Origin of the sequence: Knoellia sinensis KCTC 19936 (assembly GCF_000768705.1) — a bacterium.
Taxonomy (GTDB): domain Bacteria; phylum Actinomycetota; class Actinomycetes; order Actinomycetales; family Dermatophilaceae; genus Knoellia; species Knoellia sinensis.
Window position 1 is genome coordinate 57,672 of sequence record NZ_AVPJ01000004.1, and the last position, 57,218, is coordinate 114,889.

At 68.8% G+C, this 57,218-nt stretch carries 59 protein-coding genes (2 of these 59 cut by a window edge); 34 read left to right on the forward strand and 25 right to left on the reverse strand.

Going from position 1 to position 57,218, the window contains the following annotated elements; translation table 11 throughout:
- Positions 1-504, reverse strand: the start of a protein-coding gene (locus tag N802_RS06695; RefSeq protein WP_035913965.1) for a leucyl aminopeptidase. The gene continues 1,020 nt to the left of window position 1, outside the view; 504 of the gene's 1,524 nt are visible here — the first part of the coding sequence; the start codon lies at positions 502-504; the stop codon falls past the left edge of the window.
- 100 nt (positions 505-604) lie between these two features.
- Between N802_RS06695 and gcvT the strand changes: the two genes are divergently transcribed.
- Genes gcvT through N802_RS06710 form a run of 3 tightly spaced genes read left to right on the forward strand, consistent with a single transcriptional unit; the run spans position 605 to position 2,438 of the window.
- On the forward strand, positions 605-1,717 hold the full coding sequence (gene gcvT, locus N802_RS06700; protein WP_035913967.1) for a glycine cleavage system aminomethyltransferase GcvT: 1,113 nt from the start codon (positions 605-607) through the stop codon (positions 1,715-1,717).
- Between the two features lie 11 nt (positions 1,718-1,728).
- Positions 1,729-2,226 (forward strand): OsmC family protein, encoded by a 498-nt coding sequence (locus N802_RS06705; protein WP_035913968.1) that lies wholly within the window; start codon positions 1,729-1,731, stop codon positions 2,224-2,226.
- Complete coding sequence (locus N802_RS06710; protein WP_035913969.1) at positions 2,223-2,438, forward strand: hypothetical protein; 216 nt, start codon at positions 2,223-2,225, stop codon at positions 2,436-2,438. The genes N802_RS06705 and N802_RS06710 overlap by 4 nt, the downstream gene beginning before the upstream one ends.
- Before the next feature lie 36 nt (positions 2,439-2,474).
- On the opposite strand, the gene N802_RS06715 is transcribed toward N802_RS06710, so the two are convergent.
- A complete protein-coding gene (locus N802_RS06715; RefSeq protein WP_035913970.1) occupies positions 2,475-3,056 on the reverse strand; it encodes a DUF3043 domain-containing protein in 582 nt (193 codons plus the stop codon).
- Between the two features lie 76 nt (positions 3,057-3,132).
- On the opposite strand from N802_RS06715, the gene N802_RS06720 reads away from it, so the two are divergent.
- A complete protein-coding gene (locus N802_RS06720) occupies positions 3,133-4,506 on the forward strand; it encodes a dipeptidase (protein ID WP_035913971.1) in 1,374 nt (457 codons plus the stop codon).
- A gap of 14 nt (positions 4,507-4,520) precedes the next feature.
- On the forward strand, positions 4,521-5,576 hold the full coding sequence (locus tag N802_RS06725; protein WP_052109533.1) for a glutathione S-transferase family protein: 1,056 nt from the start codon (positions 4,521-4,523) through the stop codon (positions 5,574-5,576).
- 31 nt (positions 5,577-5,607) lie between these two features.
- Here N802_RS06725 and nadA read toward each other — a convergent pair whose 3' ends face one another.
- Positions 5,608-6,801 (reverse strand): quinolinate synthase NadA, encoded by a 1,194-nt coding sequence (gene nadA, locus N802_RS06730; RefSeq protein ID WP_211254351.1) that lies wholly within the window; start codon positions 6,799-6,801, stop codon positions 5,608-5,610.
- Between the two features lie 229 nt (positions 6,802-7,030).
- Here nadA and N802_RS06735 point away from each other — a divergent pair, with 229 nt between their 5' ends.
- The 3 genes from N802_RS06735 to N802_RS06745 all read left to right on the forward strand — a co-directional run bounded on the left by N802_RS06735 (position 7,031) and on the right by N802_RS06745 (position 10,430).
- On the forward strand, positions 7,031-8,629 hold the full coding sequence (locus N802_RS06735) for a M28 family metallopeptidase (RefSeq protein ID WP_211254352.1): 1,599 nt from the start codon (positions 7,031-7,033) through the stop codon (positions 8,627-8,629).
- A 132-nt stretch (positions 8,630-8,761) separates the two neighbouring features.
- Positions 8,762-9,925: a glycerate kinase family protein gene (locus N802_RS06740; protein ID WP_035914406.1), complete on the forward strand. Its 1,164-nt coding sequence runs from the start codon at positions 8,762-8,764 to the stop codon at positions 9,923-9,925.
- A 121-nt stretch (positions 9,926-10,046) separates the two neighbouring features.
- Positions 10,047-10,430, forward strand: coding sequence for a HesB/IscA family protein (locus N802_RS06745; RefSeq protein WP_035913977.1), 384 nt, complete (start codon positions 10,047-10,049; stop codon positions 10,428-10,430).
- 106 nt (positions 10,431-10,536) lie between these two features.
- On the opposite strand, the gene N802_RS06750 is transcribed toward N802_RS06745, so the two are convergent.
- From N802_RS06750 to N802_RS19365, 3 genes are read right to left on the reverse strand one after another with little or no spacing between them, the layout of a single operon-like run.
- Positions 10,537-11,262 (reverse strand): flavodoxin family protein, encoded by a 726-nt coding sequence (locus N802_RS06750; protein WP_035913979.1) that lies wholly within the window; start codon positions 11,260-11,262, stop codon positions 10,537-10,539.
- An 18-nt stretch (positions 11,263-11,280) separates the two neighbouring features.
- Complete coding sequence (locus N802_RS06755; protein WP_035913982.1) at positions 11,281-11,820, reverse strand: hypothetical protein; 540 nt, start codon at positions 11,818-11,820, stop codon at positions 11,281-11,283.
- A complete protein-coding gene (locus N802_RS19365; RefSeq protein WP_052109535.1) occupies positions 11,817-12,203 on the reverse strand; it encodes a PadR family transcriptional regulator in 387 nt (128 codons plus the stop codon). Before N802_RS19365 ends, N802_RS06755 begins: the two co-directional genes overlap by 4 nt.
- 121 nt (positions 12,204-12,324) lie before the next feature.
- Between N802_RS19365 and N802_RS06765 the strand changes: the two genes are divergently transcribed.
- Positions 12,325-13,308, forward strand: coding sequence for a carbohydrate kinase family protein (locus tag N802_RS06765; RefSeq protein ID WP_035913984.1), 984 nt, complete (start codon positions 12,325-12,327; stop codon positions 13,306-13,308).
- A gap of 9 nt (positions 13,309-13,317) precedes the next feature.
- Entirely contained in the window at positions 13,318-14,004 is a 687-nt protein-coding gene (gene aat / locus N802_RS06770; protein WP_035913986.1) for a leucyl/phenylalanyl-tRNA--protein transferase, read from the forward strand.
- A gap of 3 nt (positions 14,005-14,007) precedes the next feature.
- Here aat and N802_RS06775 read toward each other — a convergent pair whose 3' ends face one another.
- Entirely contained in the window at positions 14,008-14,241 is a 234-nt protein-coding gene (locus N802_RS06775; RefSeq protein ID WP_035913987.1) for a sulfurtransferase TusA family protein, read from the reverse strand.
- The gene (locus tag N802_RS06780) at positions 14,238-15,368 is read right to left on the reverse strand and encodes an aminotransferase class V-fold PLP-dependent enzyme (protein WP_035913988.1); all 1,131 of its coding nucleotides are present in this window, start codon (positions 15,366-15,368) and stop codon (positions 14,238-14,240) included. Before N802_RS06780 ends, N802_RS06775 begins: the two co-directional genes overlap by 4 nt.
- Positions 15,369-15,428: 60 nt before the next feature.
- Here N802_RS06780 and ctaC point away from each other — a divergent pair, with 60 nt between their 5' ends.
- The 4 genes from ctaC to N802_RS06800 all read left to right on the forward strand — a co-directional run bounded on the left by ctaC (position 15,429) and on the right by N802_RS06800 (position 19,613).
- On the forward strand, positions 15,429-16,355 hold the full coding sequence (gene ctaC / locus N802_RS06785; RefSeq protein ID WP_084071945.1) for an aa3-type cytochrome oxidase subunit II: 927 nt from the start codon (positions 15,429-15,431) through the stop codon (positions 16,353-16,355).
- A 31-nt stretch (positions 16,356-16,386) separates the two neighbouring features.
- The gene (ctaD, locus tag N802_RS06790; protein ID WP_052109596.1) at positions 16,387-18,120 is read left to right on the forward strand and encodes an aa3-type cytochrome oxidase subunit I; all 1,734 of its coding nucleotides are present in this window, start codon (positions 16,387-16,389) and stop codon (positions 18,118-18,120) included.
- 3 nt (positions 18,121-18,123) lie between these two features.
- Positions 18,124-18,528, forward strand: coding sequence for a cytochrome c oxidase subunit 4 (locus N802_RS06795; protein ID WP_035913993.1), 405 nt, complete (start codon positions 18,124-18,126; stop codon positions 18,526-18,528).
- A gap of 92 nt (positions 18,529-18,620) precedes the next feature.
- Complete coding sequence (locus tag N802_RS06800) at positions 18,621-19,613, forward strand: DUF3500 domain-containing protein (protein ID WP_245613848.1); 993 nt, start codon at positions 18,621-18,623, stop codon at positions 19,611-19,613.
- A 45-nt stretch (positions 19,614-19,658) separates the two neighbouring features.
- On the opposite strand, the gene N802_RS06805 is transcribed toward N802_RS06800, so the two are convergent.
- The 5 genes from N802_RS06805 to ctaE all read right to left on the reverse strand — a co-directional run bounded on the left by N802_RS06805 (position 19,659) and on the right by ctaE (position 24,742).
- Entirely contained in the window at positions 19,659-20,012 is a 354-nt protein-coding gene (locus N802_RS06805; protein ID WP_035913996.1) for a metallopeptidase family protein, read from the reverse strand.
- Between the two features lie 169 nt (positions 20,013-20,181).
- Positions 20,182-22,017: a cytochrome bc1 complex cytochrome b subunit gene (qcrB, locus tag N802_RS06810; protein ID WP_035913997.1), complete on the reverse strand. Its 1,836-nt coding sequence runs from the start codon at positions 22,015-22,017 to the stop codon at positions 20,182-20,184.
- Positions 22,014-23,144 (reverse strand): cytochrome bc1 complex Rieske iron-sulfur subunit, encoded by a 1,131-nt coding sequence (gene qcrA, locus N802_RS06815; protein WP_035913999.1) that lies wholly within the window; start codon positions 23,142-23,144, stop codon positions 22,014-22,016. Before qcrA ends, qcrB begins: the two co-directional genes overlap by 4 nt.
- Positions 23,145-23,194: 50 nt before the next feature.
- On the reverse strand, positions 23,195-23,998 hold the full coding sequence (gene qcrC / locus N802_RS06820) for a cytochrome bc1 complex diheme cytochrome c subunit (protein ID WP_035914001.1): 804 nt from the start codon (positions 23,996-23,998) through the stop codon (positions 23,195-23,197).
- A 72-nt stretch (positions 23,999-24,070) separates the two neighbouring features.
- On the reverse strand, positions 24,071-24,742 hold the full coding sequence (ctaE, locus tag N802_RS06825) for an aa3-type cytochrome oxidase subunit III (protein WP_084071947.1): 672 nt from the start codon (positions 24,740-24,742) through the stop codon (positions 24,071-24,073).
- An 86-nt stretch (positions 24,743-24,828) separates the two neighbouring features.
- Between ctaE and N802_RS06830 the strand changes: the two genes are divergently transcribed.
- Entirely contained in the window at positions 24,829-25,287 is a 459-nt protein-coding gene (locus N802_RS06830) for a response regulator transcription factor (RefSeq protein WP_035914004.1), read from the forward strand.
- A gap of 13 nt (positions 25,288-25,300) precedes the next feature.
- Positions 25,301-26,359 (forward strand): anthranilate phosphoribosyltransferase, encoded by a 1,059-nt coding sequence (trpD, locus tag N802_RS06835; RefSeq protein ID WP_052109597.1) that lies wholly within the window; start codon positions 25,301-25,303, stop codon positions 26,357-26,359.
- 27 nt (positions 26,360-26,386) lie between these two features.
- Here the strand turns inward: trpD and N802_RS06840 are convergent, their stop codons facing one another.
- The 4 genes from N802_RS06840 to N802_RS06855 form a co-directional block, all read right to left on the reverse strand.
- Positions 26,387-26,665: an Lrp/AsnC family transcriptional regulator gene (locus N802_RS06840; RefSeq protein WP_035914008.1), complete on the reverse strand. Its 279-nt coding sequence runs from the start codon at positions 26,663-26,665 to the stop codon at positions 26,387-26,389.
- 19 nt (positions 26,666-26,684) lie between these two features.
- Complete coding sequence (locus N802_RS06845) at positions 26,685-27,176, reverse strand: cupin domain-containing protein (protein ID WP_035914009.1); 492 nt, start codon at positions 27,174-27,176, stop codon at positions 26,685-26,687.
- A gap of 55 nt (positions 27,177-27,231) precedes the next feature.
- Positions 27,232-28,947, reverse strand: coding sequence for a DEDD exonuclease domain-containing protein (locus tag N802_RS06850; protein WP_035914010.1), 1,716 nt, complete (start codon positions 28,945-28,947; stop codon positions 27,232-27,234).
- A 70-nt stretch (positions 28,948-29,017) separates the two neighbouring features.
- Positions 29,018-29,704, reverse strand: a complete 687-nt coding sequence (locus N802_RS06855; protein ID WP_035914412.1) for a hypothetical protein — start codon at positions 29,702-29,704, stop codon at positions 29,018-29,020.
- A 135-nt stretch (positions 29,705-29,839) separates the two neighbouring features.
- On the opposite strand from N802_RS06855, the gene N802_RS06860 reads away from it, so the two are divergent.
- Both N802_RS06860 and N802_RS06865 read left to right on the forward strand, forming a co-directional pair.
- Entirely contained in the window at positions 29,840-30,097 is a 258-nt protein-coding gene (locus N802_RS06860; RefSeq protein WP_084071994.1) for a hypothetical protein, read from the forward strand.
- A 24-nt stretch (positions 30,098-30,121) separates the two neighbouring features.
- Positions 30,122-31,135, forward strand: a complete 1,014-nt coding sequence (locus N802_RS06865) for a hypothetical protein (protein ID WP_156971312.1) — start codon at positions 30,122-30,124, stop codon at positions 31,133-31,135.
- Here N802_RS06865 and N802_RS06870 read toward each other — a convergent pair.
- Positions 31,086-32,456 carry a hypothetical protein gene (locus tag N802_RS06870; RefSeq protein WP_052109541.1) on the reverse strand — a complete coding sequence of 457 codons (1,371 nt, stop codon included), beginning with the start codon at positions 32,454-32,456 and terminating at the stop codon, positions 31,086-31,088. The genes N802_RS06865 and N802_RS06870 overlap by 50 nt on opposite strands.
- Positions 32,457-32,517: 61 nt before the next feature.
- Positions 32,518-34,308: an AMP-dependent synthetase/ligase gene (locus N802_RS06875; protein WP_035914421.1), complete on the reverse strand. Its 1,791-nt coding sequence runs from the start codon at positions 34,306-34,308 to the stop codon at positions 32,518-32,520.
- Between the two features lie 129 nt (positions 34,309-34,437).
- On the opposite strand from N802_RS06875, the gene N802_RS06880 reads away from it, so the two are divergent.
- Genes N802_RS06880 through N802_RS06900 form a run of 5 tightly spaced genes read left to right on the forward strand, consistent with a single transcriptional unit; the run spans position 34,438 to position 38,442 of the window.
- Positions 34,438-34,890, forward strand: coding sequence for an SRPBCC family protein (locus tag N802_RS06880; protein WP_035914015.1), 453 nt, complete (start codon positions 34,438-34,440; stop codon positions 34,888-34,890).
- A 46-nt stretch (positions 34,891-34,936) separates the two neighbouring features.
- The gene (locus N802_RS06885; RefSeq protein ID WP_169743400.1) at positions 34,937-36,151 is read left to right on the forward strand and encodes an ArsA family ATPase; all 1,215 of its coding nucleotides are present in this window, start codon (positions 34,937-34,939) and stop codon (positions 36,149-36,151) included.
- The gene (locus tag N802_RS06890; RefSeq protein ID WP_035914019.1) at positions 36,141-36,629 is read left to right on the forward strand and encodes a hypothetical protein; all 489 of its coding nucleotides are present in this window, start codon (positions 36,141-36,143) and stop codon (positions 36,627-36,629) included. Before N802_RS06885 ends, N802_RS06890 begins: the two co-directional genes overlap by 11 nt.
- On the forward strand, positions 36,626-37,588 hold the full coding sequence (locus N802_RS06895; RefSeq protein WP_035914020.1) for an ROK family glucokinase: 963 nt from the start codon (positions 36,626-36,628) through the stop codon (positions 37,586-37,588). The genes N802_RS06890 and N802_RS06895 overlap by 4 nt, the downstream gene beginning before the upstream one ends.
- 17 nt (positions 37,589-37,605) lie before the next feature.
- Positions 37,606-38,442, forward strand: a complete 837-nt coding sequence (locus N802_RS06900; RefSeq protein ID WP_084071950.1) for an endonuclease/exonuclease/phosphatase family protein — start codon at positions 37,606-37,608, stop codon at positions 38,440-38,442.
- A 27-nt stretch (positions 38,443-38,469) separates the two neighbouring features.
- Here N802_RS06900 and N802_RS06905 read toward each other — a convergent pair whose 3' ends face one another.
- Complete coding sequence (locus N802_RS06905; RefSeq protein ID WP_156971313.1) at positions 38,470-39,042, reverse strand: hypothetical protein; 573 nt, start codon at positions 39,040-39,042, stop codon at positions 38,470-38,472.
- A gap of 172 nt (positions 39,043-39,214) precedes the next feature.
- Here N802_RS06905 and N802_RS06910 point away from each other — a divergent pair, with 172 nt between their 5' ends.
- The 5 genes from N802_RS06910 to N802_RS06930 all read left to right on the forward strand — a co-directional run bounded on the left by N802_RS06910 (position 39,215) and on the right by N802_RS06930 (position 44,422).
- Entirely contained in the window at positions 39,215-40,033 is an 819-nt protein-coding gene (locus N802_RS06910) for a lysophospholipid acyltransferase family protein (RefSeq protein ID WP_035914022.1), read from the forward strand.
- Positions 40,005-41,225: a MacS family sensor histidine kinase gene (gene macS / locus N802_RS06915; RefSeq protein ID WP_156971315.1), complete on the forward strand. Its 1,221-nt coding sequence runs from the start codon at positions 40,005-40,007 to the stop codon at positions 41,223-41,225. The genes N802_RS06910 and macS overlap by 29 nt, the downstream gene beginning before the upstream one ends.
- Positions 41,222-41,923 carry a response regulator gene (locus tag N802_RS06920; RefSeq protein ID WP_035914023.1) on the forward strand — a complete coding sequence of 234 codons (702 nt, stop codon included), beginning with the start codon at positions 41,222-41,224 and terminating at the stop codon, positions 41,921-41,923. The genes macS and N802_RS06920 overlap by 4 nt, the downstream gene beginning before the upstream one ends.
- A gap of 80 nt (positions 41,924-42,003) precedes the next feature.
- Positions 42,004-43,350 carry a class II 3-deoxy-7-phosphoheptulonate synthase gene (locus N802_RS06925; protein WP_035914024.1) on the forward strand — a complete coding sequence of 449 codons (1,347 nt, stop codon included), beginning with the start codon at positions 42,004-42,006 and terminating at the stop codon, positions 43,348-43,350.
- A 28-nt stretch (positions 43,351-43,378) separates the two neighbouring features.
- A complete protein-coding gene (locus N802_RS06930) occupies positions 43,379-44,422 on the forward strand; it encodes a threonine aldolase family protein (RefSeq protein ID WP_035914025.1) in 1,044 nt (347 codons plus the stop codon).
- 13 nt (positions 44,423-44,435) lie between these two features.
- On the opposite strand, the gene N802_RS06935 is transcribed toward N802_RS06930, so the two are convergent.
- The 3 genes from N802_RS06935 to N802_RS06945 all read right to left on the reverse strand — a co-directional run bounded on the left by N802_RS06935 (position 44,436) and on the right by N802_RS06945 (position 48,525).
- Positions 44,436-45,371 (reverse strand): DMT family transporter, encoded by a 936-nt coding sequence (locus N802_RS06935; RefSeq protein WP_035914027.1) that lies wholly within the window; start codon positions 45,369-45,371, stop codon positions 44,436-44,438.
- Complete coding sequence (pknB, locus tag N802_RS06940; protein WP_035914029.1) at positions 45,371-47,320, reverse strand: Stk1 family PASTA domain-containing Ser/Thr kinase; 1,950 nt, start codon at positions 47,318-47,320, stop codon at positions 45,371-45,373. Before pknB ends, N802_RS06935 begins: the two co-directional genes overlap by 1 nt.
- Before the next feature lie 62 nt (positions 47,321-47,382).
- Entirely contained in the window at positions 47,383-48,525 is a 1,143-nt protein-coding gene (locus tag N802_RS06945) for a LysM peptidoglycan-binding domain-containing protein (RefSeq protein WP_052109544.1), read from the reverse strand.
- A gap of 98 nt (positions 48,526-48,623) precedes the next feature.
- Between N802_RS06945 and N802_RS06950 the strand changes: the two genes are divergently transcribed.
- A complete protein-coding gene (locus N802_RS06950; protein ID WP_052109546.1) occupies positions 48,624-49,022 on the forward strand; it encodes an Rv2175c family DNA-binding protein in 399 nt (132 codons plus the stop codon).
- 208 nt (positions 49,023-49,230) lie between these two features.
- Here N802_RS06950 and N802_RS06955 read toward each other — a convergent pair whose 3' ends face one another.
- The gene (locus N802_RS06955; RefSeq protein WP_425402462.1) at positions 49,231-50,316 is read right to left on the reverse strand and encodes a polyprenyl synthetase family protein; all 1,086 of its coding nucleotides are present in this window, start codon (positions 50,314-50,316) and stop codon (positions 49,231-49,233) included.
- Positions 50,317-50,386: 70 nt separating this feature from the next.
- On the opposite strand from N802_RS06955, the gene metF reads away from it, so the two are divergent.
- Positions 50,387-51,274 carry a methylenetetrahydrofolate reductase [NAD(P)H] gene (gene metF, locus N802_RS06960; protein ID WP_035914035.1) on the forward strand — a complete coding sequence of 296 codons (888 nt, stop codon included), beginning with the start codon at positions 50,387-50,389 and terminating at the stop codon, positions 51,272-51,274.
- 195 nt (positions 51,275-51,469) lie between these two features.
- Here the strand turns inward: metF and N802_RS06965 are convergent, their stop codons facing one another.
- Entirely contained in the window at positions 51,470-51,991 is a 522-nt protein-coding gene (locus N802_RS06965; RefSeq protein WP_052109547.1) for a YbaK/EbsC family protein, read from the reverse strand.
- Positions 51,992-52,140: 149 nt separating this feature from the next.
- Between N802_RS06965 and N802_RS06970 the strand changes: the two genes are divergently transcribed.
- The 4 genes from N802_RS06970 to N802_RS06985 all read left to right on the forward strand — a co-directional run.
- A complete protein-coding gene (locus N802_RS06970; protein ID WP_052109549.1) occupies positions 52,141-52,458 on the forward strand; it encodes a DUF6504 family protein in 318 nt (105 codons plus the stop codon).
- A 5-nt stretch (positions 52,459-52,463) separates the two neighbouring features.
- A complete protein-coding gene (locus N802_RS06975) occupies positions 52,464-52,874 on the forward strand; it encodes an SAV_6107 family HEPN domain-containing protein (protein ID WP_035914036.1) in 411 nt (136 codons plus the stop codon).
- 128 nt (positions 52,875-53,002) lie between these two features.
- Complete coding sequence (locus N802_RS06980) at positions 53,003-56,884, forward strand: DNA polymerase III subunit alpha (protein WP_035914037.1); 3,882 nt, start codon at positions 53,003-53,005, stop codon at positions 56,882-56,884.
- Positions 56,885-56,950: 66 nt separating this feature from the next.
- Positions 56,951-57,218 carry the 5' portion of an iron chaperone gene (locus N802_RS06985; protein ID WP_035914039.1) on the forward strand. The gene runs 233 nt beyond the window's last position, so the window shows 268 of its 501 coding nt (coding positions 1-268); it begins with the start codon at positions 56,951-56,953; its stop codon lies off the right edge, out of view.

Sequence of the window (57,218 nt, forward strand, 5' to 3'; positions counted from 1 at the left end):
CTGGCCGAGGGTGGAGACGACGGAGATCTTCGGCCCCGCCTTGGGTGCCGCGGCCTTCTTGGCCTTGGCGCCCGTGGACACCTTGGTGGAGCCGGCATCGAAGGTGTAGCACCCGGCATACGCACCGTCGGCGACGGCGGCGAGAGCCGCCTCGTCGGACGCCGGCAGCGCAACGGCGACCGACGTCTTCGTCGCGACCGACCGCAGGGCCGAACCCGCGGCGGAGCGGAGTACGTCGGCCGTCACGTCGGCGGCCGGGCCGAGGCCGACGACGACGACCGCGTTGGCGGCTACGTCGGGCACGGCGACGACGCGAACCGTCTCACCCTGCTTGGCCTTCGCCTCCAGGTCGGAGAGCACGGCGGCGAGGTGCGCTGCGGCCGCCTTGGGGAGGCCGTGGCCGTCGGCGAGCGTGGCGCCGGAGTCGGTCGAGACGGAGCCGACGACGAGCGCGTCGACCTTGAGGCTGGCGGCGTCGCGCGTGGTGAGGTTGAGGCTGGGCACTGCGGTCACTCCTGATCTGGTGCGGGCGGGCGAGATCGTCGCCCCTTCGCCCAGCACCCTAGTCGCGACCTGGATCACACCCCCGCGATACGGTTCCGGCATGACCGATCTGTTGCACTCTCCCGTCCATGACCGCCACGTCGCACTCGGCGCCAAGATGGCCGACTTCGGTGGCTGGGAGATGCCGATCGAGTACCCCGGCGGCGGTGTCGTCGCGGAGCACACGTCGGTGCGCGAGCGCGTCGGACTCTTCGACGTGAGCCACCTCGGCAAGGCCCGTGTCAGCGGTCGTTCCGGCGACCTCAGCGCGTTCGACTTCGTGAACTCCTGCCTCACCAACGACCTGCGCCGCATCGGTCCGGGCCAGGCGCAGTACACCCTCTGCTGCCAGGACGACGGCGGTGTCGTCGACGACCTCATCGCCTACGTGCGCAGCGAGGACGACATCTTTCTCATCCCCAACGCCGCCAACACGGCGACCGTCGTCGACATGTTGCGCGCCGCCGCGCCGGAGGGCATCGAGGTCGAGAACCTCCACGACGCGTATGCCGTGTTCGCGGTCCAGGGTCCGCGCAGCGACGAAGTGCTCACTTCCTTCGGCCTTCCCGTCGACCACGACTACATGTCCTTCGCCGAGGCCGAGTGGGAGGGGCAACCGGTCATCGTCTGCCGCACGGGATACACCGGCGAGCGCGGCTACGAGCTCGTCCCCGCGTGGGGCGCCGCCGGCGCCCTGTGGGATGCCCTCGCGTCCGCGGTCGCTGACCAGGGCGGTATGCCGGCCGGTCTCGGCGCGCGCGACACGCTCCGTACCGAGATGGGCTACCCGCTCCACGGCAACGACCTCAGCACCGAGATCACACCCGTCATGGCCGGGGCTGCCTGGGCCGTCGGCTGGGACAAGGACACTTTCTGGGGCAAGGAGGCTCTCGCCGAGCAGCGCGCCGCCAAGACGTCGCGCCTCAACCGGGGACTCGTCGTCACGGGCCGTGGCATCCCGCGTGCCCACTGCCAGGTGCTCAAGGACGGCGAGGTCGTCGGTGAGGTGACCTCGGGGACCTTCAGCCCGACCCGCAAGGAGGGCATCGCGCTGGCGCTGCTCGAGCGGTCGGTCGGCATCGGTGATGAGGTCGTCATCGACGTCCGCGGCCGCGAGGTGGCGGCGACCGTCACCAAGCCGCCGTTCGTCGAGGTCGGCGTCCGCGAGAGCTGAGGCGACGACGCATGGGTGGGCACGGCAGCGACCACCTCTATCGCGCGACCCTCGCGTGGGACGGCTCGGACGGGTCCACGGGAGGCGGCTACACGGCATACACGCGCGATCACGAGGCGGCGGTGCCGCCGGCGACCGAACCGTTCGCCCTCAGCGCCGACCCGCACTTCCGGGGTGACGCGACCCGCGCCAACCCCGAGCAGCTGCTCGTGCTCGCGGCCAGCTCGTGCCAGCTGCTGTCGTTCCTGCATGTGGCGGCGACCGCCCGGCTCGACGTGCTCGACTACACGGACGACGCCGAGGGGCTGATGCCCGCCGACTCCAGGCCGATGCGGATCACGCGAATCACGTTGCGCCCCAGGGTATTGGTGGCCGCGGACAGTGACGTGAGCCGCTTCGAGGAGCTCATGCACGAGGCTCACGAGAGCTGTTTCATCGCCAACTCTTTGACCACCGAGATCGTTCTCGAACCGACCGTCGAGATCGCACCGAAGGAGCAGACAGCATGACCGAGGCCTGGACCTGGACCTACGAGAACGCCGAGGGCTCAGCCGTCACCGGTGAGCCGACGACGGACACGGCGTTCCCGACGCAGTCGGACGCAGAGAACTGGTTCGGTGAGGTGTGGCGCGAGCTCGCGGATGCTGGTGTCAGCGCCGTGACGCTGCACCGCGACGGGGAGAAGGTCTACGGACCGATGCCCCTCGACGCGTCCGTCTGACCGACACGTCCGTCTGACCGACGGATCGGGCGGTGATCAGCTCGGGTAGTCGCCGCGCTTGACGATGGGCCGCGGCATGCGGGTCCGGCGCATCTGGAACGCACGCATGGCCGCGTAGAAACCGTCGCCCCGCTGCACGGCGTCCGCGCCGAACTTCGCGACGAGCTTCTTCTTGATCCGGCGCCACGCGAGGAAGGTGTCGATGACGGCGGCGGCGATGAGGCCGTAGACGAGCGTGAAGACGATGAGCATCGCCCATGGCTCGCGGACGAACGAGAGCGCCAGCACGATGAGCATGACGGGCAGCATGAACTCGCCGATGCCCCAGCGGGCGTCGATGTAGTCGCGGATGAACCGCTTCGTCGGGCCCTTGTCACGCGCCGGCAGGTGGGTCTCGTCGCCGGTGAGCATCGCCTGGCGCTGCTTGGCCATCTGCTCACGACGCTTGGCCCGGTCGGTGTTGCGCGCCGCCTTGCGGTCGGTCACGACGAGCGGCTGCCGCCGGGCGGCTTCCTGGTCGCGCCGCTTGGGCGTCGGGCGGTTTTTGGCACCGTCGCGCGCAGGCGCGGTCACCTGCTCCGCGAGCTCTTCATTGGTCGTCTTGCTGCGTCCGAACACCGCCTGAGTGTATGCCGGGTGGCTGGGTCCCCCACACCGTCCTCGCCTTCGCGAGGGGCTGGGTAGGGTCGGCGACGTGACCGACACCACCAACACGTCTGCCCTGACCGAGCTCCCCGAGCTGCGCGAGACCGTCCGCGCGCTCATGCCCCAGCTGCGCGCCGACCTCGAGGACCTCACCCGGATCCCGAGCGTCTCGCTCCCCGCCTTCGACCAGAGTCATGTCGACGCGTCGGCGGAGGCCACGGCCGAGCTGCTGCGTGCCGAAGGGCTCGAGGTCGAGATCGTGCGGGAGGGCGGCGCCCCCGCCGTCATCGGCCACATCGACGGACCCGAGGGTGCTCCCACGGTCATGCTCTATGCCCACCACGACGTGCAGCCGCCCGGCGACGACGCGGACTGGGACTCGGCACCGTTCGAGCCGACCGAGCGCGACGGCCGTCTTTACGGCCGCGGTGCGGCCGATGACAAGGCCGGGATCATGGCGCACATCGCCGCGCTGCGAGCCCACAAGGGTCGACTCCCCGTGGGCGTCACCGTCTTCGTCGAGGGCGAGGAGGAGATCGGCTCGGACTCGCTCATGACGATCCTCGAGCGCCACGGCGACAAGCTGCGAGCGGACGCCATCGTTCTCGCCGACTCCATGAACTGGGACATCGGCACTCCGGCACTCACGACGACGCTGCGCGGACTCGTCCGTGTCGTCGTCACCGTGACGACGCTCGACCACGGCATCCACTCGGGCATGTTCGGCGGAGCCGTCCCCGACGCGATCACGGCCCTGGTCCGTCTCATCGCGACGCTCCACGACGACGAGGGCAACGTGGCCGTGGCCGGGCTCAAGTCGGGCGAGGCAGCAGACCTCGACTTCTCCGAGGAGCGCCTGCGCGAGGAGTCCGGACTTCTCGACGGAGTCTCGACGATCGGCTCGGGTCCGCTCCTCTCGCGGATGTGGACCAAGCCGTCGCTCACGACGATCGGCATCAACGCCCCCTCCGTCGAGAAGTCGTCCAACACTCTCGTGCCGTCCGCCTCAGCCAAGCTCTCCATGCGAATCGCCGCTGACGAGAACCCTGCTGACGCTTTCGCCGCACTCGAGAAGCACCTGCGTGACAACGCGCCGTGGGGTGCGAAGGTCGAGATCACCCTCGACGACCAGGGCTCGGGCTTCGCCGCGGACGCGAGCGGCCCCGTCTATGACGAGGCTCGCGCAGCTTTCGCGGACGCGTGGGGCAAGGAGCCGGTCGACATCGGCGTCGGCGGGTCGATCCCCTTCGTCGCCGCGTTCGCAGAGCGCTTCCCCGAAGCCGCGATCCTCGTGACCGGTGTCGAGGACCCCGACACCCGCGCGCACGGCGCCAATGAGTCCCTGCACCTCGGCGAGTTCGAGAACGTCTGTGTCGCCGAGGCCGCGCTCTTCGCGCGGCTCGGCGCCATGCCCCGGGACTGAGGCGGGAGGCGACGATGTCCACGGAAGGCTCCACGACGAACCGCCAGGGCACCTACGTCGAGGCGGACTACCAGCGCGACACGGCATACATCGAGGACCGGATCACCCGCGACGGTGAGCCGTGGCCGGTGGAGGCGGGGCGCTACCGGCTCGTCGTCGCCAGGGCCTGCCCGTGGGCCAACCGGGCCATCATCGTTCGGCGGCTCCTCGGTCTCGAGGACGCCATCTCGATGGGGATCTGCGGGCCGACCCATGACGCCGACTCGTGGACGTTTGACCTCGATGAGGGCGGCGTGGACCCAGTGCTGGGCATCCCGCGCATCAAGGACGCCTACCTGCGCCGGTTCCCTGACTACCCGAAGGGCATCACCGTGCCCGCGATCGTCGATGTGCCCAGCGGGGGAGTCGTGACCAACAACTTCCCGCAGATCACGCTCGACTTCTCGAGGGAGTGGTCTCAGTTCCACCGCGACGGAGCGCCGCAGCTCTATCCGGAGCACCTGCGCGCCGAGATCGACGAGGTCAACAAGCGCGTCTACACCGAGGTCAACAACGGGGTCTACCGCTGCGGGTTCGCCGGGACCCAGAAGGCGTACGACGCGGCATACGAGCGGCTCTTCACTGCACTCGACTGGCTCGAGGAGCGGCTGGCGACCCGGCGCTACCTCGTCGGCGACACGATCACCGAGGCCGACGTCCGGCTCTTCACGACCCTGGCGCGGTTCGACGCGGTCTACCACGGCCACTTCAAGTGCAACCGCAGCAAGCTCACCGAGATGCCGGTGCTGTGGGCCTACGCGCGCGACCTGTTCCAGACGCCAGGGTTCGGTGACACGACCGATTTCACCCACATCAAGAGCCACTACTACGAGGTGCACCGGGACGTGAACCCGACGGGCGTCGTGCCACAGGGGCCGGACCTGTCGGGCTGGGCGACGGCGCACGGGCGCGAGACCCTCGGTGGGCGTCCGTTCGGCGATGGCACTCCGCCGGGTCCGCCGCCGGAGGGCGAGCGCGTCCCGACGGCGCACAACCCGCACGTTGGCGCGGACGGCCTCATTCGGGTCTGAGGCTCAGGTCTCAGGAAAAACTCAGAGCGCGTCAGTCCTTGCTGGTCTCGCCCGGCAGCGCGAGCATCTGGTCGAGTGCCCGTCGCGCGTCGGCAGCCACCTGCTCGTCCACGCGGATCGGGTTGACGACGCGACCCTCGACGAGCGACTCGAGCGCCCACACGAGGTGCGGCAGGTCGATGCGGTTCATCGTCGAGCAGTAGCAGACGTTCTTCTCGAGGAACGCGATCCGCTGCTTCGGGAACTCCTGCGCGAGGCGCTGCACGAGGTTGAGCTCGGTGCCGACGGCCCACGCGGTCCCGTCCGGTGCGGCAGCGATCGTCTTGATGATCTTCTCGGTCGAGCCGACCTCGTCGGCCAGCTCGACGACCTCGTGCCGGCACTCGGGGTGGACGATCACCTTGACGTCGGGGATCTCGGCCCGCGCCGCCTCGACGGCCTCGACCGAGAACCGGCCGTGGACCGAGCAGTGGCCGCGCCACAGGATCATGCGGGCCGCCTGGAGCTGCTCGATCGTGAGGCCGCCCATGGGACGGTGCGGGTCCCACACGACGCAGTCGTCGAGCGAACCGCCGAGGTCGCGGGCCCAGGTGTTGCGACCGAGGTGCTGGTCGGGAAGGAAGAGCACCTTGCCGTCGCCTTCGACGCCACCTTTCTCGTCGAGGGCCCACGTGAGCGCGGTCTTGGCGTTGGACGACGTGCAGATCGTCCCGCCGTGGCGGCCGGTGAAGGCCTTGATCGCGGCCGAGGAGTTCATGTAGGTCACCGGGACCGTCTGGTCGGCCACGCCTGCCTCGGCGAGCTGTTCCCAGCAGTCCTCGACCTGGGCGATCGCGGCCATGTCGGCCATGGAGCAGCCTGCCGCAAGGTCGGGGAGGATCACCGTCTGGTCATCACTGGTGAGGATGTCGGCGGACTCGGCCATGAAGTGGACGCCACAGAAGACGATCCACGGGGCATCCGGGCGGGCCGCGGCCTCCTTGGCGAGCTTGAACGAGTCACCCGTGACGTCGGCGAACTCGATGACCTCGTTGCGCTGGTAGTGGTGCCCCAGCACGAAGACCTTGTCCCCGAGGGCTTCCTTGGCTGCCCGGGCGCGGGCCACCAGGTCCGGGTCGGACGGGGCCGGGAGGTCTCCGGGGCACTCGACACCGCGCTCGGTGCGCAGGTCGCGGCCCTTGCCGAGAACGAGGAGCGGGAGCGGTGCGGCTGGGGTGGTCGTCACAAGACCGATCGTATGCCGGTCCGCTGGGTCCTCGAGACCCCTGGCCTGCGGTGTTCGTCACCGGATCGAGGCTGCGCCCCCGCACGGCTGGGGTGGTTTTGCAGAATGATCCGTGCATTTTGCCGCCGCGAGCCGCCAATCGCGCATACGGTGACCTCGGCCCCGACCCCTGGTGGGCCATGAGACCACCTGCAACGGCGCAGGTGGCCGTCCATGAAAGGCACCATCCGTGAAGAAACAGGACCTCACCCGCGCCCTGTGGCTCCGCCTCGGAGCAGCGGCGGGCGGGACAGCCCTCGTGCTGGCAGCAGCAGCGCCAGCAGGAGCAGCCCCCGCCAACAACACCTCTGCGAAGCTCCGCAAGGCCGTCACGGTCGAAGGGCTTCAGGACCACCTGACCAACCTGCAGGCCATCGCCGACGCCAACGACGGCACGCGCGCCTCGGGCATGCCCGGCTACAAGGCCTCCGTCGACTACGTCGTCGACCGCCTCACCGCAGCCGGCTACACGCCGACCGTCCAGGAATTCGACTTCCCCTTCTACCGCGAACTCAGTGACGCGGTCATGGAGCGGACCGCTCCCACGGCGAAGACGTACGCCAACGGTCCCGACTTTGCGACGATGACCTACTCGGGGTCGGGCGACGTCACGGCAGCCGTCACGAACGTCGACCTGATGATCCCTCCGGGTGCAGCAGGCAACTCGTCCACGTCCGGGTGTGAGGCCAGCGACTTCGCGAACTTCCCGGCCGGCAACATCGCCCTCCTCCAGCGTGGCACGTGCGCGTTCGGCCTCAAGGCCGTCAACGCTGAGGCTGCTGGGGCGAAGGCCGTCGTCATCATGAACGAGGGCCAGCCCGGACGCGACGGCATCCTCAACGGCACGCTCGGCGCCCCGGACGTCACCATCCCGGTCGTGGGCACGACGTTCGCCGTCGGTGCCGAGCTCGCCGCAGCCGGCACCGAGCTGCACCTCAAGACCGACACCGAGTCCGAGATCCGCCAGACGTGGAACGTCTTCGCCGAGACCAAGAAGGGCAACGACGACAACGTCGTCATGGCCGGCGCACACCTCGACGGTGTCGTCGAGGGCGCGGGCATGAACGACAACGGCAGCGGCAGCGCGGCACTTCTCGAGGTCGCTGAGCAGTTTGCCAAGGTCTCCCCGAAGAACACCACCCGCTTCGCGTGGTGGGGCGCCGAGGAGCTCGGTCTGCTCGGGTCCGAGCACTACGTCGCCGACCTCGTCGAGAACAGCCCGGCCGACCTCGCCAAGATCGGTCTGTACCTGAACTTCGACATGGTCGGCTCGCCGAACTACGTCCGGTTCGTCTACGACGGCGACAACTCGCGCTTCCCGGTCGGTCCCAACGCGGCCGAAGGCCCCGCGGGCTCCGCTGCGATCGAGGACCTCTTCCACGACTACTTCGCCTCGCAGAACCTCGCCTCGGAGGAGACGGCGTTCTCGGGTCGCAGTGACTACGGGCCCTTCATCGCCGAGGGCATCCCGTCCGGTGGTCTCTTCACCGGCGCCGAGGGCATCAAGACCGCCGAGCAGGCAGCAGTCTTCGGTGGCGAGGCTGGCGTGGCGTACGACAAGTGCTACCACGCCGAGTGCGACGACATCTCCAACGTCAACATGAAGGCGATGGACGAGAACTCGGACGCCATGGCGCACGCTGTCGTGACCTACGCGATGAGCACCGCTGCGGTCAACGGTGGCAAGGGCCGTCCGGCCTCGCCCCCCGGCCAGCACGTTGACGGCACCCCCGTCGGCGGCGCCGAGGATGGCGGCCACGACCACGACCACGCTGGCGACGCGTCCTGACGCGCCACTGAGCAGTCGGCCGAGGGCCGGTCACCCGTGTGGGTGGCCGGCCCTCGGGCTTTCGCAACATGCCGCCGGCTCACCCACTGGTGACGTCGCCGCCTCTTGGCGACACCCGATACCGTGCGTGCCGTGCACGTCGTCATCGCGCCGGACTCCTTCACCGGCACTCTCACCGCCACTCAGGCTGCCGAGGCCATCGCGGCCGGGTGGCATGACACCGCTCCCCATGACGCCCTGACACTCCTGCCCTTGTCCGATGGGGGACCCGGCTTCCTCGACGTCTTGGGGCGCTCCCTCGACGGCGACACCGTCGCTCTGACGGTGAGCGACCCAGTGGGTCGACAGGTGCCGGCAGCGATCCTCATCGTGGACGACGAGGGGGAGCGGACGGCATACATCGAATCGGCTCACGCAGCGGGACTGCATCTGCTCGGTCCGGACGAGCGCAACCCGGCCAACACGAGCACGTGGGGAGTCGGGCAGCTACTGAAGGCGGCCCTGCTCGAGCAGCCGACCCGCATGGTCGTCGGTCTCGGTGGCAGCGCCACCAACGACGCGGGTGCCGGGCTCCTCGCGGCGTTGGGGGCCGGCCCGGCCGACGCGCTGGCTCGAGGCGGTCAGGCGCTTGCCGCGGCTCCCGACGACGCCCTGTCCGGACTGCTGGGGGTTCGCGAGCAGCTTGCTGGCGTCGACCTCGTCCTGGCGACGGACGTCGACAACCCGCTGCTCGGCTTCAAGGGTGCGAGCGCCGTCTTCGGTCCGCAGAAGGGCGCGACACCCGAGCAGACCCAGGAACTCGAGGGTGCGCTCGGTCGCTTCACCGAGATCGTGGCCCGCACCCTCCCAGCTCCACTCGACCTGCTCACGGGAGCCCCCCGGCGCCTCGAGCGTGAACCGGGTGCGGGCGCTGCCGGTGGTCTCGGATATGCCCTGCTCCTCCTCGGGGGTCGCCGCGTCAGTGGGGTCGAGCTCGTGCTCGATGCGGTGGGCTTCCGTGAAATTGTGCGGTCGAGTGACCTCGTCGTGACCGGCGAGGGGACGTTCGACTGGCAGAGCCTGCAGGGCAAGGTGGCCGTCGGTGTGGCCGAGGCGGCGATGGAGTGCGGGCTCCCGAGCGTCGTCCTCGCGGGGCAGGTTCTCGTGGGACGTCGCGAGACGATGGGGCTCGGGATCAGCGGCGCCTACGCCGTGGCCGACACGCCGGCTGAGGTCGACGCAGCGCTGCTCGACCCCGTGGGAACCCTGCGCGCGAGAGCGGCGCGGGTGGCCAGGACGTGGTCCCCTGCTGGGTGATTCGGCCGTGGCGACGTATCCTGAGGACACGCTCGGGAACAGATCGCGTCCGTGAACGGTTGCGACCTGATGCACGACCCTCAGACCACCCGAGCCCCGACGCAGCACAGGAGTCACCCCCATGACCGAGCTCGACACCCAGACCCAGACGACGCCCGAGGCCACGACAGACGCGCCCGCACACGGCGTGCTCCTCACCGACCTCGCCGCCGGCAAGGTCCGGTCGCTCCTCGAGCAGGAGGGTCGCGACGACCTCCGCCTCCGCGTGGGCGTCCAGCCCGGCGGTTGCTCCGGCCTCATCTACCAGCTCTACTTCGACGAGCGCACCCTTGACGGTGACCTCGTGCGCGACTTCGACGGTGTCGAGGTCGTCGTCGACCGCATGAGCGGCCCCTACCTCGAGGGCGCCACGATCGACTTCTCGGACACGATCGAGAAGCAGGGCTTCACCATCGACAACCCCAACGCCGGCAGCTCCTGCGCCTGCGGCGACTCGTTCAGCTGAGCCAGTCCCGCTGAGCCGAGCACACGGCATACGAGAAGGGCCCCTCACCAGCGTGGTGAGGGGCCCTTCTCGTATGCCGTGCGCCCCGTTGCGAGGGCCGTTCGCCTCAGCGGTACTCGGGGTTGGGGTGGTCGAAGTTCGCGCCCTGGTCCCACTTGGTGCGCTCGTTGCCCCCGGCCGGGAAGCCTCCCTGCTCCTTGAGGAGCCACGCGAGGTGCATGAGGTTCCATGTCATGAAGGTCGTGTTGCGCTGGGTGAACTCGTTCTGGGGGCCACCACTGTCCGGGTCGAGGTAGGAGGGGCCGGGCCCGGCCTCGCCGATCCAGCCGGCGTCGGCATTTGGTGGGATCGAGCACCCGAGATGCTGGAGGCTGTAGAGGATGTTCGACGCGCAGTGCTTGATGCCGTCCTCGTTGCCCGTGATGATCGTGCCGCCGACCTTGCCGTAGTAGATGTATTGCCCACGGTCGTTCTTCATGGCGCTCATGGCATAGAGGCGCTCGATGATCTGCTTGGTGATGCTGGAGTTGTCGCCGAGCCAGATCGGCCCGGCGATGACGAGGATGTCGCTGGCACGCACGCGTTCGAAGATCTCGGGCCAGGCGTCGGTGTCCCAGCCGTGCTCGGTCATGTCCGGGTAGACACCGGTGGCGATGTCGTGGTCGACGGGTCGCAGGACCTCGACCTCGACGCCGTGCTTCGTCATGATCCCGGTGCTCACGTCGATGAGTCCCTGGGTGTGGCTCTTCTCGGGTGAACGTTTGAGGGTGCAGTTGAAGATCATGGCCCTGAGGCCGGTGAAGTCAGCGTCCTGCCACCGCGGCGTGTCCATGCTCCGCACTCTGCTCCGTCACTCGGCGGCGGGCAAGGTCTGGCGGCTCCGCCGTAGGAGTCGCCAGGGTTGGGCGACGAGCAGGAACGTCAGCAGCGGTAGTCCGAAGAAGTAGGTGCCGATGCCGCCGGCCCCGACGGCGAGCCCACCGCGGCCCGGCTCCACGCGAGCTGCGTAGTCGACGCCGAACCACGGGAAGACGGAGCCACGGACCGTCGACCCGGTCACCCCGCTGGCCTCGACCCCGGCGGTGAAGGCGATGGCCGTGAACAGGCATCCGAACACCACGATGGCGAAGACCGCGGATGCCCAGATCGCGGCCTGCGACCACCGGGGACGCGAGGGGTCGACCTCGGTTGCGGCGAACGCGAGCTCCTTGGGCGAGCCGATCCCGAAGAGGGCGCGCGTGGCACCGACGTCGGCGGTGGCCTCGGTGAGGTTGGTCCGCAACTCGCGTCGCAGGTCACGCCGTCTCGAGCCGCGCACTCCGCGCATCTCGAGCCAAAAGTCGTAGCGGAGGATCGCGGCTTCGATCCTCACCCTGTCGATGACGTTCATGCGGGATCCCCTGTCGTGTGTTCCGCCGCGGGTGCGGCGTGGGTCGTGGCGTCGGACGTGAGGTCGCTCGTGGCGGTCTCGACGGACGCCACGAGCCCGTCCCAGGCCGCCCGCCGCAGGGTGAGCTCGGCTCGCCCGGCGCTGGTCAGTCGGTAGTACTTGCGGGCAGGGCCCGAATCGCTCCGGACGAGGTGCGATTCGAGAAGACCGGCGGCCTCGAGCCGGGTGAGCCCCGGATAGACCGTGCCCTCGGCCAGGTCGTCGAAACCGACGGCGCGCAACTGCGTGACGATGCCATAGCCGTAGTTTTCGCCGGTCGACAGCATGCTCAGCAGCAGAAGTCCGAGGACCCCCTTGAGCATCTGCGGGTCGTGTGGAGGCATGACTCAACGATGATGTCTAGTACCAAGCATTGTCAAGTACTTGTCCAGGTGCAGGTCTTATTCGTTGTCCCGATGCCGGGCGCGGGAGGAGAGGCCGGTCGGGAGGAGGTAGGTTGCCGACGTGCGCATCGCTGTGACTGGATCCATCGCCTCCGACCACCTCATGACGTTCCGTGGACGCTTCGCGGACTCCTTGGTCGTCGAGCAGCTCGACAAGATCTCGGTGAGCTTCCTCGCCGACACATTGGAGATCCGGCGAGGGGGAGTGGCCGGCAACATCTGCTTCGGCATGGCCTCCCTCGGTCAGTCGCCGCTGTTGGTCGGCGCGGCCGGTGAGGACTTCGCCGACTACCGCAGTTGGCTCACTCGCCACGGCGTGAACTGTGATCACGTGCTCATCTCGACGACGAAGCACACGGCCAGGTTCGTCTGCACCACGGACGACGACATGGCGCAGATGGCGACGTTCTATGCCGGTGCCATGAGTGAGGCCCGGCTCATCGAGCTCGGTCCCATCACGGCGCAGGAGCCACTCGACCTGGTCCTCATCGGAGCGAACGACCCGGAGGCGATGGTCCGTCACACGGATGAGTGCCGCACACGCGGAATCACCTTCGTCGCGGACCCGTCGCAGCAGCTGGCCTTCGCGGACGGCTCGGTCATCCGCACGCTCATCGAGGGCGCGGACTACCTCTTCACCAACGAGTACGAATCGCACCTCACCGAGCAGAAGACCGGGTGGAGCGCTGCTGACATCGCGGCTCAGGTGACGACGCGCGTCATCACCAAGGGCAAGGACGGTGCAGTCATCGTCACCCGGGGCGAGGACCCCATCGAGGTCCCCATCGCCGGCGAGGTCCACCGTGCGGACCCCACCGGTGTCGGCGACGCCTTCCGGGCGGGCTTCCTCACGGGTCTGTCTGCGGGGCTCGAACACCGGCGCTGCGCCGAGATCGGTTCGCTCCTCGCGACCTACGTCATCGAGACGGTGGGTACCCAGGAGTACGTCCTCGACAAGGCGACGTTCCTCGACCGGCTCGCGCATGCCTACGGCGACGAGTCGGCGGCGGAGGTCGAACCGCACATCACGTGTGCGAGGCCCTGACCCACGGTCGTGAGCGTCCCCTACCCGCCCCAGGAGCCGGCAACCACTGAGTGGGCCCTCGGTCGCGTCCGCCCGACGGACGACGAGGACCTCGTGGCCGCCGGTGCCGACCTGGAGCCGGGGACACTGCTCGCCGCCTACCGCGCAGGGCTCTTCCCCATGGGACTCGGCGACCACGGCGCGCGACCCATCGGCTGGTGGTCGCCGGAGCCTCGTGGTGTCCTCGTCCCGGGCGAGTTCCGGGAGCGTCGATCCCTCAAGAAGGCCCGCGCCAAGTTCGACGTCAGGGTCGATACCGCGTTCGTCGACGTGATGCGCCGTTGTGCGGACCCTGAGCGAGAGGGGCGCTGGATCACCGACGAGATCGTCTCCGCGTACACGGAGATGCACCATCTCGGGTGGGCGCACAGCATTGAGTCGTGGCGCGACGGGGAGCTGGTGGGCGGCCTCTATGGCATCGCGATTGGGGGTCTGTTCGCGGGGGAGTCGATGTTTCACACGGTCCCGGACGCGTCCAAGGTCGCGCTGGCCGCACTCGTCGACATCGTCAGAGCCGACGACGACCCTCGCCGGATCATCGACGTCCAGTGGGCGACTGAGCACCTCGCGGGACTGGGCGTGGCCGAGTGGCCCCGCGCGCGCTACCTCACGGCCCTCGAGACGGCGCTGAAGGCGCCACCCCTACGTTTCGGCTGACCGTCACCCCAGGACGACCATGTATGCCGTGTGCTCGCCTTGTCGGTCCAGCGTCACCGTGTGACCGCGCATCCGTGCCCACGCGGGGATGTCGGACTCGGCGGCGGGATCATCGGCAAGCACCCGCAGGGTGCTGCCGGGGGGCCTGTTGCGCGCCACTTTGGCGAGCTGGATCACCGGGAGGGGGCACTTGAGGCCGCGCGCGTCGACGTCGACATCCGGGGCGGGGGCGGTCACAGGTCGCTCACCCCGAGCCGGTCCCGGAGCTCGCCGATCACCTCGGGCAGCGCGTCGCAGAGCGCCTCGACGTCCCGCTCACGCTCTGGTGCGACGGCCTCGAGGGGCAGGGTGACGCGGACGTTTCCGTGTGTGAGTGCGCCCATGGCCGCCAGGACATGACTGGGTTCGAGGCGGCTCGAGGTGCAGGCCGAGCCCGACGTGACCGTGATCCCTCGCCGGTCGAGGGCGTCGACGATGCTCTCGCCGTCGACGTAGAGCGCGCTGAACGTCACGACGTGGGGGAGTCGCTCGAGCGGATCTCCGACGACGTCGACGTCCGTCACGCTGGCCGCGGCCCGGCGGATGCGCTCGACGAGCGCACTGGCCGACGCCGCTTCGTGCTGTTGCGTGTGTGCAGCCTGTTGCCACGCCTCGGCTGCCGCAAGGGCGAGAGGGACCCACGGGTCCGCCGGCTCCCGACCGTGCTCGGGCTCCCACCGCGGACCGGGGGGGTCGAAGCGCGTGCCGGTACGGACGACGAGTACCCCCAGAGGTGGCCCTGCCACTGTGGATGCGTCCCCGACGAGGACGTCGAAGTCCGTGGGTGGCTCGACCCGGCCCAGCGACGAGGTGCCGTCCACCAGGAGCGGGAGGTGGGCTGCACGGCATACGGAGAAAAGTTCTTCCAGCGGCTGCATCGTGCCGACCTCGCCGTTGGCCTGTTGCAGCATCACCGCCGCCACTCGCGGCTCCTCGCCGAGCGCGAATCGCAGGCTCTCGGGCTGCAGTCGGCCCAGGCTGTCGACCTGAAGGGGAGTGCTGCTGGGATCGGCGTCGTGCGCCTCGTGGAGCAGGACTGCCCGATCCACTGCAGAGGTCACGAGTCTTGCCCCGGCGCGCCGTCGCCCGTGGCGCAGGCCCGCGACGCCCACCCTGAGCGCGTGCTCGGCACTGGGATGGAAGGAGAGCTCGTCCTCGCGGACGCCCAGCGAGGCGGCGATGCTCTCTCGCGCGCGGTCGAGCAACAGCCGTGCGCGACGCCCGTCGGCGTGCAGGCGGCGAGGGTCCGCCCAGCCCGCCTCCAGGGCGGCAAGGAGGGTCTCTCGGGCAGCGGGATGGAGAGGGCTGCGGGTGGCGTCCAGCACGCCTCGACCGTAACGCCACCCGTCCCCGGGAAGTTCCGCACCATGCACTAGTGTTTGGTGGTGTTCCAGCAGACGACGCAGGAGGGTGCCACGGTGCCTCAGCACGACCACATCAACCCCCGCTCACGCGGCCGCCGAGCGGCCACGTGGGCCCTCGTGGCCGTGGCTGCGATGGTGGCCCTCAGCGGGTGTGAGTTGGGTGACTTCAGGGACGGTTATCTCCCGCAGGGAGTCACCGAGAACTCCGAGCGGGTGCGCAGCCTCTGGATCGGATCGTGGATCGCCGTCGGTGCGGTCGGCGTCCTGGTGTGGGGGCTCACGCTGTGGTGTGTCGTGGCCTACCGCCGCCGCCGCGACGACAACGAACTTCCCGTGCAGCTGCGCTACAACGTGCCGCTGGAGATCCTCTACACGATCATCCCGATCTTCATGATCTCGGTGTTCTTCTTCTACACCGCTCGGGACCAGACGGCCCTCATGGACACGACCGAGGAGCCGGCCGTGACGGTCAACGTCGTCGGCAAGCAGTGGTCCTGGGACTTCAACTACGTCGAGGACGACGTCCACGAAGTCGGCACGCAGGCGATCATGACGGGTGAGCCGGGCGCCGAGGAGACGATCCCGACGATGTACCTGCCGGTCGACGAGCGTGTCGAGTTCGTGCTGACCTCGCGCGATGTCATTCACTCCTTCTGGGTGCCGCAGTTCCTCCAGAAGCTCGACATGATCCCGGGCAAGGTCAACAAGTTCCAGGTCGTGCCGACGGAAGAGGGCACGTTCAAGGGCAAGTGTGCCGAGCTCTGCGGTGCCTACCACTCGCAGATGCTCTTCAACGTCAAGGTGGTGCCGCGTGCGGAGTTCGACGCCCACATGGCCGACCTCAAGTCGCGTGGTCAGACCGGAATGCTGGGCACGGACCTCAACCGTGAGGGTTCGGGTCTGGTTCCGGGCGAGGACCAGAAGCTGCCCGAGGAACTGAGGAACTGACGACATGAGTGCAGCAACCGAATCCAGCACGATGCTTCGCGAGCGGGAGAGCGCAGTGCGCCACCCGCGCGTCGCGCCCGGCGCCACCGTGGTCAAGTGGATCACCACGACCGACCACAAGGTCATCGGCAACCTCTACTTCATCACGTCGTTCGCCTGGTTCCTCATGGGCGGCGTCATGGCGCTGATCATTCGCGCCGAGCTGCTTCAGCCGGGCATGCAGGTCGTGGACAACCCCGACCAGTTCAACCAGCTGTTCACGATGCACGGCACGATCATGCTGCTGCTGTTCGCGACACCGCTGTTCGCGGCCTTCGCCAACGCGCTGATGCCGTTGCAGATCGGCGCCCCCGATGTGTCGTTCCCGCGGCTCAACATGTTCGCGTACTGGCTCTACCTCTTCGGTGGCCTCATCACCGCCGGCGGGTTCCTCACGCCAGGTGGTGCGGCAGCCTTCGGCTGGTTCGCCTACACGCCGCTGTCCGACGCCTCCTACAGCCCGGGCGCAGGTGGCAACCTTTGGGTGTTCGGTCTGGCTCTGGCGGGCTTCGGCACGATCCTCGGATCGGTCAACTTCATCACCACGATCCTGACGATGCGCGCGCCCGGAATGACGATGTTCCGGATGCCCATCTTCGTGTGGACCGTCCTCATCACCTCGATTCTTGTGCTCCTCATCTTCCCGGCACTGGCCGCTGCGCTCTTCGCGCTGGGCGCCGACCGTCGGTTCGGGGCGCACATCTTCGACCCGGACAGCGGCGGCGTGATGCTCTGGCAGCACGTCTTCTGGTTCTTCGGCCACCCCGAGGTCTACGTCATCGCCCTGCCGTTCTTCGGGATCATCTCCGAGATCCTCCCGGTGTTCTCGCGCAAGCCGATCTTCGGCTACAAGACCCTCGTCTACGCGACGATCGCCATCGCCGCCCTGTCGGTCTCGGTGTGGGCGCACCACATGTACGGCACGGGTCAGGTGCTGCTGCCGTTCTTCGCGATCATGACGATGCTCATCGCGGTCCCGACGGGCGTGAAGTTCTTCAACTGGATCGGCACGATGTGGGGCGGCAAGCTCACCTTCGAGACGCCGATGCTGTGGTCGATCGGCTTCCTCGTGACCTTCCTCTTCGGAGGCCTCACGGGCGTCATCCTGGCCAGCCCAGCGCTCGACTTCCACCTGACCGACAGCTACTTCGTCGTGGCGCACTTCCACTACGTCGTCTTCGGCACGGTCGTGTTCGCGATGTTCGGTGGCTTCTACTTCTGGTGGCCCAAGCTCACCGGCCGGATGCTCGACGAGAAGCTCGGCAAGGTCCACTTCTGGATGTTGTTCATCGGGTTCCACACGACGTTCCTCATCCAGCACCTGCTCGGCATCTGGGGCATGCCTCGGCGCTATGCCGACTACCTCCCCGAGGACGGCTTCACCTTCGCCAACCAGGTCTCGTCCGCTGGCGCGTTCCTCCTCGGCGCCTCGATGATCCCGTTCTTCTACAACGTGTGGAAGACGTGGCGTCACGCGCCGCTCGTCGAGACCGACGACCCCTGGGGCTATGGCGCCTCGCTCGAGTGGGCCACGTCCTGCCCGCCGCCGCGGCACAACTTCAACTCCATCCCCCGGATCCGGTCGGAGCGCCCCGCGTTCGACCTGAACCACCCGGAGGCAGCCCCTGCTGGCTACGAGCGGACTGGGCTGGTGAAGGTCATGGGGCCCGCGGACCTTGGTGACCAAGCGATGTCCTCGACAACGACGAAGAAGAAGGAGTCCTGAGCCATGCTGGCGATGGAACGCGTCATGTGGATCTTCGGCGCCTTCGCGGCGGCCGTGGCCGTGGTCTACGGTGTGTGGGGCGAGTGGAGTGAGCCGGTCGGTCTCGTTGGTCTGACCCTGGGCGCACTGCTCGGCTTCATGATCGCCGGGTACCTGAGCATCACGCGTCGCAAGCTGGAGGGTGTCCCGCCTGAGGACGACCCGCTCGGCGAGATCAGCGACATCGCCGGCGACTACGGCTTCTTCAGCCCGCACAGCTGGTGGCCCCTGTGGCTCGCCGCGTCGTGCGCGGTGATGTTCCTCGGGCTGGCCATTGGCTGGTGGCTCGTGGCCCTCGGCGCGTTCTTCGTCATTCCCGCGCTGGTTGGGTGGGTCTTCGAGTACTGGAAGGGCCCCCACGCGCTCTGAGCGAACTTTCCGGTTCGCCCACGCATGACAACGGCCGCGTCGCCCCGATAATTCGGGGCGACGCGGCCGTTGTTCGACAGCAGACTGGGCCTGTGACCCTCGATGACGCGGCACAGTCTGCCGCCGCCACTGCTGCAACCATCCAAGCACTCTCCACGGCCGCGGACGCTCTGACGGCCATGCTGTCGCCGGCACAGAGGGACGCCGCGTTCGCCGTCCTCGACGACCCGACCTGGACCCAGTGGAGCTATCTGCCGGGTGACCGTCCCGGGCTCAGCCTTGAGGCTGCGCCACCGGACGTGCTCGACGCCGTGAAGGCTCTCGTCGCGGCATCGCACTCACCGCATGGGGCACGGCTCGTGGAGGGTGCCATCGAGGTGGAACGCGAACGCCGCCGTCTCGTGACCGGTGAGAAGCCGAGCGGCGATCGGTACTGGGTGCGGGTCTATGGCACGCCGGGCAGTGACCAGCCATGGGGGTGTCGCTTCAACGGCCACCATGTGGGAGTGCACGTCTCCGTGGCCGACGGGGCCGTGACTGTCACACCCCATTTCGTCGGTGCGGAACCGGCACGGATCCCCGAGGGGCCCTTGGCCGGCGCTCGACTGCTCGGACCTGAGGAGGATCTTGCACGGGACCTGCTCGCGCAGATGAGTCCAGCGCAGCTCAGCCAGGCCATCACCTCCGACATGGCGCCGGCCGACATCCTCAGCGGCATGGATCCTGTCGTGGATCCGAGCGTGCTCCCGCAGGGCGTGCGTCGGGCTGACCTTGACGCCGGAGCTCGGCGTGCGTTTGACGCGTTGGTCCGGCGATATCTCGACAGGCTCCCCGAGGCCTACGCGCGCGAATGGTGGGAGGAAGCCATGGATGTTGCTGCGGACGACCTGGCCTTCGCGTGGGCGGGCGGCACGCGGGTTGCCGAGGGGCACTACTACTGCGTCACGAGTCCAGTGCTCCTCATTGAGTACGACAACACTCAGGACGACGCCAATCACGCCCACTCGGTCCTGCGGCACCTACGGGACGACTTCGGCGGTGACGTTCTGCGGCGACACCGACGTGCCGCACACGACGCCAACTGAACCGCCCGGGGTGGGGTGGCGGGCGGTTCAGTTGGGCTCGCTCTCTCAGCCCCAGCCGAGTTCGTGCAGGGCGGCGTCGTCGATTCCGAAGTGGTGGGCGATCTCGTGCACCACCGTGATGGCGATTTCGTCACGGAGATCCTCGAGGTCCTCACACATCCGCGTGAGGGGCCCACGGAAGAGGGTGATGCGGTCTGGCAGGTTCCCGACACCCCAGCCCGAGTCCCGCTCGGTGCGTGGCACGCCGTCGTAGAGGCCGAGCAGGTCTGGGTCGTCGCTCGGGGGCTCGTCCTCGATGAGGAAGACGACGTTGTCGAGCAGGGACATGAATTCTTCGGGCACCTCATCGAGAGACTCCTCGACGATCAGCTCGAACTGCTCCGGCGGGATCGGTTCCACCGACCCAGCCTGTCACGACCCGGGTGAAGCACTCTGAGGAGGGTCGCGGGGTCCGCCGGTGGTTGGCGGGGGGGAGCGCTGCCCGGGACAAGGGCGACCCCCGGGACCATGTCCCGGGGGTCGCCCTCAAGCTGGCGCGGTGGGCGAGACGATCACGCCCACCGCATGTTCACTCCCTGAGGCGGCTGGCGCTGCCAATGCCCTGCTCGGAGGCTCCAGCTTCAGTGTCCGCACCGTCGCCGCCGACGCCGGGGGCGTGGTCCTGGTCGCCCTCGATGCCCTCGTAGTCGAAGGGAGCCTCCAGAGCCTCGGCGTCGAGCGCCTCGGCGTGGTGGCCGTCGTGGTGGGCGGCCGCGAGCTCGGCCGGCGTGACCGGGTTGACCGCGTCCTTGAAGTAGAAGTGCGACAACTTCGCACGGAGGCGGTCCTTCCGGGCCGCCGGACGTGCCACACCGTTCTCGTCGACCTCGGCAGTGAGCTCGAGCGGCGCCACCGGGTCGTGCTGGACGAGGATCCAGCGGTCGTACTCGCTGAGGGCGTCGTGCCGCTCGTGGAAGGACCCTTCCGCTCCGCGGATGATGCGACCGGACTCCCGCTGGTGCAGAGCGAGGTCACGGTCGTGACGCTGGAGACTGAGACAGATCCTCTTGGTGACCCAGAAGGCCAGCGGTGGCAGGACGAACAATCCGATCTGGAACGCCCGGGTGATGTCGTTGATCGACATGCCGAGCTTGATCGCAATGATGTCGTTGCCGGCGGCGAACATGAACACCGAGTAGGCCACGATGGCTGCCATGCCGATACCAGTGCGCGTCGGGTTGTTGCGCGGGCGCTCGAGCAGGTGGTGCTCACGGTTGTCCCCGGTGACCCACCGCTCGAAGAACGGGTAGACACCGAGCAGTGTGTAGACGAGCGGCAACAGCACGAGCGCGCCCAGGGCGATGTTCAACGAGAGAGTGAAGCCCAGGATCTCGAACTCGAGCCACCCCGGCAGCAGGCGGAGTGCACCATCGGCGAAGCCCATGTACCAGTCCGGCTGGGATCCCGCCGTCACGGGGGAGGGGTCGTAGGGGCCGTAGGCCCAGATCGGGTTGATCGTGAACAGGGCCGAGATGAGGGCGATGACACCGAACACGATGAAGAAGAACCCACCCGCCTTGGCGGCATACACCGGCATGACGCGGTAGCCGACGACGTTGTCGTTGGTCTTGCCCGGGCCGGGGTACTGGGTGTGCTTGTTCACCGCGACCATCGTGACGTGGACGATGAACAGTCCAACGAGGATCGCGGGGATGAGCAGCACGTGTGCGGAGTACAGACGCGGGATGATCATCTGGCCCGGGAAGGGGCCGCCGAAGATCGCGTAGGCGAGGTAGGAGCCGATGACCGGGGCCGTCTGAACGAAGCCCTCCATGGCGCGGATACCCGTGCCGGAGAGGAGGTCGTCGGGAAGGGAGTAGCCGGCGAAGCCCTCAATGATCGCGAGGAGGGCCATGACCGTACCCAGGACCCAGTTGAGCTCACGCGGCTTCCGGAAGGCGCCCGTGAAGAAGACCCGGAACATGTGGACCGTCAGCCCGACGATGAACATCAGCGCGGCCCAGTGGTGGATCTGACGAATGATCAGGCCACCGCGGACGTCGAAGGAGATGTTGAGCGTCGACGCGTAGGCCTCCGACATCATCTGGCCACGGAGCGGCACGAACGAGCCGTCATAGACGGTGTGACCCGCGCTTGGGACGAACCACAACGTCAGCAGGGCACCCGTGATCAGGCAGATGATCAGCGAGTACATCGCGATCTCGCCGAGCATGAACGACCAGTGGTCGGGGAAGACCTTGCGCAGGAGGTAGTTGACGCCCTTGGCGCCACTGGTGCGGTCGTCGATCCACCCAGCGAAGCCACCGGCCTTGCGCGCAGCGGCGCTCGACGCAGGCGCCACGGACTGGTCGCCGTCACGCAGGCGGTCAGCCGGTCGCCCGGCGGGGACAGTCTCGGTGCTCACGCGGAACCACGCTCCCAGAAGCTCGGTCCAACGGCCTCGGCGAACGGACCCTTGGAAATGAGGTAACCCTCGTCGTCAACAGTGATCGGCAGCTGCGGCAGGGCGCGCTTGGCGGGGCCGAAGATCACCTTGCAGTCCTGTGTCACGTCGAAGGTCGACTGGTGGCACGGGCAGAGCAGGTGGTGGGTCTGCTGCTCGTAGAGGCCCACGGGGCAGCCCACGTGCGTGCAGATCTTGGAGTACGCGACGATCCCCTGGTGGCCCCAGTCGCGCTGCTTCTGGGACTGGATGTCGTCGGGGTCGAGGCGCATGACCAACACGGCAGCCTTGGCCTTCTCCTCGAGGATGTGGTGCTCAAGGTCGAGCAAGCCCTCGGGCATGACGTGGAAAACCGACCCGATCGTGACGTCGCTGGCCTTGATCGGCGTGTTCTGCGGGTCGCGCATCAGCCGCATCGGCTGGTTGGGGTAGCTGCCGTCCTCTTCCTGGTGGCCGTTCCAGAAGCTCACTGAGAGGTCGTCACCGGGCATCGGGCCGAGGCCACCGAGCACGGGAAGCACGACCGGCACGGCGAAGAGCCCGAGGGCGCCGCCGACGGCGTACTTGAGGAGCGGACGTCGGGTGAGGTGCGCGGACTCGGCACCGTCACCGAGGATCTCGACGAACTTTGCACGGTCCTCGTCCGCCGAGCGCATCGGGTGACGGTCCTCAACGTCCTCCTGGTCCGGCATGAGCGTCTTGGCCCACTGGACCGCGCCGAGGCCGATGCCGAGGAGGGACGCGGCCATCGTCAGGCCGAGAGCGAGGTGCAGCGCATTCATCTGACCGATGCCGGGGACGAACATGCTGGCGTGGGGGTCGATGGCGAAGTAGGCGACGATGAAGCCGAGGGTGCCCAGGATCGACATGCCGAAGAGCCCGACGACGATGCGCTCGGCGCGCTTGGCGGCGCCCTCGTCGAGGTCCGCCCCGCGATGGACGTGCGGCGGGAACCCGGGGTTCTCGAAGCGCTCGGGGATGCCGCCGGTGCCCACGACATGGCCTTGGTCGAGGCGTACGGCACTGGACCCGAACTCACCCGTGGGGGTGACCTCGCCTCCGGTGGGGTGGCTGTCCTGCTCGTTCATCGGGTGATCGATCCTGTCGACGGAGAGTGGGAAGCGGTGGCCTTCATGGCTCAGGCTGACTTCTGCCCGAGCCACACGGCTGCTGCGATGAGGATGCCGAGCCCGAAGAACCAGGCGAACCAGCCTTCGGTCACGGGGCCGAGGGCGCCCAGGGCGTGGCCGCCCTGATTCGGGGTCTCCTCGACGGCCTTGAGGAAGGCAATGATGTCGCGCTTCTCTTCAGGGGCGATGTTGCCGTCGTTGAAGACGGGCATCGACTGGGGGCCGGTGTCCATGGCCTCGTAGATGTGCTTGGGCTCGACGTCCATGAGGGACGGGGCGTACTTGCCGCGGGTGAGAGCACCGCCCGAGCCGGCGAAGTTGTGGCACATGGCGCAGTTCACGCGGAACAGTTCGCCACCCTTGGCCGGGTCGCCCTGACTTGCGTCGACGTCCTCCTCGGAGGGCACGGCAGGGCCGGGTGCGAGCGACGCGACGTAGGCGCCGACCTGGTCGATCTGCTCCTGGGTGAACTGGACCTCACCGCGGGGGGCCTGCACGGTGGGCGCACGCATCGGCATGCGGCCGGTGCCCATCTGGAAGTCGACGGCGGCAGCGCCGACGCCGGCGAGGGCCGGTCCGGCCACCTTGTCATCGTTGCCCGTCGCGCGGCCCTCGGCGTTGACGCCGTGGCACGAGGCGCAGTTGGCCTGGAAGAGCTGCTTGCCTGCGGCGACGTCCTGCGCGGTGCTGGCCTCTGCCTGCGCGGGCTGGGGAGCCACGGCGGCGTAGGCGAAGCCGGTCACGAGGAGGCCCAGCATGAGCAGAATGGCGATCGCGGCCGGGTGACGTCGGCGGGCGGCCAGTGCTTTCACGATGCGGTCCTGTCGGGGGTCTCGGGGAACGGGGATCCGGGGGAGGTCAGGCTGGTCGGCAGTGGAGACACCTCACTTGAGCAGGTAGATCATCGCGAACAGCGCGATCCACACGACGTCGACGAAGTGCCAGTAGTAGGAGGTGACGACGGCGCCGGTCTCCTGCAGGTGGGTGTAGCGCCGCGTCGTGAAGGTGCGGCCGATGATGAGGAGGAACGCGATGAGGCCGCCGGTCACGTGCATGCCGTGGAAGCCAGTCGCGAGGTAGAAGATCGAGGAGTAGGAGTCCGTGCTCAGGGTGACGCCCTCGTGCACGAGGTGTGCGTACTCGTAGACCTGGCCGGCGATGAAGATCGAGCCGAAGATGTAGGTGAGGACGTACCACTCACGCATGCCCCAGGACTTGAAGTTCAGCAGTGAGCCGGTGCGGGCGACCTGACCGGCCTCGGCCTTCCAGACGCCGAGCTGGCACCACACGGACGAGATCACGAGGATGACCGTGTTGGCGAAGGCGAAGGGCACGTTGAGCTGCTCGGTGCGCAGCGCCCACTGCTCCGGAAGGTTTCCGCGCAGGGAGAAGTAGAAGGCGAAGAGCGCCGCAAAGAACATGAGTTCACTCGCAAGCCAGACCATCGTTCCGACCGCGACCATGTTGGGACGGGTCGCCGGACCGTAATCCGGGATGCTGGGAACTGGACCGGACACTCGAGTCGTTACTTCTGCTGCAGTCGCCACGAGCGTCATTATTGCGTCATTCCTCTGTGAGTGCTGCACCGACCCCCGGTTTGGTGGTGTCGGTTTGGCGAAACGCCCGTGGCTACTATGTGGGCATGACCTCAGCGCACGCGGCCCACCCCACGACGACGGCCCCGACCGCCTCCGGAGGTGGCGCCACGCACGCCGTGTCAGTCCTCCTCTACAGCGACGACATCACCACGCGCGACGCCGTGCGAGCGGCTGTCGGCCGTCGCCCGGCTCGCGATGTCGAGGTGACGCGTTGGCTCGAGTGCGCGACCGCCTTCGCGGTGACCGAAGCGCTCGACGCAGGCGGCTGGGATGTCGTCGTGCTCGACGGTGAGGCTGCCAAGAACGGTGGTCTGGGTCTGTGCCGTGAGCTCAAGAACGAGATCTACAACTGCCCGCCTGTTCTGGTGCTCACCGGGCGTCCGCAGGACGGGTGGCTCGCCGCGTGGTCGCTCGCCGACGACGCCGTTCCCCACCCGCTGGACCCGATCAAGGTCGCCGAAGCGGTCGCGGGTCTCGCGCGCAAGCGCGCCGCGGTCCTCTGACGTGGGGGCCACGGTGCCCGCGGGCCCCACGTGGCCCGATCTGCTGACTCGCCTCCTCGCCCGTGAGGACCTCACCCTCGATGAGGCCCGCTGGGCGATGGATCGGATCATGAGCGGCGAGGCGAGTGTCGCCCAGGTCGCTGGGTTCCTCATGGCCCTGCGCTCAAAGGTGGAGTCCGTCTCCGAGGTGCGCGGTCTGGCCGATGTGATGCTCGAGCATGCGCGTCGCATTGACGTCCCGGGCGAGAGCATCGACATCGTCGGCACCGGTGGCGACCGCTTCGGCACGGTGAACATCTCGACGATGTCGTCGGTGGTCATTGCGGCAACCGGCCTGCGGGTGGTCAAGCACGGCAACCGGGCGGCATCCTCGAAGTCCGGCTCCGCAGACGTCCTCGAATCCCTCGGGGTCAACCTGACCTTGACCCCTGAGCAGGTGCGCCAGGTGGCGCTCGACGCAGGCATCACGTTCTGCTTCGCGCAGACCTTCCACCCTTCGATGAGGTTTGCCGGCCCGGCCCGTGCGGAACTCGGGGTGGCCACCGCGTTCAACCTCCTGGGCCCGTTGACGAACCCCGCGCAGCCCACGTATGCCGCGGTCGGCGTCGCCGACGCACGGTTCCTTGCGGTGATTGCGGGTGTGTTCGCCGATCGGGGCACCACGGCCGCGGTCTTCCGCGGGGACGAGGGCTTGGACGAGGTGTCCCTCGCTGGCCCGACGACGCTCCTGTGGGTGCGCGACGGCGAGGTCACGCAGATCGCGGTTCACCCCTCGGACGTCGGTCTCGACGTCTCGTCGATCGACAGCATCAAGGGGGGCCTCGCCGAGGAGAACGCCGACGTGGCCCGTCGAGTCTTCGCCGGGGAGCGCGGCCCGGCTCGGGATGCCGTCCTGCTCAACGCGGGCACGGCGCTGGCGGTTGCGGCCGGGACAGCTGACACCGCCGCTGCGGAGGTGCACGAGGCGATCCGAGCAGGCGTGGCACGAGCCGCTGAGGCGATCGACTCCGGTGCCGCTTCAGCGCAGCTCGAGCGCTGGGTCACCGCGAGCCGCGCCATCGCACCCGGCTGAGTCTCACGGCACCTCGGGGAGGGTGGGCTACTCGAGGCCGAGGCTGAAGGCCGCTTCGAGGTCGTGCTTGGAGTAGGTCTGGAAGGCGATGTGTGTCGCTGTCCCGGTGACGCCCTGGACCTTGTTGAGTCGGTCGGCGATGACGGTCGCGAGCTCGTCGTGCTGACGGACGCGCACCATGGCGATCAGGTCGGCGTCGCCGGCGACGGAGTAGACCTCGCTCACGCCGTCGAGTTCGGCCACCTCCTGCGCGACCTCAGGGATGCGGTTGACCTCGGCAGTGATGAGAACGATGGCGGTGATCACGTCTCGCAGCGTAGTCGGCTCACTCCCTGACCCAGTAGTTGTCGTGGTAGGCCATGAACTCCGCGCGCTCCTCGGAGCTCATGGCACCGACCCCACCCGGCTGCGCCAGCCCCTCGAAGTACGCCTCTCGCGGCGCACCAGGGGCAAAATGCAAAAGCATTGCGGCCGGGCCATCGTCATTGCGGAACCCATGGAGACCGCCCGGAGGCACATGCAGGAAGTCGCCCGACCGGGCCTTGATCCACCGGTCGCCGTCGAAAATCGTGACGATCCCCTCGAGCACGTAGAAGGACTCCGAGATGGTGCGGTGGAAGTGCGCGTCGGGGCCGCTCGGAGGCCCGGCGAACTCCCAGCGGTAGAGCCCGAACAAGCCACCGGTGGCCTCGCCGCGAGCCAGGTAGTGGACGCGGTTCCCGTTGGGATACACGAGGTCCGCCTCGCGGTCACCAGGGGTGGCCCAGGCCGACTTCTCGCCGGAGTCGCCGGTGTAGAGGGGCGGGGGGTAGGTCACGCGAACCACTCCTGGATCTGCTCGTGGACCGAGCGGGTGAGGACTTGGGACGAATCTAGGCCGATCGGAAGCCCGGTGTATGCCGTCGCGACGCCTCGAGAGGTTCGAGTTCGTGCCGAACTGCGGTTGCTCCTCCGACAGGGCAGGTCCATGAGCCATCGATGTCGACGACCCGAACGCCCGGCGCATCAAGCCATCGGAGGATCCGCTCGCTCTCCTCTGGGGTTGCAGCTGTCGCGGGGGGAAGGGGGGAGGGGACGACCTCGGCGCTGGCTCGCAGCGCCTCGACGTAGGGCATGGGGTCAGCACCGCGTGGCGAGAGGGTGCTCCCGGCCAGACGCCCATGGCGAATGCACATGACCTCCCACCCACCGGACTCGGAGCGGCGAGCCGCGACGAGTTCGGCAGTGCGCGCCAAAGGATCGAGGCGCTGGGAGCGGGAGGCGCCGCGCACGAGGCTGAGCATCCGGTCACGCACGACGCCCGCATCCTCGAACCGCTCCTGCTCGGCGAGCCGGTCCATCCGCTCGCGCCATGTCTGGACGGCGTGACGGGCATCGCCGGCGAGCAGGGCGACTGCCTCGGCGACCACCGTGGCGTAGTCATCGACACTCTGGCCGCCGGTGCAGGGGGCACCGCACCTGCCCATATCGGCGAGCGCGCAGGCGGAACGGGTCCTGGACACCGAGAGTCGCTCGAGGCACTGGCGGAGCGGCACGATCTCGTGCACGGCGGCGACCGCGTCATCTGCTGAGCCGCGCGACGCGAACGGTCCGATGTAGTGCGTCTCATCGCCCGCCACGTGGCGCACGATCGACAACCGAGGGAAGGGCTCGACGGTGAGCTTGACCCACCAGGCGCGTTCGGGGTTGCGGGACTTCCGGTTGTAGCGCGGCTTGTGCTCGGCGATGAGGCGCAGCTCGCGCACTTCGGCTTCAAGGGGAGTCGCGCACACGATCGGCGTCACGGACTCGGCGAGGCGCACCATCTCGGCCATCCGGCGGCGTTGCTCCGAGGCCGTGAAGTAGCTGCGGACTCTGGTGCGGATCGACACCGAGGTGCCGACGTAGAGCACTCGGCCCTGCCCGTCCTTGAAGAGGTAGACGCCCGGTGCCTCCGGCAAGCCGTCTGCGAGGTGACGCTTGCGGCGTGTGGCGGCGGGGACACGCGCCGAGTAGTCCTTGAGCTCCTCGAGTGAATGCACCCCGAGTGATCCGACGCGCGCGATGAGCCCGTGGAGCACGTCGACCGTCGCCCGCGCGTCGTGAAGGGCGCGGTGGTCTGGCGTCGTCGTCGCACCGAACAGCCGCGCAAGAGAACTCAGCCGATGGTTGGGGGTCTCGCCTCGGCTCACGAGCTGTCGGGCGAGGTGGACCGTGTCGACGACCGGGAACCGCGGCCAGTCACGGTCGGCCCGCGCGCAGGCTGCCTTGAGGAACGAGATGTCGAAGCCGGCGTTGTGCGCCACGAGCACCGACCCGGCGGCGAATTCGAGGAACGCGACGAGGGCGGACTCGACGGGCGGCGCATCCCGGACCATGGCGTCCGTGATCCCCGTGAGGACCGAGATGAATGCGGGAATCGGCTCGCCGGGGTTGACGAAACTCTGGAACTCGCCGAGGACCTCGCCCCCACGCACCTTGACCGCGCCGATCTCGGTGATGCCGCACTCGCTCGGGCTGCCACCGGTGGTCTCGAGGTCGACGACGACGAAGGTGACATCCGACAAGGGGGTGCCCAGGTCGTCGAGGGTGCCCTGGACCATCTGCATGTCAGGGAGGCTAGGTGCGAGGTCCGACAGCCTCCGGGAGGCAGGCCGCACAGGGACGTCCAGGGTGCTCTCAGGCGCCGATGAACACTCGTCCCATGGCGAAGACTCCGTGCTGAGGAATCCAGAAGTCGCCAAGCCGGGCCTGCTCGGGCAAGGGCGCTGGCGGCCCTGCGTCCTGCCCCTGGATCTGCGCTGTCGCGTCCACGACCCGCCAGATGCGTTGCGGATTGGCGTCGAACGGAAGTCCATTGGCCGTGAGGCCCGTCATGCCCACCTTCCCGACTCCCAACGTCGATGATGCAACGGTGCCCATTGCTCTGAGGAGCGCGGGCGAGCGCCACGCGGCGAGCGGCAGGGGTCGGGCCACGGCGCTCATGACTCGCGTCATCGGCGACGAGGCGAGGGTCAGCGTCCAGTCGACCAGCGGCGGCGATGTGACGCGCAGGAGATGCGACCCCTCCCACGTGACATCGATGTCGACGACGGTCGACTCCTGCACCCCGTGGCCAAACCAGCGCGAGCAGGCGAACTCTGGCTGGGCGGACTCGTAGAAGTGCCAATTGTCATCGGGGTCCCGATGCCAGATCGACGTGAACTGCTCGCCGACCGAGGACGCAGTCCACCGTCGCAGTCCCAGCACATGGCCGGAGGCAAACGGCTGACCCATGACGCCGTAGCCCGAGACCCGTTCGTCAGTCCCGGCCGGAAGCTGTGGATGCCGCTCGGACTCGAGCGCGCAGTCGCGTGGCGACCTCACGTCCCCAACGTAGCCCTTGCGGAACGGGACGCGTGGCAACGGGAGCATCTGCGGAACCGCACACAGTGTTCCCATCCGCCACTGTCAGTGCCGGCTCATAGCGTGTGTGGCGACCCGATGAAAGAGGTGATGAACATGTCCCACGACCTGACCCACGACAGCCTGACCATCCTCTGCTCGCGTTGCCCGGTGCGCGATCTCCACTGCGGTGACTGCATGGTGACCGCCCTGGTCGATCCCGACGCCATGGGCCTGCGCAGTGACCTACCGATCGACTCCGATGAGCGGGCCGCGGTGACGGCGTGTGTGCGCGCTGGACTCATCACGGCCGAGTCCGCAGCGTCGGTGCGTTCCCAGCGCGTCCCGTTCGACCTCGGACATGCGGTCGGGTGACGTTCGCCTGACACGATGGGGCACGTGCCCCTGACCGACCAACGATCTCGTATGCCGTCGCGCCCCTTGCGAGCCCGGCTGACAGTCGTCGCCGTGGCCGGCTCAGTGCTCGTCTCGACCGTGACCGGCTGCGTCCGAGGTGAGCCGGAGCCCACGGTCTCCGCCTCGGTCGTCGGGACGCCGGCGGTGCCCGAGAGTGCCGCACCGGCGCCCGCCACCTCACCCACGGTGCCTGCGTCCCCGCCCGGGGGTGAACCGAGCTTGCCGCCCTTGGCAGGGGCACTCACCGTCGAAGGCACCGCAAGCACGGTGACGGGCACCGTCGACAGGGCGACGCTCACGGCATACGCAGAGATGGCAGACCGCGCGGTCAGTGACGTCAACGAGCACTGGACGCACACGTGGCCCCGTCAGGTCACGATCATCGCGCCCAAGGACGCCGCTGCCTTCCGGGAACAGGTGGGTCGAGCAGACGACCTCAGCCAGGTGGCCGCGATCACTGATGGGCCGGTCGACGCGACCGGCCGCGCGACCCGCGACCGCATCGTGCTCAATCCCGACGCCTTCGCGCGGTTGACGCCCACCGGTCGCCAGTTCGTCATCACCCACGAGAGCACCCACGTCGCAGTCCGCAGCTCCCTCCCCGGTGCGGCGCCCTTGTGGCTCGTCGAGGGCTTCGCCGATCATGTCGGGTATGCGGGGTCGGGGCGCCCCAGGGGTGAACTCGCCGCACCCCTCCTCACGAGGGTCGCGGACGGCAATGGGCCGACGAGGCTTCCCACGCAGGGGGACTTCGACCCGAGCCAAGGGGAGATCGCGCCGAACTACCTGGCCGCGTGGCTCGCGGTCGATCTCATCGCCCGCCGTCACGGAGAGGCAGCGCTGCAGCGGTTCCACACCGCGTCGAGTGTGACCGAGTCACCGGCACGTGCCGAGGACGCCATGGACCGGGCGTTCGTCGATGTTCTCGACACGACCCGGGCCGAGTTCACGAAAAGGTGGCTGGCGGAGCTGAACCAGTTGGCGGCTCCGAAGTGACGTCTCCACGATCCCGGGCAGGAATGGCCAAGGAGATCGCCACGAGAGCCGCACTCAGCCAGTACTGGTTGTAGAACGCCTGCTTGTTGACGAGGTTGGCCGCCAAGAGGACGAACGCGAACCAGCGCAACAGTTCGTCGAGCCCGGGCTGGCGCCGATGGATGAGCCATGCCGCGATCCCGAGGGCACCGAAGACGACGAGGCCAGTGACCCAGAACGGCAGCGTGATGCCGTGTTCGTTGAGGAACCAGAGGTACCACGTGTTCGCGAAGCGGATGGGGTGGAAGCCCACGAGAAGCGTGATCGTGTCGTGGACGAAGTCCGAGGGCGAGGCGAGGAACCACGGCGCGATGAGAACACCAGTCAGCGCGCCCGTCGCGACGGCGCGTCTGGCCCCGAACGGCCGCCACAACAACATCAGGGGGAGGAGGAGAGCAAGATGCTGCTTGCTCGCGCAGGCCAGTGCGAGCGGCACGATCGCCCACCACGCGTGACCGCGCCGCACGAGCACTGCCCACCACACCAGGCCGGTGGCGAGCAACGGCTCGGTCCAGGCCTGGTCGATCTGGGTCAGAGTTCCGGGTGCGACGACAAGAGCCGCCACCGGGATCGAAGCACGCAGGGCCGTCGCGCGCGCACTGCTCGGCGCATCCCCGGGGCGCGGGCGGGCCAGGGCCCAGATGCCAGCGAAGAGGACCACGGACCAGAACGCGATGGCCCAGCGCACATCGCCCCCGATCCACCGACCCGGAGCGAGCAGCACCGTCGTCCACGGCAGGTAGGTGAAGGCGTCCTGGATCCCTGGAGAGTCGGTCCAGGACATGTCGTAGAAGTTCTCGCCACGGGCCAGCGCATCGCTCGCCTGCTGGAGCGTGACCCACACGTCGATCTTCGGAGCCGGGTCGCCGATCGTCGTGATCGTCGCGGTGACGACGTGGCCGAGCACGGCAAGCAGGTATGCCGCCCGCGCCCGTGCCGCGGTCGGTGCGGCGAGGAGCCCAGCAGCTCCGACACCCACGACGGTGAGAACCGTGAGGGCCGCGGTCAGCGCACCGTCGCGCAGGTAGCTGAACAGTGGCACGGCCCAGGTGATCGCCACCGACGCCAACAGGACGAAGGGGGCGAGTAGCGGTGGGGCAGAACGAATCTCTGTCCGACGCCACAACCACAGCCCGAGCCCGACGGCGACCACCGTCAGGGTGACCACGATGGGGAATCGGAACCGGACGACGCTCCACTGGAGCACGCCGAGGTAGGCGAGCCATCCTGCGGCAAGCAGCCACGCGGCATACGTCTCGCGGGCGAAGCCCGCAAACTTCACGGATCGCGGGGAACCTTCCCCGCGATCCGTGAAGTTTCCCTCGGTGGAGGGAGGGGGTCGGTCAGCCGCCGTAGAGCGCATCGACCTCATCCGCGAAGTCGCGCATGACCACGTTGCGCTTGAGCTTCAGCGAGGGGGTCAAGTGCCCAGTCTCCTCGGTGAAGTCGTTCTCGAGCACGGCGAACTTGCGGATCGACTCGGCCTTGGACACGGCGGTGTTGGCCTCGTCGACGGCCTTCTGGATCTCGGCGAGGACGGTCTCATTGGTCCGGGCCTGGGCCGGGGTGATTCCCTCGAGCCCGTTGTTGGCGGCCCACATGGGGAGCATCTCCTCGTCGATCGTGACCAGGGCCGCGATGAACGGCTTCTGGTCACCGACGACGATGCACTGCGAGACGAGCGGGTGCGCGCGGAGGCGGTCTTCGAGCACTGCGGGGGCGACGTTCTTGCCACCGGCGGTCACGAGGATCTCCTTCTTGCGGCCCGTGATCTTGAGGTAGCCGTCGTCGTCGAGCTCGCCGATGTCACCGGTGTGGAACCAGCCGTCGCGAATGGCCTCGGCCGTCGCGTCGGGGTTGTTGCGGTAGGTGCCGAAGACGTTGTGTCCCTGGACGAGGATCTCGCCGTCCTCGGCGATGCGCACGGCGGTGCCGGGCAGCGGCGGGCCGACGGTGCCGACCTTGAGACGCTCGGGGAGGTTCACGCAGATCGGCGCGGTCGTCTCGGTCAGGCCGTAGCCCTCGAGGATCGTCACCCCGATACCGCGGAAGAAGTGGCCGAGGCGGGTCCCGAGGGGCGCGCCACCTGACACGGCGTACTGGACCTTGCCGCCCATGGCTGCGCGGAGCTTGCCGTAGACGAGCTTGTCGAACACGGCGTGCTTGGCCTTGAGGCCGAACCCGACGGAGCCGGACTCCTGGGCCTCGGAGTAGGCGATGGCGGTGTCGGCAGCCTTGGCGAAGATGTTGCCCTTGCCACCGGCGACGGCCTTGGCCTCGGCCGAGTTGTAGACCTTCTCGAAGACCCGCGGCACGGCGAGGATGAAGGTCGGCTGGTAGCTCGCGAAGTCGTCCAGGAGGGTCTTGATGTCGGCGGAGTGCGCCAGCTTGGCGCCCGAGTGCACGCAGAGCACCTCGATGAAGCGCGCGAAGACGTGGGCCAGGGGGAGGAAGAGGAGCGTGGCCGCGCCTGGGGCTGCGACGACATCCTTGAGCTTCTCGACGGTGTTGTCGGTGAGGTCGAGGAAGTTGCCGTGGGTCAGCTCGACACCCTTGGGCCGCCCGGTCGTGCCGGAGGTGTAGATGATCGTGGCGATCGACGCACGGTTGACGCCGTCCCGAGCCGCGACGAGCGTCGCGTCATCAGACCCGGCGCCCGAGGAGGCCAGGGAGTCGAGGTCGCCGTTGTCGATGACCCAGGTGTGGGTGAGGGAGGGGAGGGTCGCCGACACACCGGAGAGAGCGCCCTGATGCTTGGTCGACTCGACGACGACACCGACTGCGCCCGAGTCCTTGAGGATCCACTCGACCTGGTCGGGGGAGGAGGTTTCGTAGATCGGAACCGGGATGGCTCCGGCCGTCCACAGGGCGAAGTCCGTCAGCGTCCACTCGTAGCGGGTGCGGCTCATGATGCCGACCGCGTCCCCGGGCCTGACGCCGGACGCGAGGAAGCCCTTGGCGAGGGCGTCGACCTGATCAGCGAATTCCTTGGCGGACACGTCGCGCCACCCGGCGCCGTCACGCACGGAGAAGGCGGCACGGGTGGGGTTCTCACGACGATGGCGATCCGGGAGATCGGCGAGGCTGCCCTCCGTGGTCTCGGGAGCGAGGGCGGGAGTGATCTTCTCTTGCAACAACGTGCTCTCCTTCGGCTGGCCGAGAGATGTCCTCGTCGGGCCAGGTCGCCAGCGGTTTCAGCGGCGGACGCGACATCTGCCGTGGTCCGATCCTAGAGGTAGGCAGGGGTTCGGTAGCCTGCGCCCATGACAGAGAGCACGTCGTCCTCCATCCACATCGCGGCCGAGCCGGGCGCCGTGCTCGACGTCATCGCCGACTTCGAGGCCTACCCCGAGTGGGCCGATCAGGTGAAGACCGTGACGATCCTCAGCGAGGACGGTGACGGGTGGGCGGACCAGGTCGAGTACGTCATGGATGCCGGGGCCGTCAAGGACACCTACGTGCTCGAGTACGACTGGGACCGCATCGCCGAGGACGGGTCGGGCGTCGTCGCCTGGAGTCTGGTGCGAGCCGGTGTGCTCAAGGCCCTCGACGGGTCCTACACCCTCACCTCGGACGGCGAGGGCACGCAGGTCGACTACGCACTGTCCGTCGACGTCAAGATCCCCATGATCGGGATGCTGAAGCGCAAGGCCGAGAAGCTCATCATCGACACGGCGCTCAAGGAGCTCAAGAAGCGCGTCGAGTCCCTCGCCTGAGGGCCTCGCCATCCCTGCCGCCGCAGTCGCGCTGCCTCCGGTTGCCGTGACGCCGCGCGTCGTCCTCGTCACCGGCAAGGGGGGAGTCGGCAAGACGACGACCGCAGCGGCCCTCGCCGTGGACGCAGCCCGGGCCGGGCAGCGCACCCTCGTCATGTCGACCGACGTGGCACACAGCCTCGGGGACGCACTCAAGGTCGACCTGCGCACGTCCCGGACGTGGGACCAGACCCAGGAGGTCGAGGAGCGCCTCCACGCCCAAGCCGTGGGGGCACGCACCAGCGTTGCGGCCGACTGGGGGACGCTGCGCGACTACCTCCTGACCGTTCTCGACTCGGTGGGCGTCGACCCGGTGGTGGCCGAGGAACTCACCGCACTTCCCGGCGCCGACGAGATCAGCGCGCTGCTCACGTTGGGCCACCACGCCACGAGCGGCGCCTGGGATGTCATCGTCGTCGACTGTGCGCCGACGGCTGAGACGCTGCGCCTGCTGGCCCTTCCCGAGCTCCTGGGTTGGCACCTTGACCGACTGCTTCCGTCGCAGCGCCGTCTGCTCACGGCGATGCGACCGGCTGCGGCGAAGGCTGCCGGCCTCCCGCTGCCGAGCCTTGACGTCCTCGACGTCGTTGCGACCTGGCGTGCCCACATGGCCGAAGTGAGGGACCTGCTCACCTCGTCTCGGGCCAGCGTGCGGATCGTCCTCACGCCCGAGAACGTCGTGATCGCCGAGGCTCGCCGTATCCTCACGTCCCTGTCCCTGCACGGGTATGCCGTCGACGCAGTCGTCGTCAACCGCGTCATTCCGATCGACGACGACCCGTGGCGGTCCGCGTGGAACTCGGCCCAGTCCGCAGGCATCGCCACGATCATCGAGTCCTTCCACGGGACTCCCGTCCTCACGGCGCCGTATCTCGCAGGCGAGCCCACCGGAGCAGCGGCACTGGCGGATCTTGCCCGTCAGACCGCCACCCTCGACGGTGACCTGCCGCCCCTGGGCGCGCCGGTGAAGTCGAACGGACTGCGCGTCGATGCCGACGGTGAGGAGTTCGTCCTGGTCCTGCCGCTGCCGCTGGCCCGCTCGGGCGACGTCGAACTGGCGCGTCGGGCCGACGACCTCGTCGTTGACGTCGGGGGCGTGCGCCGTGTGATTGCGTTGCCCTCGGTGCTGCGACGATGCATCGTCAAGAATGCTGGGGTGCGCTCCGGGGAACTCCGGGTGCGTTTCGAACGCGTAGAGGAGGAGTGGCCGAGTGGACGCTGAGGCGCGAGTTGATGCAGCGGTGGGTTCGGTTGCCGAGGAGGCAGCCCGGCTGCTCGCGGCACTGGGACGACCTGCCGGCGGCCACAACGAGCCCACGCCGGGGAGCGGGCCGGAGGCTCCCACCGCTGACGGGGCACGGGGCGACGACTCCGCTGACCACGCTGCGGGTGCCGGCGGCGCTGGGCCGGCGGATACACAGGCCCCCGGGCGCGATGGCCACGCGCAACATGTTCACGTCGCCATGGGTGACGCCGAGACGTGCACGTGGTGCCCGGTGTGTCGCTCGATCTCGGTCCTGCGCGGCGTGAGTCCCGAGACGTTGGCTCGCCTCGCGGATCTCGCCACCGCCGCGGCGACGGTGCTCACGGAGATGGCGGGACGGCATACGGAATCCGCGGGCGAAGCCCGCCCGGGGGCGCCGGAGCGGACGCCACGCAGCGAGGCGATCACGGTCGTCGACGAGGACGACCAGTCGTGACCCTGGCGATCGGCATCGACATCGGCGGCACCAAGGTCGCCGGTGGTCTGGTCGATGAGCGCGGAGAGATCCTCGCCCGAGCGCGACGCGACACACCGCATCGTTCCAAGCGGCCCAAGGTCGTCGAGGACACCATCGTCGATGTCGTGGAGGAACTCCGTTCGGAGGGGCACGACGTCTCGGCGGTCGGCATCGGCGCCGCTGGATTCGTGGCCGCAGACCGAGCGACCGTTGTCTTCGCGCCTCACCTGTCCTGGCGGGACGAGCCCCTGCGCGACGCCCTCAGCAAGCGCATCGACCTGCCGATCGTCGTCGACAACGACGCCAACGCGGCATGCTGGGCCGAGTGGAGGTTCGGTGCGGCACAGGACGATTCGGACGTCGTCATGGTCAACCTCGGCACGGGGATCGGCGGAGCGATCCTTCTCCACGGTGAGCTCTACCGTGGCCGATTCGGCATCGCTGGGGAGTTCGGCCACATGCAGGTCGTACCCGAAGGACAGCGTTGCGAGTGCGGCAACCGCGGATGCTGGGAGCAGTACGCCTCCGGCAACGCCCTCGTGCGGGAGGCGCGCGCGATGATCCTCGCCAATTCGCCGGTCGCCACGGATCTGGCGTCTCGCGTGGACGGGAGGGCGGACGAGCTCACCGGGCCGATCGTCACCGAGGCCGCACGCGACGGCGACCCGACCTCGACCGAGTTGCTCGCCGAGATCGGGCACTGGCTCGGCATCGGCATCGCGAACCTCGCGGCGGCGTTCGACCCGGGCACCTTTGTCATCGGCGGTGGTGTCTCGGCGGCCGGCGAGCTTCTGCTCGGGCCGGCGAGAGACACCTTCCGGCGTCGCCTCACGGGTCGTGGCTACCGGCCCGAGGCCCGGATCGTCGCTGCCAAACTGGGGAACGAGGCCGGTCTCATCGGCGCTGCCGACTTGGCCCGCAACGAATCGGCGACCTGACCACCGAGAGGAGCGGCGTGACGACGATCCGGATTGCGAGCTACAACACCCGCGACTTCCTCGAGGACCCGTATGCCGCGGCCCGTGTGGTGCGGGCCATCGACCCGGACGTCCTCTGCCTGCAGGAAGTTCCGCGCCGGTTGTTCTCGACTCAGCGGGTCGCGAACTTCGCCCGGGACTGTGGCATGTATTGGTCAGGTCGCCACCGGGGGAGTGGCGGCACGACGATCTTCACGTCCCTCAGGGTCGACGTCGTGGAGTCCAAGCACACCCGACTGCGGGTCGCGTTCCTCCAGAGGACGAGGGGCTTCGCTCTGGCCAGGGTGGCCGCTCCGGGACGGGAGCCGATCGCGGTGGCCAGCGTTCACCTCAGCCTCGACGCGCGTGAGCGCGCGGCGCACGCAAAGGTCATCCTGGGGGCCGTCAACGTCGGCGGTGAGGTCGTCCTCGCGGGTGACCTCAACGAGAACGAGTCCGGGGAGGCCTGGAAGGCGTTCGCCGGTGTGATGCGGCTGGTCTCGCCCGCCGTTCCGACGTTCCCGGCTCGCCGTCCTCGGAAGGTTCTCGACGTGATCTTCGCGTCGTCAGGGCTGCACCCCGAGCCGCACGCGGCGATCGACATCCCCGAAGCCGACCTGGTCGCCGGAAGTGACCATCGCCCGACCTGGGTCGACATCCGCCTCGGGGAGCCGACGGTGGTTCAGGAAGGGGCCGAGGAAGCCGCCGCAGCCGCGAGCGAGACGGTCACCGAAGGCATGGTCGAGGAGGCCGAGGCCTTGGCCGTCGATCAGGTCGCGCAGGCCGATCCGGTGTCACCGACCCCAGGATCCGGGGCTGATTCCCTCGAACGGTGATGGGTCACGTGCGGTCGACTGCTGCGATCAGACGCGGGAGCCGTCGTCGCTGTCCTCCGGGTCGCGCCGCACGGGCTGCCGCATGACCAGCAGCGCGAAACCACCGACGAAGAGCAGGATCGAGCCGAGCGTCCACCACCCCTGGTAGAAGGGCCTGACGATCAGGACCCAGATCAGCAGGAGGGGGCCACCGACCATGCCGATGACCGCGCCCCAGTAGCCGATGTCCTCGGGCGGGGGAAGATCGGCCATCCCTCGCGGGGAAGGGTCGTCGTCAGCCTCGTCCTCGTCGACCTCGGCCGTGGGACCACGCCACCCCGTCGGTGGTGCAGTCGCGGACTCGGCACCTGCTTCAGAACCTTCACGGCGGTCGCCGTCGGACTCATCGGCAAGTTCAGGGGTGGCGGTGTCGTCCGTCGCGGGGCTGCCCTCGTCCGTGACCTGCTCAGGCGGTGACGGTGCGTCGGTCTCGGGCGGTGACAACGCGGCATACGCGGCCGTGATGTCGTACACGGTGCGCGGTCCCGACGGTTCGACGGGGGCGTCGTCCCAGTGGGCGACGATCGCGTCGAACTCCGCGTCGATGTCACGGTCGTTCATGTGGTTGGCCTCACGGGGACGAGAACGGACGATCACCTGAAATGGTGCCACGTTCGACGGCGCGACGTCTCGGGCAATGACGACGGCGATCCCTGTCCGCAGGCGCCCAAGTCCGGTCGCACGTTGCGAGTCGTGCACTAGAGTTCGAATCGTCGCGACGGAAAGGACGACGGTGTTCTACTGGGTGCTCAAAACGGTGGTCCTGGGGCCCATCCTCAAGTTCCTGTTCCGACCGTGGGTGGAAGGTGAGGAACACATCCCCGAATCCGGCGGCGCGATCTTCGCGAGCAACCACCTGTCCTTCTCCGACTCGATCTTCCTGCCGCTCGTCGTGCCCCGTCGCATGACCTTCCTCGCGAAGGCCGACTACTTCACCGGAGGCGGACTCAAGGGTCGACTGACGGCAGCCTTCTTCCGCGGCGTCGGGCAGGTTCCCGTCGATCGGTCCGGCGGCAAGGCCAGCGAGGCGGCGCTGAACTCCGGACTCAAGATCCTGCGTCGCGGCGAGCTCCTCGGCCTCTACCCCGAGGGAACGCGCTCGCCCGACGGACGTCTCTACAAGGGCAAGACGGGTGTGGCCCGGATGGCTCTCGAGGCTGGGGTGCCCGTGATCCCGGTCGCCATGATCGACACCGACAAGGCCCAGCCGACGGGCAAGGTCATCCCCAAGGTCATGCGGGTCGGGGTCAAGATCGGCAAGCCGCTCGACTTCTCCCGCTACAAGGGAATGGAGGACGATCGATTCGTCCTGCGCTCCATCACCGACGAGGTCATGTACGCCCTCATGGAGCTCTCTGGCCAGGAGTACGTCGACATGTATGCCGGGTCGATGAAGGATCGACTCACGCGGGCCAAGAAGATCCTTCAGCGTGAGCAGGCCGAGGCCGCGAAGCCCGGTCGAGCCGTTGACGAACTCGAACGCGAACTCGAGGCATTCGACCCCGAGGCCCGTGATCGGCCCGGTGGCACCGACGGCCGACGTGCTGGGTGAGGTCATGAACCGCCGGGGGGCGCTGTTCGGGGTGACGCGGCGCTCGTCCCGCACGGGACGGTCCGAGCCGGTCATCGTCGAGGCGTTCTCACGAGGGCTGGACTGGTTCCGACCGGCCGCGGCACTGTACGCCGGCACGGTCGTGTGGTCTCGCTACGAGACCATGGCGCGACCGTGGGTGGCGTTCACCGTCGTCGGCGTTCTCATGGCCTTCAGCCTCGCGCTCCTGGCCTTCCGCCGGCGGACGACGGGCCTGCTCGCGGTCGAGGTGGCCCTCGCCGTGGGAGGCATCTTTGCCACCCTCCTGGCCGACCACCCCGAGGACGTCGCGGCGGGTCAGTTCACCCTGCCGACCATCTGGGCTGCCGGGCCAGTCGCCGGGGCCGCCGTCCTCCACGGCCGGCTCGGTGGACTCGTCGTGGCCGGCATCATCGCGGTCGCGGACATCCTGGAGGTCGGGTCGCCGAACCCCACGACGTGGCACAACATCCTCCTGCTCGTGCTCCTCGGGGGGCTGATCGGACTGGCGGTCGACCTCGCGCGCGAAGGGCTGCGGCACTACGAGGAAGTCCTTGCCGAGCAGGAGCGACTGCGCGAGCGTGAGCGCCTCGCTCGAGTCGTCCATGACGGCGTGCTGCAGACACTTGCCTTCATCCATCGCCGCGGCGGAGAGATCGGCGGTCAGGGGGCCGAACTCGGGGGGCTCGCCGCGGAGCAGGAGCGCACACTTCGACGGCTCGTCTCGCAGGGGCTGACCTCGGCACCCGTGACGGAGTCGCCGGCTGCGGGCCGGGCTAGCCGTGACCTTCGGGCCATGCTCGGCGCCCACGAGGGTGAGCGCGTCAGCGTCTCCCTCCCTGGGGGTCCGGTTCTGCTCGACGCGGCGCGAGCGGACGAAATCGACGCCGCGGTCGTGGCGGCCCTCGACAACGTCACTCAGCACGCCGGTGCCGACGCGAAGGCCTGGGTGCTGCTCGAGGCCGATGCCGACACCGTGACCGTGACCGTCCGCGACAACGGCGTCGGCGACGAGCCCGAGCACCTCCTGACCGCTGCCTCCCGAGGACGGCTCGGTGTGAGCCAGTCGATCCAGGGCCGCGCTCGCGACCTCGGCGGCACCGCCGACGTCATCACCAGACCCGGGGGTGGCTGCAGGGTCGTCATCTCCGTGCCCCGCAAGGAGAACGCATGAACGACACCACGCCCGCGCCGATCACCGTGCTCGTGGCCGACGACCACCCACTCTGGCTGGGCGCGCTCGAGCGTGATCTCGCCCAAGCGGGTCTGGAGGTCGTCGCCACGGCCGCCGACGGGCCGTCGACCGTGCGGCGCACCCGTGCGACACGACCGGACGTGCTGGTGCTCGACCTCAACCTTCCCGGCATGCGCGGCGACGAGGTGTGCCGGGCCGTGGGTGACCTCGAGACCCGAGTCCTGATCCTCTCGGCCAGTGGTGAACAGATGGATGTCCTCGCCGCAATCAAGGCCGGTGCCACCGGATACCTCGTGAAGTCGGCATCCAGTCAGGAGATCGTCGAGGCCGTGGCCGCGACGGCACGTGGCGAGGCCGTCTTCACACCCGGGCTGGCCGGGCTCGTGCTCGGGGAGTTCCGACGCATGGCCGCCGGCGGCGCCGAGGTCGAGTCGGCGCCGCAGACCGCAGGTCGGCCCATCCCGGAGCTCACGGATCGCGAGACCGAAGTCCTCCGGCTCGTCGCCACCGGGATGTCCTACAAGGAGATCGCCGCCGAGCTCGTCCTGTCGCACAGGACGGTCCAGAACCACGTCCAGAACACGCTCGGCAAGCTGCACCTGCACAACCGCGTCGAGCTCGTCCGGTTCGCCCTGGCGCGTGGCCTCGAGGATGGGCCGACCGAGCCCGGGACGTGAGCCGGGAGTGGGAGGGGAGTGACCGGCATACGGGCGCCGCAGGCCACGGATCGAGACGCGCCTATCCTTGACGAGTGAGCATGACCACCGACGCGGACCTGAGCACCCACCTCGAGGCGACCCCCGACCTGCCCGCTGCGCAGCAGCCGGTGTGGCCGGACGCAGTCGCCCTCGACGCCGCTGTCTCCGAGCTCGCGACCTATCCGCCGCTCGTCTTCGCCGGTGAGTGCGATGTGCTGCGTGACCGCATGGCGGCCGCGAGCCGCGGTGACGCGTTCGTCCTCCAAGGGGGCGACTGCGCCGAGACGTTCGCCGGCGCGACTGCCGACAACATCAAGAACCGCATCAAGACGATCCTCCAGATGGCCGCCGTCCTGACCTATGGCGCGTCCGTGCCGGTCGTCAAGGTGGGCCGCATGGCGGGCCAGTTCGCCAAGCCCCGCAGTAGCAACACCGAGACGCGCGAGGACGTGACCCTTCCGGCCTACCGCGGCGACATGGTCAACGACTTCGACTTCACCGAGGCTGCGCGCACCCCCGACCCACAGCGTCTCGTTCGCGCGTACCACGCGAGCAGCGCGACGCTGAACCTCGTGCGCGCGTTCACGACCGGTGGCTTCGCCGACCTGCGCCACGTGCACGACTGGAACCGCGGCTTCGTCGCCAACGCCGCGAACCAGCGCTACGAGAAGCTTGCCCGCGACATCGACAAGGCCATGAAGTTCATGGCCGCGTGCGGCGCCGACTTCGAGGCGATGAAGACCACCGAGTTCTTCGCCGCCCACGAGGCGCTGCTCCTCGACTACGAGCGCCCGCTCACGCGCGTCGACTCGCGCACGGGCGACCTCTACGACACGTCGGGCCACTTCATCTGGATCGGTGAGCGGACCCGCGACCTCGGTGGTGCGCACCTCGACTTCGTGAGCCGGATCCACAACCCGATCGGCGTCAAGGTCTCGGCCAAGGCCCAGGTCGACGACCTGCTGCGGATGATCGACCTCGTCGACCCCGAGCGCACGCCGGGCCGACTGACCTTCATCACGCGCATGGGCGCCGGGCAGGTGCGCGAGGCGCTTCCGCCCATCGTTGAGAAGGTCACGGCGAGCGGCGCTGCCGTCACGTGGATCTGTGACCCGATGCACGGCAACACCTTCGAGTCGGCGTCGGGCTACAAGACCCGCGACTTCGATGACGTCGTCGACGAGGTCCGCGGCTTCTTCGAGGTGCACCAAGGGCTCGGCACCGTGCCGGGTGGTATCCACGTCGAGCTCACCGGCAATGACGTCACCGAGTGCCTCGGCGGCGCCGAGAAGATCCTCGATGAGGACCTCAACAAGCGCTATGAGACGGTCTGCGACCCGCGCCTGAACCACCAGCAGAGTCTCGAGCTGGCGTTCCTCGTCGCCGAGATGCTCAGCCGCGACTGACGCTGTGGTTGCTTCTGACGAATCGGGTATGCCGTCCCGCTGGGTTGCGGACCTCCTTTCCGACACGCTGACCCAGCCCACTCAGGCGATGCGCCTCGCCATGGCGGAGGCGCCGGTGGGTGACGACGTCTTCGGTGAGGACCCGACGGTCGCGGAGCTTGAGTCCCGCGTCGCCGAGTTGCTCGGACATGAGGCAGGGCTCTTCACCCCGACCGGGTCGATGGCCAACCAACTCGGCATGCGACTTCATGTCGAGGCTGGCCAGGAAGTCATCGCCGACTCGTTGGCGCACGTGCTGCGAGCCGAGCTCGGGGCTGCAGCGGTGCTCTCGGGGATCTCGTCGCGGTCGTGGGCTTCGGAGCGCGGACGCCTCGAGCCGGATGCCCCTCTTGGGCTGATGAGTGTCGGTGCCGGGCCCTATCAGGTGAGCACAGCGCTCATCGTCCTCGAGAACACCCACAACTTCGGTGGTGGGACGATTCAGTCACTCGAGGCGATCCGCGAGGTGCGCGCTGCCAGTCAGACCGCAGGCGTGGCGATGCACCTCGACGGCGCGCGGCTCTGGAACGCACACGTCGCGACCGGCATCCCGCTCGCCGACTACGGTCGAGAGTTCGACACGGTGAGCGTGTGCCTGTCCAAGGGTCTCGGCGCGCCAGTGGGTTCGGTCCTCGTCGGCTCACGTGAGCACATGGAGCGAGCGCGGATCTGGCGCAAGCGGTTTGGTGGTGGGATGCGTCAGGTCGGTATCCTTGCCGCCGCCGGCCTGCATGCCCTTGACCATCACATCGAGCGGCTGGCCGACGACCACGCGCGGGCCGCACGGTTCGCATCAGCCGTGGGGGCCGTGGCGCCGTCGGTCGTCTCGCCCGAGCTGGTCGAGACCAACATCGTCATGCTCGACGTGAGCGAAACCCGTTGGGCGCCTGCGGAACTCGTCGACGCAGCGGGAGCACGCGGCATACGGGCCTACGCGGCGGGGCCGCGAGCCGTGCGCCTGGTCTGGCACCTCGACGTCGACGACGCGGCGACGGATGCCGCAACCGAGGTCTTCACTGACCTGCTCGCCTGAGCAAGCCGGGCCGTCACACGTCGTGGTGGAGGATCTCCACCGGCGGATCTTCGAGTGCTGACGCGTCGGCCGCGTGCGTGGCGCCGCGGAGTTCGACGAGATACATGGCGAAGAGGACGAGCCCGCCACCGACGAGCAGTCGCCACGTGACGGACTCGCCACCGAACAGCACCGCAAAGAGTGCGGCGAAGACCGGCTCCATCGCCATGACGATCGCCGCACGTGTGGCGGTGAGGTGGGCCTGCGCCCACGTCTGGGCAATGAGTGCGCCGGCACCAGCGAACACGGCCATGTAGAGGAGCGAGACCCACTGACCACCGGTCGCAGGGAGGGTCACGCCGTCCGGGAGGGCAGCCACGAGGCAGATCACTGCGATGACCGCAGCCTGGATCGTTGACAGGCCCAGGGCGGTCGATGCCGTCGACCAGCGACCGAGCGCGAGGATGTGCAACGCGTACACAGCGGCGGATCCCAACGTGAGTGCCTCGCCGAAGCCCATGGCGAGGCCCTGCAAGGACAGGACTCCGATGCCCGCCGTCGCGATGGCAGCGGCGATCCACGCGGCGCGCGGAACGTGGTCGCGCAGGAGCAGGGCGCCCAGGACTGGAGTGAGCACGATGTATGTGCCCGTGAGAAATCCCGACACGGAGGCAGCCGTCGTCTCCAGCCCCACGGTCTGCAGAAGCTGCGCCACGGCATACAGGGCTCCGAGGCCGGCGCCCAACGTGAGCTGGCGACGGGTCAGAGCGAGGGTCTGTCGATGGAAGACGACGAACATCAGGACGGCAGCGATGCCGAAACGGACCGCAAGGAAGTCCGCCGACGGGACGTGCTCCACGAGGTCCCGGATCAGGAAGAACGTCGACCCCCAGACGGCTGTCACCGCCAGGAGCAGGAGCACCGCGAGCCGCGCCCGCCCGTCGTGGGCAAGCGGGGGTGAGTTTGTCATCAGACCGTCGTCACGACGATCTCGCTGCCTCTGGGCTGCTGAGATCCTTCAGGAAGGCTGAGTCCCTGGACGGTGCCGAAGTTGAGGCCGGGAATGGCCTGCTTCTCGGTGACCTTGAAGCCTGCGCCCTCGAGGATGCCCTTGACCTCGGCGAACTGCTTGCCGATGAGTCCGCCCGGAACAGCGACGAGGACGGGTCCCTTCGACGTGACCACCGTGATCTTGTCGCCCTTGAAGAGGCTGCCGTCGGCCGGTTCCTGGCGGATGACCGAGCCCGCGGGGATCGTGTCGTGGTTCTCCTCGCCGGAGACCTCGACGACGAGCCCTGCCTTCTCCCACGCGGGTTTGGCCTCCGCGAGTGGCTTGCCGGTGAAGTCAGCGACCTTGATCGGCTGGCGGCCCTTGCTCACCGTGAGGGCCACCGCGGCGTCGCGCTTGAGCTGAGTGCCCGGCTTCGGATCACTCGAGATGACCTGGTCCTCGGGGATCTGATCGTCGTACTTCTCGGTGACCTTCCCCAGGACGAGGTTCGCGCCAGTGATCTCGTTGGTCGCGTCGGCGAGGGACTTGCCCGCGAGGGCCGGGACGGCGTAGCGCTCCGGCCCCTTGGAGACGACAAGAGTCACGGCTGTCCCACGACGCACCTCGGCATTGGCCTTGGGCGCAGTCGAGATGACGACACCCTTGGCCACTGTCTCGCTGAAGTCCTCACGCTTGACGGGGTCGAGGTGCTGAGCGCGCATGGAGGCCTCGGCGGCCACGACCTGCTCGCCGGTGACGGCCGGGACGATCGTCGGTGCGCCAGGGCCCGCGAGGAAGAACCACGCGGTCGCCGAAGCGATGGCAGCGGACACGACCACAAGCAGCCACGGCCACATCGCCCGGCGAGACCCGTCCTCCCGCCGCTCTCGCGCGGTGACGCCCGGAGTGGCCGGTGGCGCACCCCGCACCTGGTCGCGCAGGGATGTTGCGGGCGTCGTCTGATGCTGCGCCCTCGAGGTGACCTGTCGTTCGACGGGCAACGCCGTTGTGCGGGTCACGGTGGCTGCGGCGGCAGCCGCGGACTTGGGGTCCGTCGGCCGATCGTCCAGCTCTCCCGGGCTCAACTCGCGGCGAGCGGTGCGCACGAGAGCGGCGAAAGCGCCCGCGTCGGCAGGACGACCGTCGGGGTCACGCGACGTGGCTGCAGCGACAAGCTCGTCAAGGATTTCCGGAGCCTCCGGTGCCCGGCTGCGCAACCTGGGCGCACCTTCGTGGACATGCTGGTAGGCGACGTTGATGGCCGTGTCCCCGAGGAACGCCTTGGAACCCGACAGCATCTCGAAAAGAAGCAGACCTGCCGCGTAGACATCACTGCGCGCGTCGGCGATCCCACGCTCGACCTGCTCGGGAGAGAGATAGGCCACAGTGCCGAGGAGCATGCCTGAGGAACCCGTGACCGTCTGCGAGGTGACGGCGCGCGCCAGGCCGAAGTCGGCGACCTTGATCGCCCCGTCCTCGCGCAGGATGACGTTCTCGGGCTTGATGTCACGGTGGATGATGCCGGCGTCATGGGCCGCGGCGAGTGCCTCGAGGACGGGGACCATGATGTCCAGCGCGGCACGGGGGGTCAGCGCGCCCTCGGTGTCGACGACCTCGCGCAGCGTCTTGCCGGGGACGTACTCCATCGCGAGGAACATGCGCCCGTCGTCCTCGCCCTGGTCATAGACCGCGACGATTCCGGGGTGGGAGAGGCGGGCTGCGGAGCGGGCCTCACGGTGGAAGCGTGACCGGAAGGTGTCGTCCTGGGCGAGGTGGGGGCGCATGACCTTGAGCGCGACCTCGCGGTCGAGGCGAGTGTCGAGTGCGATGTAGACCGTGGCCATCCCGCCCTCGGCAAGTCGCTCGAGGACGCGGTAGCGGCCGTCGAGGATTTCGCCGACGAGACTGTCGGTGGGGGCTGTGGACACCCGTTGAGTGTACGGACTGCGGGGCCGCACTCCGTGTACCCCCGTGCTGGGCGCCGCCGATGTCACATACGACCCCGGAGCGCCTTGACGTTCGCCACATAGCTCTTGGTGTCGGTGAACATGCCCTTGGACCGGACCGAGGAGAGTCCTTGGTAGTAGCCCGCAATGGCGATGTCCTCGGACCCCGCAGCCCGGGTGAGGGCACGGAGCATGACGACCCCGGCGGTGACGTTGTCCTGGGGGTTGAGGAGGTCGAGTTTGCGTCCGATGAGCGACGAGGCCCACTCCCCGCCCGACGGGATCACCTGCATGATGCCGACTGCGTTGGCGACCGAGACCTGCTTCTGGTTCCAGCCGGACTCCTGCAGCGAGATGGCGAGGGCGAGTTTGGGGTCGACACCGTGGCGGCGGGCGGTGGCCGTGATCATCGCTTTGGTCTGGGCGCGGGTCGGGACCGAACGCTTCGCGAGGATGGCGCGGTTGCGAGCGGCGTTCGCGACGATCTTTGCCGGATAGGTCCGGCCGGCGAACGTGTTGGCGGACGTGGCCTTGGGCGCCTTCGGAGCCGACTTGCGTGCGGCGGTCGTCGGAAGGACGAGACGCTGACCGGGGTGGATCACGGTGCTGCGCAGCCCGTTGGCCTTGACGAGGGCGCCGACGGTGCGGTCGTACCTCTGCGCGATGCCGAGGAGGGTGTCGCCCGACCGGACCCGGTAGACCGACCCGCGGGCTCGGGCGGCAGCGGGCTTGGCGGAGGCAGCCTTCGCGGCGCCGGCTGTCGTGGTGAGTCGCAGCCGCTGGCCCGGGACGATGAACGCGCGGGGCGAAATCCCGCTCGCCTTCGCGATCGCCGGCACGGTCGTGCCATAACGGCGGGCGATGTCGTAGAGGGTCTCGCCGGCGCGAACCCGGTGCGTGGCGACAGTTCGGGCCGTGGCGCGAGGGGCGACCTTGGCGCGGGCCGAGGCCGGAGCCGGGACCTGGATCCTCGCTCCGGTCCACAGGCGCCGCGCATCACTGATGCCGTTCCTGGCAGCCAAGGCTTGCGGCGTCGTCCGGAACGTGGCCGCGAGCCCGATGAGGGTGTCACCGTCCCTGACCGTGTAGGTCGTCCAGCCCGAAGGTGCCGGTGTCGCGTGGCTGATCGTGTGCGCGGGGATGACAGCGGTGGGCGGCACAGTCGCAGGGGGGAGGGCGATGACCATGTCGGCCGTCCTTTCCGAGTGACGAGCGTGCTCGTCGTCGTGGTGTCTGTGTGACTCCTGTGGCAGGCGTTGTCAGAGTAGCCGGTGTGACTAGTTCGATGTGGGATCTGTGGCACAGTGGCCCGGTGAGCGACCAGGACACCGATCTCGAGACCCTCGTCGGCGAGTGGCTGACCGTGCCGGACCTCGCCGAGCGCCTCGGCCTCCCGCTGTCAGCGGTGCGCCGCCTCATCGACGACCGCGACGTGTTGTCGGCGCGCGTTGGCGAACGCAAGGTGGTCGCCGTCCCCGCGAAATTCCTGGACGACGAGGGCGTCCTGCCTGCACTCAAGGGCACGTTCACCGTGCTCGGTGACGGTGGGATGAAGGACGACGAGATCCTGCGCTGGCTCTTCACCCCGGACTCGACGCTCCCTGTGGAGGGTGCGCCGATCGACGCGCTGCGTGGAGGTTTCAAGACCGAGGTGCGGCGGCGGGCCATGGAGCTCGCCTTCTAGTTCTTCGTATGCCGGGTGCGCTCCTTGGGCGCGCTTCGCGCACGTATGCCGTTCGCCGCAGTCCCATCCGCACGTCGCGCGCTGAGCGCGCTCCGCGCTCCCGCCAGACCCAGCCAGCGGCGAACGGCACACCTGCGCTCGCGCCGTGACCGCTCCCTCCCGCTGTCGAACCACGGCGGCTCGCGTCTTTGCGGCTCGGGTCTTGGGGTCAGGCGGTGCGGGCGGTGCTGATCTCCACCAAGGCGTCGAGGACGGGTCGCGCGTCCGGGGTGACTCCGGTGGCGGCGGCGAGGGAGGTGCGGGCGCGGGTCGCCAGGGAGGTGATTTCGCCCTCGACGGCGTCGACCGCGCCGGAGTCGGTGATGACGGCGCGCAGGGCATCGACGTCCGCGGGGGAGAGGTCAGGGCGCCCGAGGTGCTTGCGCAGCAGGGCGCGACCGGCGTCGTCGGTGCCACTCAGGGTGTGGGCGATGAGCAGGGTGCGCTTGCCCTCGCGCAGGTCGTCACCAGCGGGCTTGCCCGTGGAGTCGGGGTCGCCGAAGACCCCGAGGAGGTCGTCGCGGAGCTGGAAGGCGTGCCCGACATCGAGCCCGTAGGACGAGAGATGGGTGAGATCGGTCTCGCCCAGGCCACCGGCGGTCGCGCCGATGAGCAAGGGGTGCTCCACGGTGTATTTGGCGCTCTTGTAGCGAATGACGCGTTGCGCCCGCTCCACACGCTCGGCCGCCGGAAGGTCATCCCAGGGCCGGACCGAGTCGACGACGTCGAGGAACTGGCCCGCCATGAGCTGGGTCCTCATGCGGTCGAACATCTCGCGCCCGCGGGCAAGGTCGTCGGCAGGCAAACCGCTCGTGGCGACGAGCTCGTCGGTCCAGGTGAGGCAGAGATTGCCCGCGAGGATGGCGCCGGCGACCCCGAAGCGCTCGTCGTCGCCACCCCAGCCACGCTCGGTGTGGACGGCTGCGAGCGCGCGGTGCGCGGCCGGCATACCCCTGCGTGTGTCCGAGTCGTCCATGACGTCGTCGTGGATGAGCGCAGCGGCTTGGAAGAACTCCATCGCCGTCGCGAGTCGGATCAACGCGGGGGAGTCCGGCCGCCCTGCAGCGCGGTGGCCCCAGTAGAGGAACGCTGCACGCAGGCGCTTGCCGCCAGCCAGGAGTGACTCGATGCGATCGAGCAGGTCCGAGACGTCGGGTCCGAGTTCATCGAGGACGCCAGACTGGTGGCGCAACTCATCGTCGATGCAGGTCTGGACCCGCGTGCGCAGATCGGCCTCATCCAACGGGCTGGTCACGAACGCTCCTCGCATCTCACGGATTGTGAGCCCGAGCCTACGGCCTTGCGCCTCGACTAATCTCACCCGCATGGCACCCCGCAACATCCCTGCTCTCCTCGCCGGTCAACGGCCGTCGGTGAGCTTCGAGTTCTTCCCGCCCAAGGACGATGTGTCCGAGGCTGCGCTGTGGGATGCCATCCGCCGGCTCGAGCGTGTGCGGCCCGACTTCGTGTCGGTGACCTACGGCGCCGGCGGCTCGACCCAGGACCGCACGGTGCGCGTCACGGAGCGCATCGCGCGCGAGACGACGCTCACCCCTCTGGCGCACCTCACCTGTGTCGGCGCCTCCGTCGAGGACATCCGGCGGGTCGTGGGGCAGTACGCCGCGGCAGGTGTGCGCAACATCTTGGCCCTGCGTGGGGATCCGCCCGGCGACCCCGGGGGCGAGTGGGTGGCCCACCCCGAGGGGCTCGACCATGCGACCGACCTGGTCGGCCTCGTCCGCACGCTTGGCAACTTCACCATCGGCGTCGCGGCGTTCCCCGACGTCCACCCGGCCTCGCGCGACCTCGATCAGGACGTCGAGGTCCTGGTCAAGAAGGCCGACGCTGGAGCGAGCTTCGCCGTGACCCAGATGGTCTTCGACGCGGACACCTACTTGCGCCTTCGGGACCGGGTCGCGCAGCACCGGGACCTGCCGATCACGCCCGGGCTCATGCCCGTGACGAACCTCAAGCAGATCACCCGCATGACCCAGCTCATGGGGACGCCGCTGCCCCAGCGTGTCCTCGGGCGGCTCGAGGCCGTGGCCGGCGACGCCGATGCCGTGCGCGCGGTGGGCGTGGAGATCGCGACCGAACTCGCGCAGCGCATGCTCTCCGAGGGAGCGCCGGGCCTGCACTTCATCACGATGAACCGTTCCACCGCGACCCTTGAGGTCTACCAGAACCTCGGGCTCGCGGCGGGGGCTCGTTGAGGGGAGTCGCGCCCGACCTGAGTAGGCCGATCACGCGATCTGAGTATCCGTACTGATCCCGAGCCTGACCCAGTTGTCAGAGGGTAGCCATGCGGCCGCGTGGCCGGGTCGGTGAGTGTGGAGGGGCGCTCGTCATCCCGGTGACGCGGCCGTGTCGTGTCGAGGTGCCCGACGGCCGGTCTCGGTGGTCCCGCGTCAGTCGACCTCGATGGCCTTGCCGCCGGTGATGCGGAGCAGTTCGTCGTAGGTCGTTTGGAAGACCGAGTGGCTGTGTCCGGCGGCTGCCCACACGTGGTCGTGACCGCTGAGGGTCACATCGACCACCGTCCGCAGAGGGGTGGGATGCCCGACCGGCGCAACTCCGCCGATCGCGAAGCCGGTCCAAGTGCGCACTTCGTCGGGGGTGGCCTTCTCGAGGGCGGCGAGGTCGAGCAGCCCCGCGATCCGGTCCTGGTCCACGCGGTGACCACCCGAGGCGAGGACGAGCACGGGCTCGATCGAGCCGTTGTGGTGGCGCCCCGCGAAGACGAGGGAGTTGGCGATCTCGGCGGGAGTGATGCCGAGCGCTTCGGCCGCCGCGCGGGCGGTGCGGACGGCATCGGGGAGGTAGCGCACGACCGGCCGAACGTGGTGTGCCGCAAGGGTGTCCAGCACAACGGCAACGGACGGATGGACGCTGAGATCGCGCTCCGACTCCGGGTCGCCGGACTGGGTCATGGGGTCAGCGTAAGGGCTTGACGGCCCTGCATCGGGGAACTGTAGAGTGATGGTGTTCGAACAAGTGTTCGAGGTTCTGAGGTTCACATCGGACCGAACGCGTGGTTCGCAACTGACTCCATCCCATCCTGCCCTGAGGAGGCCATGTCGTGGTGCGCCGATACGAAGAACCGGTCGAGGTGCGGGTCGAGGCGACCCTTCCCGCCACTGAGGGTGCGGTCGCCCTGCGCCCACGACCGTCAGCGTTCGTCTGGCGGGGGCGGATCCTCCTCATCCGTGAGGTCCTCGACGACTGGAGCGAGCGGCGCTCGTGGTGGCGAGACCTCGGAGACCTCGGCGAGCGTCCGGAACGACACGTGTGGCGGGTCGAGGCCGGAAGTGCCGCGGGCACCGGTGTCTATGACCTCGCCTCCGACGCCGCCGACGGCTGCAGCGCCCCGTGGGTGCTCCTTCGGGCCCAGGACTGATCGCCATGGCTGCCGCTCCCGCCCTCGCCCTCCTCGAACAGTCCCGTCAGTGCCTTGCGGAGGCGTATGCCGCAGAGTTCGCCACTGCGCGCTACGTCACCTCTCAGGACGCCGCGATGCGTGCTGCCGCGGCTCTCGTCGCCGGTCACTCCCGCGGTGGGCGGAGCCGTCGCCAGGACCTCTGGCCGCTCCTTGCTGCGCGGGCACCCGAGCTGGGGGAGTGGGCCGACTTCTTCGCGCTCGCGGCCGTGCGTCGCCGGGAGGTCGAGGCGCACGCGGTTCGGGTCTCGGTGCGTGAGGCCGATGACCTGCTGCGTGCCGCCGAGACCTTCGTCGGGCTCGCCGGCACAACCTTGGGTATGCCGGGTGCCGACCGGAGTGTGCGTCGCCTCGCCGCCGCCCGCGGCACCGCCTGACACCCCCGACTTATTGCGCTTTCCGACCAAACCCCCGACTTATTGCGCTTTCCGGTCACGTCGGGACGGCCTTCGGCCGGAGCGACGTGACCGGAAAGCGCAATAAGTCGACAAGGACTCGAGCAGACATGATCAGCAAGAACGACTTCGTGCACCTCCACGTCGCATCGGGATTCTCGATGCGGTTCGGCGCCTCGACTCCCCAGGACCTCGTCGAGCGGGCCGCCGCACACGGCCAACCCGCTCTCGCCCTCACCGACCGCGACGGCCTCTATGGAGCCGTGCGCTTCGCGACGGCATGCGGTCAGGCAGGCATCGACACGATCCTCGGGGTCGACCTCGCCGTGGGGGAGGAGGCCGTGCCAGGACGTCGGACGCCCACGGTACGGACCCCGGTGCGCGGCGGGGCTGTTGTCGACCCGCGACTGCCGCGGGTCACTGTCCTCGCCCGCGGGGCGGGTGCGGGTGTCGGCCGTGGACTCGGGTGGGCTGCCCTGTGCCGACTCGTCACCGACACCCACCTGCGCGGCGAGCGGGGGGCCCCGGTGACCCTGCCCGATCTCATTGCCCACTGGTCCCGACCACACCCCGACTTTGTGCCCCATTGGGACGGCGAGCGCCAGCGAGCTGTCCCAATGGGGCACAAAGTCGAAGAGGTGGAGGGGCCAAGTCGGTTGCGGGTGTTGCTCGGTCCGGACTCCGACGTGGGGCGGGCCCTCCTCGCCCGCCGCCCCACCGAGGCCCGGGCCCGACTCGAGAGGTGGCGGGCGCTCCTGCCACCCGACGCCCTCGCCGTCGAGATCGTCGGCAACGGTGGGCCCGAGGGCACCCCGGGTTCGCGGGTCCATGCCCGGCATCTGCTCGGTCTCGCAGACGAGGCACGGGTCCCCGCCGTCCTCACCGCAGCCGTTCGGCACGCCGATCGTGACGGGGTGCGGACCGTCGACGTCCTCGACGCGGCCCGTCGGCTGGTCGTCCTCGACTCCCGCCACCTCGACAGGGTCACCGACGCCGGACACCTCGCGAGCAGCGAGGAGATGTGGCTGCGCGCCCTCGCGATCACCGGCGACAACGGTCGGGCCGCCCAGCTCATCGGTGCCACGCTGGCGCTCGCCGACGAGTGCATCCAGGACGCCCGGTCCGACCTCGGCATCGGCGCCGTCCACCTGCCCGAGCCCAGCATCCTCGGGATCGAGGCCGGGGTGGACCCGCAGCAGGTGCTCACCGAACGGTGCAGGACTGCCATCAGCGGACGGTTCCCTGCGCTGGGAGACGCGGGACGGCATACGGTGCTCTCCCGTCTCGACGACGAACTGCGCGTCATCGCCGATCTCGGCTACCCGACCTACTTCCTCACGGTCGCGGAGGTGACCGACCTCATCAAGGCGCGAGGAGTGCGCGTCGCGGCTCGCGGCTCCGGCGCGGGATCGCTCGTCAACTACCTCCTCGGCATCAGCGGTGTCGACCCGATCCGGCACGACCTGCTCATGGAGCGGTTCTGCTCGCCGTTGCGGGCCGAGCTGCCCGACATCGACATCGACGTGGAGTCGGCCCGGCGCACCGAGATCTACGAGGCGATCCTCGACCGGTTCGGCGGCGAGCGGGTCACGTGCGTGTCGATGATGGACACCTACAAGGTGCGACACGCGATCCGTGACGTCGGTGCTGCGCTCGGGATGCCACCGGTCGAGATCGACGAGATCGCCAAGGCCTTCCCGCACATCCGGGCCAAGGATGCCCGCAGCGCGATCGCCGATCTGCCCGAACTGCGTTCTCGCGGACTGGATGCGCCACGTCTCGACACCTTCTTCGAGCTCGTCGAACGCCTCGACGGTCTGCCCCGGCACATCGCCCTGCACCCCTGCGGTGTGGTGCTCTCCAACGCCGGGCTGCTCGACCGCACGCCGGTCGAGGCGAGCTGGCTCGGCTTCCCGATGAGTCACTTCGACAAGGACGACGTCGAGACCCTCGGGCTGCTCAAACTCGACGTCCTCGGCATCCGGATGCAGTCGGCGATGGCCCACGCCGTCGCCGAGGTGAAGCGCGTCGACGGGGTCGACGTGGACCTCGACGACGAGGCACAGGTGCCGCTCGACGACGAGGCGACGTTCCGCCTCATCCGCACTTCCCACACCCTCGGCTGCTTCCAGATCGAGAGCCCGGGTCAGCGCGAACTCATCGGCAAGTTCGGACCCGAGCGCTTCGGCGACCTCATCATCGACATCTCGCTCTTCCGGCCAGGGCCGGTCAAGTCCGACATGATCACGCCGTTCCTCGAGAGCCGGCACGGCTGGTCGAAGCGTCGGTTGCTGCACCCGACGCTCGAGTCCGCACTCGCCGAGACCGAGGGCGTCGTCGTCTTCCACGAACAGGTCCTGCGGATCGTCGCCGAGACGACGGGGGTCACGCTCGCCCAGGCCGACGAAGTGCGACGCACCATGGGCACGCCGAAGGGGCAGGACGACATCGAGGCGTGGTGGCGGCCCGCAGCGCGTGCTCGTGGCTACACCGCAGATGATCGCGACCGGATCTGGGAGGTGCTCAAGTCGTTCGCATCGTTCGGTTTCTGCAAGGCGCACGCGGCGGCGTTCGCGCTGCCGACCTACCACTCGGCCTGGCTCAAGACCCACCACCCGGCGGCCTTCCTTGCCGGGGTTCTCACCCACGACCCGGGCATGTATCCCAAGCGACTCATCCTCGATGACGCCCGCTCGCTCGGGATTGCCGTGCTCGGTCTCGACGTCAACGGGTCGGGTGACGCCTACCGCATCGAGCGACTCGAGAGTGGGGGACGTGACTTCACGCCGATCCACCCCGACCTGCCCGACGCGAGCGACTACGGCATCCGGCTCTCGCTCACCGACGTCAAGGGGATCAGTGGATCTGAGGTGGCGAGCATCGTTGCAGGACAGCCGTTCTCGAGCCTCGGTGACTTCTGGTCGCGAGCCACGGTGAGTCGCCCGGTTGTCGAGCGGCTCGTCCTCGCCGGGGCGTTCGACTCGATGCATGGCATCGGCGTCTCGGGCTCGGGACTCGGTCGGCGTGGGCGCATCACCCGCCGCGACCTCCTGCTCCACGTCGGTGAGCTCGACCGGTGGGAGAAGGCGACGAGGAGTGAACGTGGCAGTCGGGCTGGGCATTCGAGGCGAAGCCTCGGGGTCGGACGGCATACGCCACCGCCGTCCATCCGGGGCAGTGAAGTGCGCGAACGCGCGGCCGCCCAGTCGCAGGCGGCACGTCCTGTCGTGGCAGCCGCGGACCAGCCGGTCCAACTCACCCTCGACCTCGGCGACAGGCCCGAACTCACTCCTGGCACCGGCCTGCCCGAGATGACCGGCACCGAGCGGGTTCGGGCCGAACTCGACGTCCTCGGCCTCGACGCGTCGGCGCACGTCGTCGAGTTCTATGGTCCGATGCTCGACGCGCTGGGAGTGGTCCGCAGCCGCGATCTGCTCAAGGCGCGCAGCCGCAGTGAAGTGTGGGTCGCGGGAGTCAAGGTCGCGACCCAGACCCCGCCGATCCGTTCGGGTCGCCGGGTCGTCTTCCTCACCCTCGACGACTCGACCGGTCCCGTTGACGCAACCTTCTTCGAGGACGTCCAGGGCCCGTATGCCGCCACGGTCTTCCACTCCTGGCTCCTGTTGGTCCGTGGTGTCGTTCGTCGTACCGGCCCTCGGGGCATCTCGGTTCGCGCGACGGGGGCGTGGGAGCTCGCTGGCCTCTGGGATGCGTGGCGGGACGGCGGACACGCGGCAGTGGTGCGGGCGCTGGAAGCGGCCGATGCCGAGGCTGTTGCCCGGGCCGAGGCAGGGGAGCGGGAAGCAGATGCGCAGGGAAGGCGCCGGGTGCTCGTCCATGCGTCGGGGTTCAAGCAGTCGCCCTATGCCGACATCAAACCTGCGGGTGCGCCGGCGAACGACGGACACCTCGTCGCGTCGATCGCCGTGCCGGACCACGGCACGCCCTCGCGCAAGCTGTGGCACTCCAGTCCCGGTAGTTCCGGTCACTGATGGCGGAGATGCAGTTGGTCAGGAATCGAGAAGCGAGCGTCTCGACGCGGTCCTACGGTGAAACACATGACAACGAAGAAGACCGCAGCCAAGAAGGCCACAGCCACAAAGACCACAGCCACAAAGAGCACGGAGTCCAGCACCAAGAGCGGCTTCAACGCCGAAGAGCGCGCCGCGATGAAGGAGCGTGCCAAGGAACTCCGGGCGGAGGCCAAGGGCGCCAAGGATCGCGCGAAGGGCGAGGCGGACCTCCAGTCCAAGATCGCCGAGATGCCCGAGGACGACCGCGCCCTCGCCACGGCGATCCACCGGATCGTCACCGAGACGGCGCCCG

Coding starts and splice junctions, on each gene's coding strand:
- N802_RS06965 (WP_052109547.1), bottom strand. CDS start 51,991: ATGACCCAGTCCGGCGACCCGGAGTCGGAGCGCGATCTCAGCGTCCAT.
- N802_RS06860 (WP_084071994.1), top strand. CDS start 29,840: ATGTCCCACGACCTGACCCACGACAGCCTGACCATCCTCTGCTCGCGT.
- qcrA (WP_035913999.1), bottom strand. CDS start 23,144: ATGAACGAGCAGGACAGCCACCCCACCGGAGGCGAGGTCACCCCCACG.
- N802_RS06935 (WP_035914027.1), bottom strand. CDS start 45,371: ATGACAAACTCACCCCCGCTTGCCCACGACGGGCGGGCGCGGCTCGCG.
- N802_RS06750 (WP_035913979.1), bottom strand. CDS start 11,262: ATGGACACGCCGCGGTGGCAGGACGCTGACTTCACCGGCCTCAGGGCC.
- N802_RS06795 (WP_035913993.1), top strand. CDS start 18,124: ATGCTGGCGATGGAACGCGTCATGTGGATCTTCGGCGCCTTCGCGGCG.
- N802_RS06755 (WP_035913982.1), bottom strand. CDS start 11,820: ATGAACGTCATCGACAGGGTGAGGATCGAAGCCGCGATCCTCCGCTAC.
- metF (WP_035914035.1), top strand. CDS start 50,387: ATGGCACCCCGCAACATCCCTGCTCTCCTCGCCGGTCAACGGCCGTCG.
- N802_RS06705 (WP_035913968.1), top strand. CDS start 1,729: ATGGGTGGGCACGGCAGCGACCACCTCTATCGCGCGACCCTCGCGTGG.
- N802_RS06725 (WP_052109533.1), top strand. CDS start 4,521: ATGTCCACGGAAGGCTCCACGACGAACCGCCAGGGCACCTACGTCGAG.
- ctaE (WP_084071947.1), bottom strand. CDS start 24,742: ATGACGCTCGTGGCGACTGCAGCAGAAGTAACGACTCGAGTGTCCGGT.
- N802_RS06905 (WP_156971313.1), bottom strand. CDS start 39,042: ATGAACGACCGTGACATCGACGCGGAGTTCGACGCGATCGTCGCCCAC.
- gcvT (WP_035913967.1), top strand. CDS start 605: ATGACCGATCTGTTGCACTCTCCCGTCCATGACCGCCACGTCGCACTC.
- N802_RS06880 (WP_035914015.1), top strand. CDS start 34,438: ATGACAGAGAGCACGTCGTCCTCCATCCACATCGCGGCCGAGCCGGGC.
- N802_RS06710 (WP_035913969.1), top strand. CDS start 2,223: ATGACCGAGGCCTGGACCTGGACCTACGAGAACGCCGAGGGCTCAGCC.
- N802_RS06745 (WP_035913977.1), top strand. CDS start 10,047: ATGACCGAGCTCGACACCCAGACCCAGACGACGCCCGAGGCCACGACA.
- N802_RS06945 (WP_052109544.1), bottom strand. CDS start 48,525: ATGGTCATCGCCCTCCCCCCTGCGACTGTGCCGCCCACCGCTGTCATC.
- N802_RS19365 (WP_052109535.1), bottom strand. CDS start 12,203: ATGCCTCCACACGACCCGCAGATGCTCAAGGGGGTCCTCGGACTTCTG.
- N802_RS06830 (WP_035914004.1), top strand. CDS start 24,829: ATGACCTCAGCGCACGCGGCCCACCCCACGACGACGGCCCCGACCGCC.
- N802_RS06925 (WP_035914024.1), top strand. CDS start 42,004: ATGACCACCGACGCGGACCTGAGCACCCACCTCGAGGCGACCCCCGAC.
- ctaD (WP_052109596.1), top strand. CDS start 16,387: ATGCTTCGCGAGCGGGAGAGCGCAGTGCGCCACCCGCGCGTCGCGCCC.
- N802_RS06920 (WP_035914023.1), top strand. CDS start 41,222: ATGAACGACACCACGCCCGCGCCGATCACCGTGCTCGTGGCCGACGAC.
- N802_RS06950 (WP_052109546.1), top strand. CDS start 48,624: ATGTGGGATCTGTGGCACAGTGGCCCGGTGAGCGACCAGGACACCGAT.
- N802_RS06980 (WP_035914037.1), top strand. CDS start 53,003: ATGATCAGCAAGAACGACTTCGTGCACCTCCACGTCGCATCGGGATTC.
- N802_RS06930 (WP_035914025.1), top strand. CDS start 43,379: ATGCCGTCCCGCTGGGTTGCGGACCTCCTTTCCGACACGCTGACCCAG.
- N802_RS06975 (WP_035914036.1), top strand. CDS start 52,464: ATGGCTGCCGCTCCCGCCCTCGCCCTCCTCGAACAGTCCCGTCAGTGC.
- N802_RS06850 (WP_035914010.1), bottom strand. CDS start 28,947: ATGCAGATGGTCCAGGGCACCCTCGACGACCTGGGCACCCCCTTGTCG.